Origin of the sequence: Mycobacterium sp. ACS4331 (assembly GCF_001667265.1) — a bacterium.
In the GTDB taxonomy this organism is placed as follows: domain Bacteria; phylum Actinomycetota; class Actinomycetes; order Mycobacteriales; family Mycobacteriaceae; genus Mycobacterium.
This window is the reverse complement of the sequence record NZ_LZHW01000109.1, coordinates 1-46905: the sequence shown is the minus strand read 5'-3', so window position 1 is coordinate 46905 and position 46905 is coordinate 1. Positions and strand designations below refer to the sequence as shown.

At 67.9% G+C, this 46905-nt stretch carries 49 protein-coding genes and 1 tRNA gene; 42 read left to right on the top strand and 8 right to left on the bottom strand.

Annotation, left to right across the window (positions count from 1 at the left end):
• The first annotated feature begins 184 nt into the window (after positions 1–184).
• The 3 genes from cysD to A5727_RS25995 are packed head-to-tail and all read left to right on the top strand — an operon-like array spanning position 185 to position 3701.
• Positions 185–1111 carry a sulfate adenylyltransferase subunit CysD gene (gene cysD, locus A5727_RS26005; protein WP_068257541.1) on the top strand — a complete coding sequence of 309 codons (927 nt, stop codon included), beginning with the start codon at positions 185–187 and terminating at the stop codon, positions 1109–1111.
• Positions 1111–2970, top strand: a complete 1860-nt coding sequence (gene cysN, locus A5727_RS26000) for a sulfate adenylyltransferase subunit CysN (protein WP_068257538.1) — start codon at positions 1111–1113, stop codon at positions 2968–2970. The genes cysD and cysN overlap by 1 nt, the downstream gene beginning before the upstream one ends.
• A complete protein-coding gene (locus A5727_RS25995) occupies positions 2967–3701 on the top strand; it encodes a 3'(2'),5'-bisphosphate nucleotidase CysQ (protein ID WP_068257534.1) in 735 nt (244 codons plus the stop codon). The genes cysN and A5727_RS25995 overlap by 4 nt, the downstream gene beginning before the upstream one ends.
• On the opposite strand, the gene A5727_RS25990 is transcribed toward A5727_RS25995, so the two are convergent.
• Positions 3685–4893 carry a sulfotransferase family protein gene (locus tag A5727_RS25990; protein WP_068257531.1) on the bottom strand — a complete coding sequence of 403 codons (1209 nt, stop codon included), beginning with the start codon at positions 4891–4893 and terminating at the stop codon, positions 3685–3687. The genes A5727_RS25995 and A5727_RS25990 overlap by 17 nt on opposite strands.
• Positions 4890–5918: a DUF1214 domain-containing protein gene (locus A5727_RS25985; protein ID WP_068257528.1), complete on the bottom strand. Its 1029-nt coding sequence runs from the start codon at positions 5916–5918 to the stop codon at positions 4890–4892. The genes A5727_RS25990 and A5727_RS25985 overlap by 4 nt, the downstream gene beginning before the upstream one ends.
• Before the next feature lie 66 nt (positions 5919–5984).
• On the opposite strand from A5727_RS25985, the gene A5727_RS25980 reads away from it, so the two are divergent.
• Complete coding sequence (locus tag A5727_RS25980) at positions 5985–6584, top strand: cysteine hydrolase family protein (RefSeq protein WP_068257525.1); 600 nt, start codon at positions 5985–5987, stop codon at positions 6582–6584.
• A 26-nt stretch (positions 6585–6610) separates the two neighbouring features.
• The gene (locus A5727_RS25975; RefSeq protein ID WP_068257522.1) at positions 6611–7090 is read left to right on the top strand and encodes an Rrf2 family transcriptional regulator; all 480 of its coding nucleotides are present in this window, start codon (positions 6611–6613) and stop codon (positions 7088–7090) included.
• Here A5727_RS25975 and A5727_RS25970 read toward each other — a convergent pair.
• Complete coding sequence (locus tag A5727_RS25970; RefSeq protein WP_068257519.1) at positions 7087–7305, bottom strand: hypothetical protein; 219 nt, start codon at positions 7303–7305, stop codon at positions 7087–7089. The genes A5727_RS25975 and A5727_RS25970 overlap by 4 nt on opposite strands.
• Positions 7306–7475: 170 nt before the next feature.
• Here A5727_RS25970 and A5727_RS25965 point away from each other — a divergent pair, with 170 nt between their 5' ends.
• The 14 genes from A5727_RS25965 to A5727_RS25900 all read left to right on the top strand — a co-directional run bounded on the left by A5727_RS25965 (position 7476) and on the right by A5727_RS25900 (position 19560).
• On the top strand, positions 7476–8591 hold the full coding sequence (locus A5727_RS25965) for a TDT family transporter (RefSeq protein ID WP_068257515.1): 1116 nt from the start codon (positions 7476–7478) through the stop codon (positions 8589–8591).
• Positions 8592–8629: 38 nt separating this feature from the next.
• Complete coding sequence (locus tag A5727_RS25960; RefSeq protein WP_068257511.1) at positions 8630–9535, top strand: LLM class flavin-dependent oxidoreductase; 906 nt, start codon at positions 8630–8632, stop codon at positions 9533–9535.
• 28 nt (positions 9536–9563) lie between these two features.
• Positions 9564–10733, top strand: coding sequence for a lactate 2-monooxygenase (locus A5727_RS25955; protein WP_068257508.1), 1170 nt, complete (start codon positions 9564–9566; stop codon positions 10731–10733).
• Positions 10730–12343: a glycoside hydrolase family 13 protein gene (locus A5727_RS25950; RefSeq protein WP_068257504.1), complete on the top strand. Its 1614-nt coding sequence runs from the start codon at positions 10730–10732 to the stop codon at positions 12341–12343. Before A5727_RS25955 ends, A5727_RS25950 begins: the two co-directional genes overlap by 4 nt.
• 3 nt (positions 12344–12346) lie before the next feature.
• Positions 12347–13000 (top strand): pyridoxamine 5'-phosphate oxidase family protein, encoded by a 654-nt coding sequence (locus A5727_RS25945; protein ID WP_068257501.1) that lies wholly within the window; start codon positions 12347–12349, stop codon positions 12998–13000.
• A gap of 44 nt (positions 13001–13044) precedes the next feature.
• Positions 13045–13338, top strand: a complete 294-nt coding sequence (locus tag A5727_RS25940; protein WP_068257497.1) for a hypothetical protein — start codon at positions 13045–13047, stop codon at positions 13336–13338.
• Positions 13339–15162: a hypothetical protein gene (locus A5727_RS25935; protein ID WP_068257493.1), complete on the top strand. Its 1824-nt coding sequence runs from the start codon at positions 13339–13341 to the stop codon at positions 15160–15162.
• Positions 15159–15587: a hypothetical protein gene (locus tag A5727_RS25930; protein ID WP_068257490.1), complete on the top strand. Its 429-nt coding sequence runs from the start codon at positions 15159–15161 to the stop codon at positions 15585–15587. Before A5727_RS25935 ends, A5727_RS25930 begins: the two co-directional genes overlap by 4 nt.
• Before the next feature lie 76 nt (positions 15588–15663).
• The gene (locus A5727_RS25925) at positions 15664–15873 is read left to right on the top strand and encodes a hypothetical protein (RefSeq protein ID WP_157521571.1); all 210 of its coding nucleotides are present in this window, start codon (positions 15664–15666) and stop codon (positions 15871–15873) included.
• A gap of 233 nt (positions 15874–16106) precedes the next feature.
• A complete protein-coding gene (locus tag A5727_RS25920) occupies positions 16107–16310 on the top strand; it encodes a cold-shock protein (RefSeq protein ID WP_068257485.1) in 204 nt (67 codons plus the stop codon).
• A 176-nt stretch (positions 16311–16486) separates the two neighbouring features.
• Positions 16487–16915, top strand: a complete 429-nt coding sequence (locus A5727_RS25915) for a hypothetical protein (RefSeq protein ID WP_068257482.1) — start codon at positions 16487–16489, stop codon at positions 16913–16915.
• 241 nt (positions 16916–17156) lie between these two features.
• Positions 17157–18413: a hypothetical protein gene (locus A5727_RS25910; RefSeq protein WP_068257479.1), complete on the top strand. Its 1257-nt coding sequence runs from the start codon at positions 17157–17159 to the stop codon at positions 18411–18413.
• A 65-nt stretch (positions 18414–18478) separates the two neighbouring features.
• Complete coding sequence (locus A5727_RS25905) at positions 18479–18955, top strand: hypothetical protein (RefSeq protein WP_068257475.1); 477 nt, start codon at positions 18479–18481, stop codon at positions 18953–18955.
• An 89-nt stretch (positions 18956–19044) separates the two neighbouring features.
• A complete protein-coding gene (locus A5727_RS25900; protein ID WP_068257472.1) occupies positions 19045–19560 on the top strand; it encodes an MBOE_33420 family protein in 516 nt (171 codons plus the stop codon).
• A 119-nt stretch (positions 19561–19679) separates the two neighbouring features.
• Here A5727_RS25900 and A5727_RS25895 read toward each other — a convergent pair.
• Positions 19680–19752 (bottom strand) — tRNA-Arg (locus tag A5727_RS25895).
• Between the two features lie 200 nt (positions 19753–19952).
• Between A5727_RS25895 and argS the strand changes: the two genes are divergently transcribed.
• The 6 genes from argS to rho all read left to right on the top strand — a co-directional run bounded on the left by argS (position 19953) and on the right by rho (position 28636).
• Positions 19953–21605: an arginine--tRNA ligase gene (argS, locus tag A5727_RS25890; RefSeq protein WP_068257469.1), complete on the top strand. Its 1653-nt coding sequence runs from the start codon at positions 19953–19955 to the stop codon at positions 21603–21605.
• A gap of 35 nt (positions 21606–21640) precedes the next feature.
• Positions 21641–23020: a diaminopimelate decarboxylase gene (lysA, locus tag A5727_RS25885; RefSeq protein ID WP_231992230.1), complete on the top strand. Its 1380-nt coding sequence runs from the start codon at positions 21641–21643 to the stop codon at positions 23018–23020.
• A gap of 4 nt (positions 23021–23024) precedes the next feature.
• Positions 23025–24350: a homoserine dehydrogenase gene (locus A5727_RS25880; RefSeq protein ID WP_068257463.1), complete on the top strand. Its 1326-nt coding sequence runs from the start codon at positions 23025–23027 to the stop codon at positions 24348–24350.
• Positions 24347–25429: a threonine synthase gene (gene thrC, locus A5727_RS25875; protein WP_068257460.1), complete on the top strand. Its 1083-nt coding sequence runs from the start codon at positions 24347–24349 to the stop codon at positions 25427–25429. The genes A5727_RS25880 and thrC overlap by 4 nt, the downstream gene beginning before the upstream one ends.
• A 12-nt stretch (positions 25430–25441) precedes the next feature.
• Entirely contained in the window at positions 25442–26383 is a 942-nt protein-coding gene (gene thrB, locus A5727_RS25870; protein ID WP_068257457.1) for a homoserine kinase, read from the top strand.
• 276 nt (positions 26384–26659) lie between these two features.
• Entirely contained in the window at positions 26660–28636 is a 1977-nt protein-coding gene (gene rho / locus A5727_RS25865) for a transcription termination factor Rho (protein WP_068257454.1), read from the top strand.
• 89 nt (positions 28637–28725) lie between these two features.
• On the opposite strand, the gene A5727_RS25860 is transcribed toward rho, so the two are convergent.
• The gene (locus A5727_RS25860) at positions 28726–29340 is read right to left on the bottom strand and encodes a TetR/AcrR family transcriptional regulator (protein WP_068257451.1); all 615 of its coding nucleotides are present in this window, start codon (positions 29338–29340) and stop codon (positions 28726–28728) included.
• Between the two features lie 163 nt (positions 29341–29503).
• Here A5727_RS25860 and fadD1 point away from each other — a divergent pair, with 163 nt between their 5' ends.
• A complete protein-coding gene (gene fadD1 / locus A5727_RS25855) occupies positions 29504–31111 on the top strand; it encodes a fatty-acid--CoA ligase FadD1 (protein WP_286150289.1) in 1608 nt (535 codons plus the stop codon).
• A 30-nt stretch (positions 31112–31141) separates the two neighbouring features.
• Here fadD1 and A5727_RS27705 read toward each other — a convergent pair whose 3' ends face one another.
• Positions 31142–31486 carry a hypothetical protein gene (locus tag A5727_RS27705; RefSeq protein WP_068257445.1) on the bottom strand — a complete coding sequence of 115 codons (345 nt, stop codon included), beginning with the start codon at positions 31484–31486 and terminating at the stop codon, positions 31142–31144.
• A gap of 284 nt (positions 31487–31770) precedes the next feature.
• Between A5727_RS27705 and rpmE the strand changes: the two genes are divergently transcribed.
• The 15 genes from rpmE (at position 31771) to A5727_RS25775 (ending at position 44726) form a co-directional block, all read left to right on the top strand.
• Entirely contained in the window at positions 31771–31992 is a 222-nt protein-coding gene (rpmE, locus tag A5727_RS25845; protein WP_068257442.1) for a 50S ribosomal protein L31, read from the top strand.
• Positions 31993–32099: 107 nt separating this feature from the next.
• A complete protein-coding gene (prfA, locus tag A5727_RS25840; RefSeq protein WP_068257439.1) occupies positions 32100–33167 on the top strand; it encodes a peptide chain release factor 1 in 1068 nt (355 codons plus the stop codon).
• Positions 33167–34057, top strand: coding sequence for a peptide chain release factor N(5)-glutamine methyltransferase (gene prmC, locus A5727_RS25835; protein WP_068257436.1), 891 nt, complete (start codon positions 33167–33169; stop codon positions 34055–34057). The genes prfA and prmC overlap by 1 nt, the downstream gene beginning before the upstream one ends.
• Positions 34054–34719: an L-threonylcarbamoyladenylate synthase gene (locus A5727_RS25830; RefSeq protein WP_068257433.1), complete on the top strand. Its 666-nt coding sequence runs from the start codon at positions 34054–34056 to the stop codon at positions 34717–34719. Before prmC ends, A5727_RS25830 begins: the two co-directional genes overlap by 4 nt.
• Before the next feature lie 23 nt (positions 34720–34742).
• Positions 34743–35963: a glycosyltransferase family 4 protein gene (locus A5727_RS25825; RefSeq protein ID WP_068257430.1), complete on the top strand. Its 1221-nt coding sequence runs from the start codon at positions 34743–34745 to the stop codon at positions 35961–35963.
• A gap of 285 nt (positions 35964–36248) precedes the next feature.
• Complete coding sequence (locus A5727_RS25820; protein ID WP_068257427.1) at positions 36249–36695, top strand: ATP synthase subunit I; 447 nt, start codon at positions 36249–36251, stop codon at positions 36693–36695.
• 37 nt (positions 36696–36732) lie between these two features.
• Positions 36733–37506, top strand: coding sequence for a F0F1 ATP synthase subunit A (gene atpB / locus A5727_RS25815; protein WP_068257424.1), 774 nt, complete (start codon positions 36733–36735; stop codon positions 37504–37506).
• A gap of 98 nt (positions 37507–37604) precedes the next feature.
• Complete coding sequence (locus tag A5727_RS25810) at positions 37605–37865, top strand: F0F1 ATP synthase subunit C (RefSeq protein ID WP_003888102.1); 261 nt, start codon at positions 37605–37607, stop codon at positions 37863–37865.
• Positions 37866–37874: 9 nt separating this feature from the next.
• Positions 37875–38390 carry a F0F1 ATP synthase subunit B gene (locus A5727_RS25805; protein ID WP_068257421.1) on the top strand — a complete coding sequence of 172 codons (516 nt, stop codon included), beginning with the start codon at positions 37875–37877 and terminating at the stop codon, positions 38388–38390.
• Positions 38391–39728 (top strand): F0F1 ATP synthase subunit B/delta, encoded by a 1338-nt coding sequence (locus A5727_RS25800; RefSeq protein WP_068257418.1) that lies wholly within the window; start codon positions 38391–38393, stop codon positions 39726–39728.
• Between the two features lie 53 nt (positions 39729–39781).
• Positions 39782–41431, top strand: a complete 1650-nt coding sequence (gene atpA, locus A5727_RS25795; protein WP_068257415.1) for a F0F1 ATP synthase subunit alpha — start codon at positions 39782–39784, stop codon at positions 41429–41431.
• 15 nt (positions 41432–41446) lie between these two features.
• Entirely contained in the window at positions 41447–42376 is a 930-nt protein-coding gene (locus A5727_RS25790) for a F0F1 ATP synthase subunit gamma (RefSeq protein WP_068257412.1), read from the top strand.
• 41 nt (positions 42377–42417) lie between these two features.
• Complete coding sequence (atpD, locus tag A5727_RS25785; protein ID WP_068257408.1) at positions 42418–43854, top strand: F0F1 ATP synthase subunit beta; 1437 nt, start codon at positions 42418–42420, stop codon at positions 43852–43854.
• A 42-nt stretch (positions 43855–43896) separates the two neighbouring features.
• Positions 43897–44262 (top strand): F0F1 ATP synthase subunit epsilon, encoded by a 366-nt coding sequence (locus A5727_RS25780; RefSeq protein ID WP_068257405.1) that lies wholly within the window; start codon positions 43897–43899, stop codon positions 44260–44262.
• Positions 44263–44285: 23 nt separating this feature from the next.
• Complete coding sequence (locus tag A5727_RS25775; RefSeq protein WP_197507759.1) at positions 44286–44726, top strand: DUF2550 domain-containing protein; 441 nt, start codon at positions 44286–44288, stop codon at positions 44724–44726.
• 10 nt (positions 44727–44736) lie between these two features.
• Here A5727_RS25775 and A5727_RS25770 read toward each other — a convergent pair whose 3' ends face one another.
• On the bottom strand, positions 44737–45324 hold the full coding sequence (locus tag A5727_RS25770; RefSeq protein WP_068257402.1) for a cob(I)yrinic acid a,c-diamide adenosyltransferase: 588 nt from the start codon (positions 45322–45324) through the stop codon (positions 44737–44739).
• A 71-nt stretch (positions 45325–45395) separates the two neighbouring features.
• On the opposite strand from A5727_RS25770, the gene murA reads away from it, so the two are divergent.
• Positions 45396–46649, top strand: a complete 1254-nt coding sequence (murA, locus tag A5727_RS25765) for a UDP-N-acetylglucosamine 1-carboxyvinyltransferase (protein ID WP_068257545.1) — start codon at positions 45396–45398, stop codon at positions 46647–46649.
• A gap of 68 nt (positions 46650–46717) precedes the next feature.
• Here murA and A5727_RS28305 read toward each other — a convergent pair.
• On the bottom strand, positions 46718–46905 hold a 188-nt coding region (locus tag A5727_RS28305; RefSeq protein ID WP_231992229.1), incomplete at its 5' end, for a hypothetical protein.

Here is a 46905-nt window from a genome sequence, read left to right as displayed (position 1 = left end):
CCCGCCGACCGCCACCACTCCCCACTCCACCCCCACCTCTTCTTTTCGCCTCGCGGGGGGGGGGGGGGGCGGGGGGGCCCCCCCCCCCCCCCCGCCGAAGCTTTCTTGACTGGACCAGCGCCCGGCTGGCATTCTCTACTGAGTTCATAATCTTGGTCAGATCAACCAACTTTACGAGGAATTGATGACCAGTCAGACCACTCAGCCCGCCGCGGGACAGTACGAGCTGAGCCACCTGCGCGCGCTCGAGGCCGAAGCGATCCACATCATCCGCGAGGTGGCCGCCGAGTTCGAGCGGCCCGTGCTGCTGTTCTCGGGCGGCAAGGACTCCATCGTCATGCTGCACCTGGCGATCAAGGCCTTCGCGCCGGGGCGGCTCCCGTTCCCCGTCATGCACGTGGACACCGGCCACAACTTCGACGAGGTGATCGCCACCCGCGACGCCCTCGTGGAGAAATACGGCCTGCGCCTGGTGGTGGCCAGCGTCGAGGAGGACATCGACGCCGGGCGAGTGGTGGACAACGGGCCCTCCCGCAACCCGCTGCAGACCGTCACGCTGCTGCGCGGTATCCGTGAGAACAGGTTCGACGCCGCGTTCGGCGGGGCCCGCCGCGATGAGGAGAAGGCCCGCGCCAAGGAGCGCGTGTTCAGCTTCCGCGACGAGTTCGGCCAGTGGGACCCGAAGGCCCAGCGACCCGAACTGTGGAACCTCTACAACGGCCGGCACCGCAAGGGCGAGCACATCCGCGTGTTCCCCCTGTCGAACTGGACCGAGTACGACATTTGGGCCTACATCGGCGCTGAGGAGATCACGCTGCCGGCCATCTACTACGCGCACACCCGCCCGGTGTTCCAGCGCGACGGCATGCTGCTGGCGGTGCACGAATTCATGCAGCCACGCGACGGCGAAGAGGTCTTCGAGACCTCGGTGCGGTTCCGCACCGTCGGCGACGTCACCTGCACGGGCTGCGTCGAGTCGACGGCGGCCACGGTCGACGAGGTGATCGCCGAGACAGCGGTGTCGCGGTTGACCGAACGCGGCGCGACCCGCGCCGATGACCGCATCTCCGAAGCCGGAATGGAAGACCGCAAGCGGGAGGGCTACTTCTGATGAGTGCCAACACGACACTTCTGCGCATTGCGACCGCCGGTTCGGTCGACGACGGCAAATCCACCCTGATCGGCCGCCTGCTCTATGACTCGAAGGCCGTCATGGAGGATCAGCTGGCGGCGGTGGAGCGCACCTCGGCCGAACGCGGTAACGACTACACCGACCTGGCCCTGGTGACCGACGGCCTGCGCGCCGAGCGCGAGCAGGGCATCACGATCGACGTCGCTTATCGCTACTTCGCCACGGCCAAGCGGAAATTCATCATCGCCGACACCCCCGGTCACCTGCAGTACACCCGCAACATGGTGACCGGCACGTCCACCGCGCAGCTGGCGATCGTCCTCGTCGACGCGCGGCACGGTCTGCTGGAGCAGTCCCGCCGGCACGCGTTCCTGGCGTCGCTGCTCGGCGTCCAGCACATCGTGCTGGCGGTCAACAAGATGGACCTCATCGACTGGGACCGCGAACGCTTCGACTTCATCCGCGACGAATTCCATGCATTCGCAGCACGTCTGGACATCCACGACGTCACCACCATTCCGCTGTCGGCGCTCAACGGCGACAACGTGGTCACCAAGTCGGACAAGACCCCGTGGTACGACGGACCCGCGCTGTTGAGCCATCTCGAGGACGTCTACATCGCCGGCGACCGCAACCTGGTCGACGTCCGGTTCCCGGTGCAGTACGTGATCCGGCCACAGACCGTCGACCACGCCGACCACCGCAGCTACGCCGGCACGGTCGCCAGCGGTGTGATGCGCCCCGGCGACGAGGTGGTGGTGCTGCCCAGCGGCAAGACCACCAGCATCACCGCGATCGACGGTCCCACCGGTCCGGTGCAGGAGGCCTTCCCGCCGATGGCGGTGTCGATCAGCCTCGCCGACGACATCGACATCAGCCGCGGTGACATGCTCGCCAGGCCGAACAATCAGCCAACGGCGACAAGCGAATTCGACGCCACGGTGTGCTGGATGGCCGACGATTCGGCGCTGGAGCCGGGACGCGACTACGTCATCAAGCACACCACCCGCACCACCCGGGTCCGGGTCAGTGCGCTCGACTACCGGCTCGACGTCAACACACTCCATCGCGACAAGAGCGCGACGGCGCTCAAGCTCAACGAGCTCGGTCGGGTCACGCTGCGCTCTCAGGTGCCGGTGCTGCTCGACGAGTACTCCCGCAACCCGGCGACCGGCTCGTTCATCCTGATCGACCCGGACACCAACGGGACGGTCGCGGCCGGCATGGTCCGCGACACCGCCCCCGCGGCAACCCGCACCTCGACCCCCAACACCGTGCGGCACCAGTCGCTGGTGTCCGCCGAGGATCGCCTGACCAGGGGACGCACGCTGTGGTTCACGGGCCTGTCGGGTTCGGGCAAGTCGTCGATCGCGGTGCTGGTGGAGCAGAAGCTGCTCGAACTCGGCCGTCCCGCATACATTCTCGACGGTGACAACCTGCGCCACGGTCTGAACGCCGATCTCGGCTTCTCGATGGCCGACCGGGCGGAGAACCTCCGGCGCCTGGCGCACATCGCCACACTGATGGCCGACGCCGGGTTGACGGTGCTCGTGCCCGTGATCAGTCCGCTCGAGGAGCACCGCGAACTCGCCCGCAGGGTGCACGCCGACGCCGGCGTGGAGTTCTTCGAGATCTTCGTCGACACGCCGTTGGCCGACTGCGAGGCGCGCGACCCCAAGGGTCTCTACGCCAAGGCGCGATCCGGTGAGATCACGCACTTCACCGGAATCGACAGCCCGTACCAGCGGCCCAAGAACCCCGACCTGCGGCTGACTCCGGAGTTCAGCCCAGACGACGGCGCGCAGCAGGTGGTCGACCTGCTGGAGAGTCGCGGATGACCGACCACGCCTTGGCCGCCAGGCTGGCAGGAGAAGCAGGCGAACTGCTGCTGCGGGTGCGCGACGGACTGGCCGGCGCCACGGGCGAGGAGCGGAAGGCCGCGGGCGACAAGCGTTCCCACGACTTCCTGATGGCGGCTCTGGAGGCCGAGCGGCCCGACGACGAAGTGCTGTCCGAGGAGGGGGTGGACAACCCGAAGCGGCTCACGGCCAACCGGGTGTGGATCGTCGACCCACTCGACGGCACCCGCGAGTTCTCCGAACTGGGCCGCGACGACTGGGCCGTGCACGTGGCGCTGTGGCAGGACGGCGAGCTCATCGCGGGCGCCGTCGCGCTTCCGGCGCAGGGCGTCACGCTGGCCACCCCGACCGTCGCGGCGCCCCCGACGGCTCCGCAGACGCCGCGGATCGTGGTGTCACGCACCCGCCCCCCGGCGATCGCGCTGGCCGTGCGCGATGCGCTCGGTGGCACGCTGGTCGAAATGGGTTCCGCTGGAGCCAAAGTGGCCTCCGTCGTGCAGGGGCTGGCCGATGTCTACGTGCATGCCGGCGGGCAGTACGAATGGGACTCCGCGGCGCCCGTCGCGGTCGCCCGGGCCGCGGGTCTGCACACCTCGCGCATCGACGGGTCGCCCCTGGTCTACAACCAGGAGGACTCGAAACTGCCGGACCTGGTGGTGTGCCGACCGGAACTGGCCGAGGCGGTCCTGCGGGTCACCGCAACGGCATGAAGCTGAATCGCTCCCTGATCTCGTCGGCGTCGATGCCGAACTCCTGCGGGGTGTAGCGGTGTGTGCCGTGCGCCTCCCGCGGGTGCGCTCGGTTGTAGGCGTCGAGGAACCCGTCGAGGTCCCGCGGTGGTGCCATACCGGCCGACGAATACACCGTGGCCAGCGTCTCCTTCGGTGACGAGACCAGGTCCCGGTAGTCGATGTCGACGAATGTCGCGGCGCCCGGCGGCGTCCCCCGGCGTGCCTCGGCCGCACGCCGGAACCACAGTTCACTCTGCGCCACCTGCTGGCGGCCCACCTCGATCGGGTCGACGTCGTCGCTGTAGGTGCTGCGGTAAACCGCGAAGAGGCTGGCGCCCGAAGTCAGCGTCGACACGATGTCGCGGTGGATCTGCACCACAACCACACCCGGGAACGTCTCGATGAGGTGGTCCAACTCGGCCGTGTGGGCCGGGGCCTTGAGCACGAACCGCCGGTCGTCGTGCGTGGCGAGCAGCTGCAGCACCTCACGGTAGCGCGTGTAGGTGCCCGTGAAGTCCTCGGCGGCAAGCCATTGCGCGTAGCTCGGCAGGCGCATCATCGACGTGAAACCCCAGTTGCGCAGGTCGGTGCCCATGCCCAGCACGCACTCCTCGGGCAGCGCCGGGCCCGACGGGTGGACGGTGGCCATGTCGGGGTTGAGGGTGTGCAGCAGCCGGCTGGCGGTGGCACTGATCTCGGCGGGGTTCGGGTGGTCGGGGTCGGTGAACACCCACGGCGACACGAGTTCGGCGGGCAGGGGCGCGTGCAGCCGCGGGTCGGTGCCCAGCAGGCGGTACAGGAAGGTGGTGCCGGTGCGCCATCCTCCGACGATGACGATCGGGGGCGTCAACTCCGGCGGGGCCGGATTGTCGTTGAGACACCTGCGGATTCGCGCGCCCGCCGTCAGCCGGCCGGTCGCCGACTGCAGGGCCATCCGGATGCCGACGGCGTTGAGTCGGCCGTCCTGTTCGGCCGAGCCCAGATACTCCCGCAGTCCGTCGGCCCAGCCGTCCGCGAACAGCGACACCGGGAATTCCCCGCGTCGGGTCGCCCGCTCGGCCACGGCGTCGGGATCGAAGCGGTACCGGTGTGGATTGTCCGCCCGGTCCTTCTCGGCCTCGGCGTAGATCTGCTCCGCCACCGGACTGCGCCGCGGCGCCTGCCATGTCATCGCAACTCCTCAAGCGTCACTCGACGGGCCACGGGCAGTGCGGGTTCGGCGTCGGCGTGCAGGAACCGCAGCACGAACAACCCGAAACCCAGGCCTTCGGTGTCGAGCCAGTCATAGCCGTCGACTCCCGGGTCCTCGGCGGCCAGGACGAACCGGAATCTGCCGTCGATCAGCGTGGTGGACGCTGCGGTGCGCGTCACGGTCCGATGCCGGTGATCCAGCGAGTTCAGAAAGCGGTTGTACAGCACGATGTTCCAGTGCCGGCACGGCGGCGGTACGCCCTCGAGGACCAGGGCCTCCCCGTCCGCGAGGTGCCATGCCCCGCGCAGGTAGTGGATCCCCGGTTCGGTGAAGGCCGCGCCCCCGGCCATCGCCGACCAGTGCCGCACCGAGTTGGGTGACTGCGCATCCTCGGCGATCGAGAGCTGAAAGACCTTGGGCACGTTGGCGATCACGGTGCCCAGTCGCCTCAACGCACGGTCGAGGTCCGCGGGTTCGGGAGGCGCCGAGGCGGTGTCAAGCGCCTCGACACCGCACCACCCCGGCTGTGCCGGGTCCGACCGCAGATGCGCATACCGCACCCACACCGACGAGGACCCGGACGGAAGATCAGTCAGGGTCAGCGTGAGGTTGCCGGCGGCGTCGACCTCGAGGTCGTCGGAGTCCCAGCGGGCCACCGCGGCCGCGTCGGCCACCCCGCTCCCGCTGTACACCGTGATCGACTGGTACACAGAATCCCCGACATTGCCGGTGATCTCATACGAGCGATCGTCGCGGATGTCGGTGATCCAGTACCGGAAATCGGGGTTGTCCATGAAGAACTTCTCGCGCCAGCCGTTGAACGGCGCCAACTCGGGCCGGTCGCGGTCGACTTCCAGTCGGCCCAGCAGGTTGTTGACCGCCCGCACCAGCGCGCGCTGACCGTCGGCGCGGTCCCGCGCGTCGAGGTCGGCGGTCGATTCGGTCAGCGTGTCCCCGGCGGTGCGAAGTCCGTCGACAAAGGCCCGCCACCCCTCACCCGTCACAGCCGTCGAACCTACCGTCCACGGCCCGGGTTCCGAGGAGCTTCGGAGTCGGATAGGTTGCAGGCCATGACCGAGCACCCAACGCTGCGTGCCCTGACCGGACTCCCGGCCCAACCGGAGAGCCTGGCATCGTCCGCGCTGATCCTGATCGACTGCCAGAACACCTACACCCGTGGGGTCATGGAACTCGAGGGCGTGCAGGCGGCCCTTGACGAGGCGGAGGGTCTGCTGGACCGCGCCAGGACCGCGGGCATCCCGATCATTCACATCCAGCACGACGCGGGACCGGGATCGCCCTACGACGTGCGCGACGAGATCGGTGCCATCGTCGACCGTGTCGCGCCGCGCGGTGACGAGCCCGTCGTGGTGAAGAACTATCCGAACTCATTCGTCGCCACGGATCTCGATGAGCGACTCAAGGCCACCGGCGTCCAGAACCTGGTGCTGGCCGGATTCATGACCCACATGTGCGTCAACTCGACCGCGCGCGGGGCGTTCAATCTGGGCTACGCGCCCTCGGTGGTCGCCGCAGCGACCGCGACGCGGGCGCTGCCCGACCCGACCGGCGGGGAGATTCCGGCCTCCTCGGTGCACGCCGCGAGCCTCGCGGCGATCGCGGACCTGTTCGCCGTCGTCGTCCCCGACGCCGCGGCAATCCCGGGCTGACACGCGGCAATGGCAGAATCCGTGTGATGCGGATGTCGGCGAAGGCGGAGTACGCCGTGCGGGCGATGGTCCAGTTGGCGACCGTCGACGCCGGTGAACTGGTCAAGACCGACGACCTGGCCAAAGCTCAGGGAATCCCGCCGCAGTTCCTGGTCGACATCCTGTCGGTGTTGCGCGCCGATCGACTCGTGCGCAGTCACCGAGGCCGCGACGGCGGCTACGAGTTGGGGCGGGGCGCCGACGAGATCAGCATCGCCGACGTTCTGCGCTCAATCGACGGACCACTGGCCAGCGTGCGTGACATCGGCCTGGGTGACCTGCCGTACTCGGGACCGACGGAGGCGCTGACCGACGTGTGGCGGGCGCTGAGGGCCAGTATGCGCGCGGTGCTCGAACAGACCAGCCTGGCCGAGGTGGCCTCAGGGCGCCTGCCGGAGCATGTGTCCGCGCTGGCCGACGACTACCGCACACAGGAGCGCGTACGCGGGCACCGGCCCGCCGGTTAGTCCTGGTCCTGCTTGTCCTGCCCGTATTTGGGGTTGCCGTCCTCATCGAGCCAGTCGTTGACCGCGGTGCCCGTCACGGTGTTGTGCGACCCGGGGAGCACAGCGGTCGGACGGTCCTCGTACGCCTTCGCCATGTCCGCGGCCTTCTCCTTGGCGGACTCGGTGACTTCGACTTTTTCAGGGGGGTTCGTGGTGTCTTCGTCTTGGTCGCTCATGGACAACGGCTAGCCGAAACGCTGATCGGCGAAACAACCCGACTCAGGTTCGTCGTCCTCCCGTCACATGTTCGGGACGGTCGGGACCGTACCCCCGACATCGGGGTGTCTCCGCGGCCGCACTGATCAGCCCGTGGCAGACGAACCCGGTGCAGTACGGTTCTGGGTCCATGGCCACCACTCGCGTCGAAACCCTCGGCAACATCGGGCCCAACTGGTTCTCGGCCGTGATGGGGACGGGCATCGTCGCGACCGCGGGCGCCTCGCTGCCGATGACGATCCCGGGCGTGCGCGGCTTCACTGAGGTCGTCTGGGTTATCGCTGCCGCGCTGCTCGTGGTGCTGGCCGTGGTCGTCGGCGGTCACTGGCTTCGGCATCCGACCGTGGCGCGCAGTCACGCGCGCAACCCGCAGATGGCCCACTTCTACGGTGCGGCGCCGATGGCGTTCGTGACCGTCGGGTCCGGTGCACTGCTGGTGGGCACCGACCTGATCGGTGAGCGACTGGCGGTCGACATCGCCTGGGTGCTGTGGACGGCGGGCACGGTGGGCGGGCTGTTCACCGCCGTCAGCATTCCGTACCTGATGTTCACTCAGCACAACGTCGAACCCGACGCGGCGTTCGGCGGGTGGCTGATGCCGGTGGTGCCGCCCATGGTGTCCGCGGCCGGCGGCGCGCTGTTGATCCCGCACATGGCGCCCGGCACCGGGCAGACCACCATGCTCTACGGCTGCTATGCCATGTTCGGCCTGTCGCTGATCGCATCGCTGGTGATCATCACGATGATCTGGAGTCGGCTGACGCTGTACGGGACCTCGGGGACCGCCCGGGTGCCGACGCTGTGGATTGTGTTGGGCCCGTTGGGGCAGTCGATCACCGTGGTGGGACTCCTCGGCAGCGATGCGGCCAGGACCGCGCCCCCGGAGATCGCCGCCGCGATGAGGGCGTTCGCGATCCTCTACGGCGTCCCGGTCTGGGGCTTCGCGGTGCTGTGGATCGCGCTGGCGACCTCGTTGACCGTGCGCACGCTGCGTCGCGGTATGCCGTTCGCGCTGACGTGGTGGAGCCTGACGTTCCCGGTGGGCACCTTCGTCACGGGCACCACCCAGCTTGCGGTGCACACCCACCTCCCGGCATTCAAGGTCGCCGCGGTGGCGGCCTACGCCGGCCTGCTGACCACGTGGATCCTGGTGGCGAGTCGCACGACCCGCGGCAGCATGCGGGGCAGTCTCTTCCAGCCCCCGCCCGCCGGACCGGTCCGCGCGAGCAAAGATCCGCTCACCTGAGCCGTGCGCGTGCCAGAATCGCGGACGTGCGCGTAGGGATGACGTTGCCGGTCATGGAGCCGGATCTGGACGCCGCGACGCTTCGCGCGTGGGCCACCACCATCGACGAGGGCCCGTTCTCGGCGCTCTGCTGGGGTGAGCGCATCGCGTTCGACAACCCCGACAGCCTGACGCTCCTGGGCGCCATGGCGGCCTGGACCGAACGCGTCGAGTTGGTGACGACGGTGATCGTGCCGCAACTTCACGACCCGGTGATGTGCGCCAAGGCGCTGGCCACCGGCGACATGCTCTCGGGCGGCCGATTGACCGTGGGCATCGGCGTCGGCGGCCGCCATGAGGACTACCGCGCGGTGGGCGCCGACCCGCGCACCCAGACCATGCGCGAGATGGCCGAGCGCGTGGGAATCATGCGCCGGGTGTGGGCGGGGGAGAAGATCACCGAGTCGGTGCTTCCGGTCGGGCCGTCGCCCGTCCAGCCCGGCGGACCGCGACTGCTGGTCGGCACCATCGGGCCCAAGACCGTGCGCAGCGCGGCAGCGTGGGCGGACGGTCTCGCGGGGATCACCATGGACCTCGACGTCGCCGCCCAGAACGAGCTGTTCGACGTGGCGCGGCAGGCGTGGGCCGAGGCGGGTAAACCCGCACCGCACCTGGCCACGTCGTTCTGGTTTGCCTTGGGGGACAAGGACCGTGCCCGCGAGCAGGTCCGCGCACACCTGCTGCGCTACATGAACTGGCTGCCGGCTGACCTCGTCGAGGCCATCGCGCCCACCACGGGGTGGGCCGGCGACGAGGACGAGTTGGCCGCGGTGCTGCGCAGTTTCGAAGCCGTCGGCACCGACGAGATCCATCTGATCCCCACCAGCACGGACATCGACCAACTGAGGCGGGCCGCCGCCGTCGTGGGGGATTTGTGGAGTCCCACCGGCGCCCACCGCCGGTGAGTCTTCACAGATCGAAAGGACTGAAGCGATGACTGCGCCCTACGGTGCCTACCAGTACGAGATCTACTTCCAGGGCCTCACCGGGGTGCTGCCGAGCCTGCCGATGTCCTACGCCGAGCTGGAGGAGCGCGCCCGGCACGCGCTGCCGCCGTCGGTGTGGTCCTACGTGGCCGGGGGTGCCGGAGACGAGAACACCCAGGACGGCAACGTCACGGCCTTCGGTCGGTGGGGGCTCATCCCGCGCATGCTGGTCGGCGCCACGGAGCGCGACCTGTCGGTCGAGCTGTTCGGAAAGCGCTGGCCCGCACCGATCTTCCTGGCGCCGATCGGGGTGATCGCCCTGTGTGCCCAGGACGGCCACGGTGACCTCGCGACCGCGCGGGCCGCGGCGGCCACCGGCGTGCCGATGTGCGCCTCGACCCTGGTCGAGGATCCGATGGAGGACATCGCCGCACAGGTCGGCGACACCCCGGCCTTCTACCAGTTGTACTGCCCCAACGACCGCGACATCGCCGAGAGCCTGGTGCACCGGGCCGAGGCCGCGGGCTACGCCGGGATCGTCGTCACGCTCGACACCTGGATCCCCGGCTGGCGCCCGCGCGACCTGGCCACCGCCAACTTCCCGCAGCTGCGGGGGAAGTGCCTGGCCAACTACACCAGCGACCCGGTGTTCCGGCAGAAGGCCGGCCTGGCCGAGGGCGCTGATCCCCGGGATGCCGTCATGTACTTCGCGAGCGTCTTCGGGAAATCGCTGACCTGGGACGACCTGACCTGGCTGCGGTCGCTGACAAAGCTGCCGCTGATCCTGAAGGGCATCTGCCACCCCGACGACGCCCGCCGCGCCGCCGACTACGGCGTCGACGGCATCTACTGCAGCAACCACGGCGGCAGACAGGCCAACGGCGGCCTGCCCGCCATCGACTGCCTGCCCGGCGTGGTCGAGGCCTCCGGCGAGCTGCCGGTGCTGTTCGACTCCGGGATCCGATCGGGCGCCGATGTCCTGAAGGCATTGGCGTTGGGGGCCAAGGCAGTTGGGATCGGACGCCCTTACGCCTACGGGCTGGCGCTGGGAGGGGTCGACGGCATCGTGCATGTGGTGCGGTCGCTGCTGGCGGAGGCCGACCTGATCATGGCGGTCGACGGCTATCCCGCCCTGGCCGACCTCACGCCCGAGGCCCTGCGCCGCGTGGGCGGTTGAGGTTCGTGCAGTGGTGGGAGACCGCGGTCGTCTACCAGGTCTACATCCGCAGCTTCGCCGACGACAACGGCGACGGCATCGGGGACATCGCGGGCCTGCGCTCCCGACTGCCGTATCTGGCGGCCCTGGGCATCGACGCGGTGTGGATCAACCCCTGGTACCCGTCGCCGATGGCCGACGCCGGCTACGACGTCTCCGACTACCGCGGCATCGAACCGTCCTACGGCACGCTGGCGGAGGCCGAGGCCTTCATCGCCGACGCGCACACCCTGGGGCTCAAGGTGATTCTCGACATCGTGCCCAACCACACCTCCGATCAGCACGAGTGGTTCCAGGCCGCGTTGCGTGACGAACCCGGCGCGCGGCAGCGGTACCTGTTCCGGCCCGGACGCGGCGCCGACGGTGAACTGCCGCCGAACGACTGGGGCAGCATCTTCGGAGGCCCGGCCTGGAGCCGGGTCGCCGACGGCAGTTGGTACCTGCACCTGTTCGCCCCAGGGCAACCAGACCTCAACTGGGAACACCCGCAGGTGCGCGCGGAGTTCGAGGATGTCCTGGCCTTCTGGTTCGACAAGGGCGTCGACGGATTCCGCATCGACGTCGCGCACGGGTTGGTCAAGGCGCAGGGCCTGCCGGACCGCGGCCGCGCCACGGCGACTCATCCGGCCTTCGACCAGGATGGGGTCCACGAGATCTACCGGGGATGGCGGTCGATCGCGGATCAGTATGCGCCGCAACGGGTGTTCATCGCCGAGGCCTGGGTGCCCAGCACTGAGCGGTTGGCGCGGTATCTGCGACCCGACGAACTGCACACCGCGTTCCAGTTCGACTTTCTGCGTGCACCGTGGCGGGCTGAGACCCTGCGCGCGGTGATCGACGACGCGATCACCGGTGCGCAGTCCGTCGGCGCACCGCCGACGTGGGTGCTGTCCAACCATGACGTCCCCCGCACCGTCACCCGGTACTCGCGGTCGCAGCCCGAGGGACTGGTGGAGTCCGAGTGGGAGCGGTCCCGGTGGGCCGAGGAGTCGGCCGATCACGACCTGGGCCGACGCCGCGCCCGGGCGTGCGCACTGCTGCAGTTGGCGCTGCCCGGCACCGCCTACATCTACCAGGGGGAGGAGTTGGGCCTCGAGGAGGTCGAGAACCTGCCCGACGACCTCCGGCAGGACCCCACCTGGGTGCAGTCGGGATTCACCGACGTCGGCCGTGACGGCTGCCGAATTCCGTTGCCGTGGTCGGGAAGCTCTGCCCCGTATGGCTTTTCGCCGCCCGGCGCTGGGCCGACCTGGCTGCCGCAGCCCGATCATTGGGGTGCGCACTCGGTGGCTGTGCAGCAGGACGACGTCGACTCCGTCCTGCATCTGTACCGTCAGGCCCTTGCGTTGCGGCCGGGCCTGTGGGTGGGGGCAGGTGCGGTGCGCTGGCTGGTGAACAACCCCGGAGTGCTGGCGTTCGAGCGTGGTGCGGCCCAGTGCTGGGTCAACGCCGGCGACAGCGAAATCGTGCTGCCCGAGCGGCTTTCGGTGATCCTGGCCTCGGGTCCGCATGCCGATGGCGTCCTGCCGCCGGATACCGCGGTGTGGGTGGCCGCGCCGTGCGACAGTTGACCCATGTCGCAGCCCACGACCCGCATCTCGCGCCTGCCGGAGAAACAGAGCAGGTCCCGGGAGGCGCTCAACGACCTGATGCGCAGCACACCGTTGGCCACCGTCGCGCTGGTGCGCGACGGCCATCCCGCGGTGTTTCCCACCGGCTTCACCAGGGTGGACGACGAACTGGTGATCCACGGATCCACCGGATCGCCCTGGATGCGTGCCCTGGCTGACGGCGTTTCGGCCGCGGTGTCGATCACCACCCTCGATGGCGTCGTGGTGGCCCGCAGCGGGTTCGAGTCGTCGTTTCGCTACCGCAGCGCCACGCTGTTCGGAACGTTCACTCCGGTGGCCGACGCCGACAAGGTCACCTACCTGGAGGCGCTGACCGACGCATTCATCCCGGGTCGGGTCGCCGAACTGCGGGAGAGCACCCGCAAGGAGCTGGCGGCGACGCTGGTGCTGACGCTGCCGATCGGGGAGTCGAACTGGTCGCTCAAGGTCAGCGACGGCTGGCCCGAGGACCCCGAATCGGACGTCGCCGCCGGCGTTTGGGCCGGGGTGGTGCCGTTGACCGCGGTGTACGGCGAACCGGTCGCTGCGCCCGACTGTCCGCAGTCGGTGCCCGTGCCGGAATCGGTGCGTCGAATGGCGAACCGTCCGTTGGCCTGATTCTGGTGAATTGCGGGTCGCGGGGGCGCCCTTAGACTGCTTCCATGGGGGATCTGGACATCCAATTGATTGGATTGCGCACCTTCGCTGCCCAGTGCGGATCGGAGGCGGTCGAGCTCTCCGGTCTAGCGGCGTCGGTCAGCACGGGGCACTTGTATCAGCCGACGACCTCCGCGGTCTCGGCGGTTTCGGCGGCCGTCGACGCCATGGGAGCTCGTCTGAGTGCACGTGCCGAAGCCACAGGGGTGAAGATGGATTCAGCGGCAACAGGTTTCAGTGACAACGAGCGCCGATCGGCGCGACAGATCGCGGCCACCAGTCCCGCGTTCCTCGTGTAGATGCCGGGCTCCGGGACAGCGGCCCTGCCCGGTCGGTCACAGATCGAGGGGTGGGAGACAGCACACCTGACCGCCGCAGCGCGGTCCTGGTCGGAGTCCGCGGATCAGTGGGAGGACGTGTTCCACACCGTTCATCAGAACGCGCTGACTCCGGGCGGGGCGGACTGGGACGGTGCCACCGCCGCCGCCACCGTGGCCCGCACACAGTCCGACAAGATCATGGTCATCGGAATCGCCGATGACCTCCGTGCCGCCGCGTCGGCCGCTACCGTCGGCTCGCGCGAGATTTCGGCGGCCAAAAACGTCGTCCTCGATGCGATCCGGCGAGCCGAGGACGCCGGCTTCGACGTCGGCGAGGACCTGTCGCTGAGCAGTCGAGAAGAGTTCCCGCCGGGCCCCAAATACGACGCCAAGCTGGCGCAGGCCACGCAGTTGGCCGCCGAGATCCGGTCGGCCGCCGCGGCACTGCTCAACGCCGACCAGGCTGCGGCCGGCGCGATCACCGCGGCCGTCGCCGCATTCGAGTCCGTGTCCTTCGCCGAGGTGCCCGGCACACCGCAGGGCCAGGACGGATCCGTGCAGTTGGTGGACAACCGGACCTTCAAAGAGGGGCCGATGTTGTCTCCGACACCCGAACCAGGCGCGGGCGGCGGCGGTGACGGCCCCCCGACGCTCGAGGACATGCTGCTGCCGACGGAACGCGAGGAGCCGGTCGAAGGAGCGATGCCGCCGCAGGCCGCGGTGATCGCGCCGCAGCAGCCCCACCAGCCAGCCGCGCCGAAACTGCAACCGCCGGCGGTGACGGATCCCAAGGCGGTGGAGGAGGGGAAGGCGGCACTGCGGGCCGTCCTGGCCGCGGATGGTGTGCCGCCCGATCAGATCGAGCAGCGGATCAGCGATATGGTCGCCAGCTCCGAGCAGTTCTGGGCGACTTACGATCCGAACGCTCCACTGCCCGCGCCCCCGAAACTCCCGACGCAGCCGGCGCCCGGGTTTGTGGACGGGTTCCGTGATCGCTGGCTGGCCACCGAACAGTCCTTCAAGAACCTGTTCGGCACGGGCGGCCCCAAGGCTCCCGGGGTGTTCGAGTCCTGGCGGGATCTGGTCACCGGCACCGCCGAGGAAATCGGGAAAACCGCCGCGAATCCCCTCCATCCCCTGCTGAGCGAGGTCCAGAATGCGATGGACGCACCGAGTCTGGCGTACTACGCCGGTGAGAAGGGTGCCGACGGTGCGATGACGGCGCCGGCGCTGATCTTCGGCCCAGAAGCAGGGCTGTTGCGGTCCGGTGCGTTGCACGGCCTCGACCTGCCGGAGATGGACACTCCCGCTCCCCATGTTCCCGACGGCCCGACGCTGGGGCACGGCCCGACCAGCGCGCACCTGACGCCGTTCGAGATCTCCGATCCCATCGACACGTCGCGCCCGGAGTTCGGGTTGGACAACCCAACGCAGTACATGCCGCCCGGACTGCGCGTTCTGACGGAGCAGCACCTATCGGGCTCAGGAGAGACCGTCCTTGGGCCCTTCGCTCCTCGAGATGGCGGCCCGTCGTACATCGACGTGGCCAAGGAGCGCGGCGCCAGCTACTTCGATCTGGGGGCGGACTGGTACTCCTACACACCGCAGCAGCAGCTTGCCGCGAATCAGCACGTCCTAGACATGGCGATCGCGAATCACGACACCATCACGTTGTCCGTGCCGTTCCACAAGGTGCTCCCGGACACCTACACGGGCGCCGAACTGCGGTATCTGCTGGACCATGGCTACCAGCTGGTCAGTGACACTAAGCTGGTGCCTCCGAAGATCGAAGGCGGCTCATGACAAGGCTTCTCGAGTTCATCGCTCAGTATCTGCAGGTGCTGTACCTCAATCCCGCGTATCGCTTCACCAATTCCCGCTCCCGTGGGTTGGCCGATATCGACGCCTCGATCACATTGTCCGGTGAGAGGTTGGCGTGGGTGGTGTCGAATGATCGTGGTCAGTTCGAGATCTCGGTTGCGCCGACGCGTGTCGGTGGCGAGGACGACTGGTTCTGGCTTTCGGTCCTCCGCCAGTACCTCGGCGGAGGGGACGACACGGAACAGGGCTCCATCCTGGATCAGGTCAGTTGGCTCGCAACCAGCCTGCCGGCCATCGAGGGCCTCTTCGCCGACGATAGGCGAGCGGCGGAGGTGTGCGCCGAACTGAACGATCTCCAGCGCGCGAACGCGTACAAGAACTGGGGAATCCCCCGCCCTGAGGCGTGATGTGGCGCGTCGCGTTGCGGCTGCACTGAGGGGCGGGAGCCAGCTACTTCGACCTGGCCCGGACAGGTGGTTCCGGTTGTCGCTGATTTGTCAGCACCTCGAAGGGCACCAGGACATCGCGTACCTCTCGGCAGCCGATGAGATGTCGTGGTTCGCGCAGAACCGTCAGCGCGTCACTGAACTCCTCTCCGACTCCGGCACCATCGAAGCCAACTGCGCGAAGCTTCAGGACCTGAAGCGGTCCAACGCCGACAAGGAGTGGGGAATCGCGTCTCCGCAGGGGTGACGTTCGACTGACGCCCGTTCCACCCGCAGATCAGGCCCGTGCTTCCGGGGTTCGTTCGCTGTCGTTTGCGCCAGTTGCGCTGTTGGGCACTATTTTTGGTTGGAAACCAACGATTTTCGTCAGCGTCAGGACCTCGGGTGTGGATCATGTCGATTCGCCTGCGTGGGTTTCCATGCTAGGCTGACCACGCGCGCTTGCTAGTTGCTGCGCATTTGATTGAGAGAAGAAATTCAATGGCACAGGGCACTGTGAAATGGTTCAACGGCGAAAAGGGCTTCGGCTTCATCGCTCCTGACAACGGCTCGGCGGACGTCTTCGTCCACTACAGCGAGATCACCGGCGGCGGCTTCCGCACGCTCGAGGAGAACGCTCGAGTCCAGTTCGAGATCGAACAGGGCGCCAAGGGTCCTCAGGCAGTTGGCGTTTCGACCATCTGATCTGACACACAGACTTGAGACGCTGGTGCGGAGCAATCCGCACCAGCGTTCTTCTTTTCTGGGCATGTCACTGATTTTCCTTGTGCCACAACAGTTCAGACGCACTGTTCTGTCACATCTTCGTTCTCTCAATGCTTTCCGCGCATAATGTTCGCCCCGTTCGGCTACACTGACATATGGGCAGAATCCAACCGCTGACATGGTTCTTCACGTTGGAGATGCGTGTTCAGGCCAAACTGCTTGCGCACCCGCACGGTTACCTCTCCGAAGCCGTCGCAGCGTCGATACCGCGGCGTGCCGACCTGGTCCGTGACGACGACTCCCGCCAGAGGTCGCGACGCTGGCAACTCCGTTCGGCAGAGGCGATCCGTCTGGAGGAGGAACGCCTGCGGCTGGACGGCTGGTGGACGAGCCTGTGTGAGCTGACCAGGAGAGCTCTGCTCGACCATCGTGGCGCCCAGGTCCCAGCGAGGTATCGAGACGCCGTCGCCGACCTCGACCCCCGCGGCGCACCACCCAGCGGGGACGCCGACGCTCCATTCGCCCTGACGGGCATCACCGCGGCCTACGTGGAAATGGTCGCCATCGGCGCCGACACGCGATAGCGCCGCCAGAGCACCGATACGCGGCAGCGCCGCCAACCAACTTCGAAGGATTGATCATGACGTATCTGCACCGCACCTGCCGCAGCCCAGGTTGTGCCCAGAATCCGGCACCGGGAAGCCGGCACTGCCGCGACCACGGCATCGTCAAGCACGAACAGCGGTAGGGGCAGCACCCTGGATTGAACCCGTCGGCGCGGCTCTTCGTGGCGTCTGCATCACCGTCGATCTCTCAGGGGGCGCCATGCAGGCACGGACGCGACCGCGCGCAGGTTTCGCCGCCACGGGGGTGGCCGTCGTGGGCATCGCCGCCCTGATGGCCGCGCCCCTGGATCCCGTCATCGCCTCCCCACCGCCGCCGGTCCTGATGCAGGACGTTCGGTTGACTGCCGCTCCGGTGCCGCCGGGTGGGCTGATCGTCAGCTTTCTGCGCAACCAGGTCACCTACTGTTCGATCATCTGCCCGCTGCTGGTCGAGACCGGCGTGACAGCGGGAACGACGGCGCTGCAGGCCCCGGCCACGTTCCTGACCGCGTTGCAGTCCAATGACCTGCTGAAGGCGATCGGCATCGCCGCCGCATCCGTCACGGGCCCGACCAACGCCGCGGCGGCCGCCGCGATCCTCGCCGACGGCACCCTGGTGGCTCCGCGGGCGCTGAACGCCTTCGAGGTCGGGGTGGTCGGCCTGATGAACATCATCCCGGCCGCCGCGGACGGACTGCCCGGGATCATCGCAGCCATCCAGACCGCGCGCCAGGACACCTTCACCGCGCTCAACCTGCCGATCGTGCCCAATCCGACGGCCACCGCGGCACCCGAGGGTGTCGTACAGGTCGCCGTGATCGGTGCGATCAACGTGGTCGGCGCGGTCATCTTCCCAGCGTTCAACGAGGTGCTGTCGGCGGTCTTCGAGGTTCCCGACGCCGTGGCGCAGGAACTCGCGGTCAGCGGCGATCCGGTCCGGGCGGTGGGTGCGGGGGTCGACACCGCGGCGCGGGCGCTGACCGATGCCGGCACCATCGTCGCGGGCGCGGTGGTCAAGGCCGTCGACGACGTCCGCGCGGAGGTCGGGCAGGCGCGCTCCTCAGGGCGGGTGCTGCAGGTACCGGGTCCCACGGGAGTGACGGCCGCAGGTGGGACGCCTGCGAGGGTGACGCCTGCGGACATGACACCGACCGGCGCCCCTGCGGACATGACGGCGGCCGGCGCCCCTGCGGACGGGGTTCGTCCGCACCCGGCCACTGGGGCCACAGTCAAACCGACTCGGTCCGCCGGGGCGAAGGCTTTCGGCGATCCGCAGAAGGACAGCGAGGACGCGCCACCCGTGGACCGGCACGAGTCCACGCCGTCACACGCACCCTTCAAGCGCGCGCTGCCGCGATTGTCGGATCAGCCCAGGCACGCCGTCGACCAGACGCCCAGGGGCGAGCACCACCCGTCGCTCGGTCAGAGGATCGCCGACCGGCTCAAGCCGTCGAAGCCCGCCGACCACCAGAGGTGAAGGGCACCCTGGGGCTCCGGTGATTCGTGCGATGGGTGCCGTCTCGCCGTACATAGGCTGTATCGATGGGGCTTCCGGACTGGTCGCGGGGGAAGATCACGCTGGCAATGGGTGCCGTGGCGGCGCCCGTTGCTCTGGTCCTGATCCTGACCGCGCCGCGGGACGACGTGCCGAGTGCGGACTGCCAACGCGTCGATGATGCCGCGCATCACCTCGCGGCGGTCTTTCCGGGCGTGCTGCAGGGGATGGGCGGCACCGCCGACCCCAACCTGCCCCGAAAGGCCGCCGAGGCGGAGACCGCGATCCGGACCGAAGCAGCAGCGATCCAGGATTCGGAAGTGAAGACCACCGTGCTGGCGCTCGCCGAGGCGGTGCACCGCATCAGCCGCGGCAGTCCCAGCGCGCCCCCGAGCGGATTCCCGGACCGAGACTTCATCGGTGGTTACCAGGATTCGACCGCGGCGCTGCACGCGGTGAAGCTCCTGTGCCCGAATGTCGGCACCGATGCGATGCCGGCCGACATGCCAGCCCTGCCGAACTGACACCCAGGCGAGTCCTTCAACCCAAGTGCTCATCGGGTGAATCGAGAAGATGCTCCGCCAAGCGTGCGTTCATGTGCTAACCAGGCACCATGAGGGAACTGGTCGTGATCGGCGTGCTGGCCGCAACTGCCGTCGCGACCGTGTCGCCGCTGGCTCGCGCGGATCGCACCGAACCGCCGCCGCTCTACGGCCACTACAACCTCACCGTCGACTTCGCCAAACAGACCTTCAACGGCACACCGACTCCGATGGAGTCGAAGACCTTTCCCGTCTCCTTCACGACCACCTGCGACGCCAACGGGTGCATCGCGCGCATGGACAACAGCGATGACCAGAAACGCAATCCCGGCGCGCCGCTGGAGTTCGAGTACCGCTGGTCCAACGGCCGGTGGGAGACCAGTGGTGAGCAGCCCTACCTCTGCACGCGCACCGACCCCGACAGCGGCGTACCGTCGCGCCGCTCGGACTACTGGATCCCGAACGGCGACGGCAGCTTCCACGGCGAACGCACGCTCGTCCTCGACGGCGCGGGCTGCCCAGGTGAGGGACCGGGCACCCACTGGGTGCCGATCTCGCTGATGCCGATCGACGCCCTGCCGGAATAGGAGAGGACCGGCAGAGGCCGCGCACCAAAGTGACGTAGTCGGACGCAGCATTCGTATATGCCGCGGAGCACGCCGGTCTCAGATACACAGAAACCGCCTGCGATCAGGCGGTTGATGAGTGCCCCCGGCAGGATTCGAACCTGCGGCCTTCTGCTCCGGAGGCAGACGCTCTATCCCCTGAGCTACGGGGGCGCACTGGTGCGCCATTGGGCCTGCACAGACTAACCCATCACGACGGCCAGTCCGAATCCGATCCGCTCCTGTCGCGAGCGTGCGCAGACCACGGTCCCGCCGCGGCGTGTCGGTCGGGGACATGCACGCTCGCGCTGAAGGGGCCGTCGAGCGGTAACTGATTCGGGACCTGACCACCCCAGACCATAGGATGGACACCCGTGACCCCTGCCGATCTGGCCGAGCTGCTGAAGAACACCGCCGCCGCGGTGCTGGCCGCCCATGACCTCGATGCCGCCGCGCTGCCCGCCACCGTGACCGTCGAGCGTCCCCGCAACCCCGAGCACGGTGACTACGCCACCAACCTCGCGCTGCAGGTCGCCAAGAAGGTCGGCGCCAACCCCCGCGAGCTGGCCGGCTGGCTCGCCGAGGCACTGGCTGCGGCCGACGGCATCGCGTCGGCCGAGGTGGCCGGCCCCGGTTTCGTCAACCTGAGGCTGGAAGCCTCGGCCCAGAACACCCTCGTCCAGAACGTCATCTCCGCAGGCCAGGGCTATGGCCGCAGCGACGCGCTGGCGGGTACCAAGATCAACCTCGAGTTCGTCTCGGCCAACCCGACCGGGCCGATTCACATCGGCGGCACCCGCTGGGCCGCCGTCGGCGACGCGCTGGGCCGGCTGCTGTCCACCCAGGGCGCCGACGTCGTGCGCGAGTACTACTTCAACGACCACGGTGCCCAGATCGACCGCTTCGCTCGCTCCCTGGTCGCCGCGGCCAAGGGGGAGCCCGCCCCTGAGGACGGCTACGCCGGCGCCTACATCGTCGACATCGCCGCGCAGGTCCAGGCCAAGGTTCCCGATGTGATGAGCCAGCCCGCCGACGAGCGGCAGGAGACCTTCCGCGAGATCGGCGTCGACCTGATGTTCACCCACATCAAGGAGTCGCTGCACGAGTTCGGCACCGACTTCGACGTGTTCACGCACGAGGATTCGATGCACACCTCGGGCCGTGTGGACGAGGCCATCGCCCAGCTGCGCCGCACCGGAAACATCTACGAGAAGGATGGTGCGACCTGGCTGCGCACCACCGAGTTCGGTGACGACAAGGATCGCGTCGTCATCAAGAGCGACGGGCAGCCCGCCTACATCGCCGGTGACCTGGCCTACTACCTGGACAAGCGGGCCCGCGGCTTCGACCTGTGCATCTACATGCTCGGCGCGGACCACCACGGCTACATCGCCCGGCTGAAGGCCGCCGCCGCGGCCCTGGGCGACGATCCCGACACCGTCGAGGTGCTGATCGGTCAGATGGTCAACCTCGTGCGCGACGGCCAGCCGGTTCGGATGAGCAAGCGGGCCGGCACCGTCATCACGCTCGACGACCTGGTCGAGGCGCTCGGTGTGGACGCCGCCCGCTACTCGCTGACCCGCAGTTCGGTGGACACCCCGATCGACATCGACCTCGAACTGTGGTCCTCGGCCTCCAGTGAGAATCCGGTCTACTACGTCCAGTACGCGCACGCCCGGCTCTCGGCGCTGGCCCGCAACGCCGCAGAACTGGGCCTGTCGGCCAGCACCGAACAGCTCGGACTGCTCACCCACGACAAAGAGGGCACGCTGATCCGCAGCATCGGCGAGTTCCCGCGCGTGCTCAAGACCGCCGCGGATCTGCGTGAGCCGCACCGGATCTGCCGCTACCTCGAGGACCTGGCCGGCGACTACCACCGGTTCTACGACGCGTGCCGCGTGCTGCCCCAGGGCGACGAGGAGCCGACCGCCCTGAACGCAGCACGCCTTGCGTTGTGCCAGGCCACGCGTCAGGTCATCGCCAACGGTCTGTCGATCCTCGGCGTCAGCGCACCGGAGCGGATGTGAACGCGCATCCCGCCGGGCCCCGGCATGCCGAGGAGATCCACCACGCGGGAGCGCCGGCCAAGCCGCAGTCCCCGGAGGACATCCTGCTGCTGGCGCCGAATGTCTGGCCGCGCAACCTGGTTCGCGGCGCGGACGGAGAGGTGTCGATCGCGGGTGTGACGGTCGGCGAACTCGCGCGTGAATACGGCACACCGTTGTTCGTGATCGACGAGGACGACTTCCGGTCGCGCTGCCGCGAGATCGCCGCCGCGTTCGGCGGGGGAGAGTACGTCAACTACGCCTCAAAGGCCTTCCTGTGCAGCGAGATCGCGCGCTGGGTCGCCGAGGAGGGGCTGTCGCTGGATGTGTGCAGCGCCGGTGAACTCGCCGTGGCACTGCACGCCGACTTCCCGCCGGAGCGCATCGCCCTGCACGGCAACAACAAGTCGGTCTCGGAGTTGACGACGGCGGTCAAGGCCGGCGTCGGCCACGTCGTGCTGGACTCGATGATCGAGATCGACCGGCTCGACGCGATCGCCGGTGAGGCCGGTGTGGTGCAGGACGTGTTCCTGCGCGTCACCGTCGGTGTCGAGGCGCACACACACGAATTCATCTCCACCGCCCACGAGGATCAGAAGTTCGGTCTGTCGCTGGCCAGCGGCGCCGCGATGGCCGGCGTGCGCCGGGTCTTCGAGACCGACAACCTGCGCCTCGTGGGTCTGCACAGCCACATCGGTTCGCAGATCTTCGACGTCGCGGGCTTCGAGATCGCCGCGCACCGCGTGCTGGGCCTGCTGCGTGACGTCGTCGCAGAGTTCGGTGTCGACAAGACCGCGCAGATATCGACCGTCGACCTCGGTGGGGGACTGGGTATTTCGTACCTGCCGCACGACGATCCGCCGCCCATGTCGGAATTGGCGAGCAAGCTGCACCAGATCATCGAGAGCGAGGCCGCCGCCGTCGGTCTGCCCACCCCGCGCCTGGTGGTCGAACCCGGCCGCGCGATCGCCGGACCCGGCACCATCACGTTGTATGAGGTCGGCACCGTCAAGGACGTGGCGATCAGCCCGACCGCCCAACGTCGCTACGTCAGCGTCGACGGCGGGATGAGCGACAACATCCGCACCTCGTTGTACGGGGCCGAGTACGACGCCCGCCTGGTGTCACGATTCAGCGACGCCGGACCCGTTCTTGCGCGAATCGTGGGCAAGCACTGCGAGAGCGGTGACATCGTGGTCCGGGACACCTGGGTGTCTGAGGACATCGCTCCCGGCGATCTGCTGGCGGTTGCGGCCACCGGTGCGTACTGCTATTCGATGTCGAGTCGATACAACCTGTTGGGTCGACCCGCGGTGGTGGCCGTGCGCGCCGGCGTCGCGCGCCTGGTGCTGCGTCGGGAGACGGTCGACGATCTGTTGAGTCTGGAAGTGAGGTGATCGCATGAGCGCATCCGAAAAGCCGGTTGGCATAGCGGTGTTGGGCCTGGGCAACGTCGGCAGCGAGGTGGTCCGGATCCTGGGGGACAGTGCCGAGGACTTGGCCGCCCGGGTGGGCGCACCTCTGGTGCTGCGCGGGGTCGGAGTGCGCCGCGTCTCCGAGGACCGCGGGGTCCCGGTCGACCTGCTCACCGATGACATCGAAGCCCTGGTGGCGCGTGACGACGTGGACATCGTGGTCGAGGTCATGGGCCCGGTCGAACCTGCGCGCAAGGCGATCCTGGCCGCGCTGGCGAGCGGGAAGTCTGTCGTCACGGCCAACAAGGCCCTGCTGGCCCAGTCCACCGGTGAACTGGCGCAGGCCGCCGAGCAGGCCCGCGTCGACCTGTACTTCGAGGCCGCCGTCGCCGGTGCGATCCCCGTGATCCGCCCCCTGACCCAGTCGCTGGCCGGTGACACCGTGCTGCGGGTGGCCGGCATCGTCAACGGCACCACGAACTACATCCTGTCGGCCATGAACGACACCGGCGCCAGCTACGACAACGCGCTCGCCGACGCCAGCGCGCTCGGGTACGCCGAGGCGGACCCGACCGCCGACGTCGAGGGCTACGACGCGGCCGCCAAGGCCGCCATCCTGGCCTCGATCGCCTTCCACACCCGGGTCACCGCCGACGACGTCTACCGCGAGGGGATCACCAAGGTCACCGCAGAGGACTTCGAATCGGCGAAGGCCCTGGGCTGCACCATCAAACTGCTGTCGATCTGCGAGCGGATCACCAATGGTGATGGCCAGGAGTGTGTTTCGGCCCGGGTCTATCCGGCGCTGGTGCCGCTGGACCATCCGCTGGCCGCGGTCAACGGCGCGTTCAACGCCGTCGTGGTCGAGGCGGAGGCCGCGGGCCGCCTGATGTTCTACGGCCAGGGTGCCGGCGGGTCCCCCACCGCGTCGGCCGTCCTGGGCGACCTCGTGATGGCCGCACGCAACCGCGTCCAGGGTGGCCGCGGCCCGCGCGAGTCCAAGTACGCGCAGTTGGCGATCGCGCCCATCGGCGTGGTGCCCACGCGCTACTACGTCAGCCTCTACGTCAGCGACAAACCGGGCGTGTTGTCCTCAGTGGCCGCCGAATTCGCCAAGCGTGAGGTCAGCATCGCCGAGGTGCGCCAGGAGGGCGTGGTCAATCAGGGCGGCGAGCGGGTCGGTGCCCGCATCGCGGTGCTGACGCATCGCGCCACCGACGCCGCATTGAGCGAAACCATCACCGCGCTCGGGGATCTCGACGCGGTTTCGAGCGTGGCCAGTGTGCTGCGAATGGAAGGAGCGGGCGAATGAGCGCCCCCAAGACCACGGTGCACTCGGCATGGCCGGGCCTGATCGAGGCCTACCGGGACCGTCTGCCGGTGGCCGCCGACTGGACTCCGATCACCCTGCTGGAGGGTGGCACGCCGCTGATCCATGCCAAGCGCCTCTCGGAGTACACCGGTTGCACGGTGCACCTCAAGGTCGAGGGCCTGAACCCGACCGGGTCGTTCAAGGATCGCGGCATGACCATGGCCGTCACCGACGCGGTGGCCCGCGGCCAGCAGGCCGTGCTGTGCGCCTCCACGGGCAACACCTCGGCTTCGGCCGCGGCCTACGCGGCGCGTGGCGGCATCACCTGCGCGGTGCTGATCCCGCAGGGCAAGATCGCGATGGGCAAGCTGGCTCAGGCGGTCATGCACGGCGCGAAGATCATTCAGATCGACGGCAACTTCGACGACTGCCTCGAGTTGGCCCGCAAGCTGACCGCCGACTACCCGACGATCGGACTGGTCAACAGCGTCAACCCGGTCCGGATCGAGGGGCAGAAGACCGCGGCCTTCGAGATCATGGACGTGCTCGGGCGCGCCCCCGATGTGCACTCGCTGCCGGTGGGCAACGCCGGCAACATCACCGCCTACTGGCGGGGCTACTCGGAGTACCACCGCGACGGCGTCACCGACTCGCTGCCCAAGATGCTCGGCACGCAGGCGGCCGGGGCGGCCCCCCTGGTCCACGGCGCACCGGTCAAGGACCCGGAGACCATCGCGACCGCCATTCGGATCGGGTCGCCGGCGTCCTGGGCGGGTGCCGTCGAGGCGCAGCAGCAGTCGAACGGGCGGTTCCTGGCAGCCACCGACGAGGAGATCCTGGCCGCCTACCACCTGGTGGCCCGCACCGAGGGTGTCTTCGTCGAACCGGCATCGGCCGCAAGCATCGCGGGTCTGCTGAAGTCGGTCGAGGACGGCTGGGTGGCCAAGGGTTCGACCGTGGTGTGCACCGTCACCGGAAACGGCCTGAAGGACCCGGACACCGCCCTCAAGGGAATGCCGACGGTCACGGCGGTGCCGGTGGATCCGGCCGCGGTCGTGGAGAAGCTGGGTCTGGAATAACGTGGTTGCGCGATGACCCAGACACTGCCCGCCGGACTCGTGGCGCACGCCGTGGTGGCAGCCTCCAGTGCCAACCTGGGCCCGGGCTTCGACAGCCTCGGTCTGGCCCTGGGGATGTACGACGAGATCACCGTTGAGACAACGGATTCCGGCCTGACGGTGCACGTGGAGGGCGAGGGCTCCGGTCATGTGCCCGAAGGTCCCGACCATTTGGTGGTGCGTGCGGTGCAGCGCGGCCTGGATGCCGCCGGTCTGCGTGCAGGCGGGCTGATTCTTCGGTGCCGCAACGTGATCCCGCATTCTCGTGGCCTGGGTTCGTCGGCCGCGGCAGTGGTCGGCGGCTTGGCCGCTGCCAATGGTCTTGTGGCACAGACGGATTGCGTACCGGCCGACACGGACACCCTCGTGCAGTTGTCCTCGGAGTTCGAGGGTCATCCCGACAACGCGGCGGCCGCCGTGCTCGGCGGTGCCGTGGTGTCCTGGATTCAGGAGGGGGAGCGGACCGAGTATTCGGCTGCAGGGGTGCGGTTGCACCCTGACATCCACCTGTTCGCCGCGATCCCCGAGGTGCGGTCATCGACGGCCGAGACGCGCGTCCTGCTGCCCGAGCAGGTCAGCCACGCCGACGCGCGGTTCAACCTGAGTCGGGCCGCGCTGCTGATGGTGGCCCTGACCGAACGGCCGGACCTGCTGATGCCCGCGACCGAGGATGCGCTGCACCAGTCGCAGCGTGCCCCGGCCATGCCCGCATCGGCGGAATATCTGACGATGCTCCGGCGTTGTGGTCTTGCGGCGGTGCTCTCCGGTGCCGGACCTACGGTCCTGGTGCTGGCCACCACACCCGAACTGCCGGCAGAGATCGTCGAGCACGGTGTCGGGCTCGGATTCACCGTCAAACAGATGAACGTCGGCGACGGAGTTCGCTGGACGTCCGGGGTTCCCGCCGCGACCTGACGACAGGACCGGTGAGGCACGCGGGGCGGGTTTCTTGCTTCCGGCAACGATGCAGGCTATCCTCGGTCCCGTCCCGGCAATTCGCAGCTTCTTCTGCGCCGACACTAGGACGACCACTCACTTCTCGTGTCTCACTCGTGTACCGACGGTTCGTCGTACAGCCGCGAATCTCGGTGATCATCGTTTTGTGACCCAGATGGTGGCACGTCGTGCCCAGTGGTTGCTGGACATACCGAACCCTCGCTCACATGCATCGCGAGGGAAGAAAGGAAATCCGTGACTGATACGGACCTCATCACCGCGGGCGACTCCGTTACCTCGGCAGATCTGCCCGAGACGGTGACTTCGAAGACTCCCGCCCGGGACTCCGGTGAGGGCTCCCTGGCCAGCATGGTGCTGCCCGAACTGCGCGCCCTGGCCGTTCAGCTGGGCGTCAAAGGTGTTTCCGGGCTGCGCAAGGGCCAGCTCATCGCAGCGATCCGGGAGCGTCAGCAGGGTGGCCAGCAGTCGGCCCCGGCCAACGGTTCGGCCGAGTCGCAGGCCCCCGCCGAATCGGCTCAGGCATCCGACGCCGAGGCGCCTCGGAGCGAGACGCCGCGCCGTGAGCGCCGGACCGCCAGCCGTCGTGCCGGCGCCCCCGCCGAGGGTGGCCAGGCCGAGTCGGCCGAGCAGGCCCCGCCCGCCGAGGCGGGCGACACACCGCGCAGCAACGCCAAGCCCGAGGGCGGCGACGACAAGCGCGAGCGCAACGAGGCCGACAAGCGCGAGAGCAATGAGGCCGACAAGCGTGAGCGCAACGACAACAGGAACGAGCGGAACGACAACCGGTCTGAGCGCAACGACAACAAGTCGGAGCGCAACGAGGGCAGGAACGAGAACCGCTCGGACCGCAACGAGAACCGCTCCGACCGCAACGACAACCGGTCTGAGCGCGGCGGTGACCAGCAGAATCGCGGCGGTAACGCCAACAACAACGACAACGACGACGACGAGGGTCGTGGCGGGCGGCGTGGCCGCCGGTTCCGTGACCGGCGTCGGCGTGGCGAGCGTTCCGGCGGCGAAGGCGGTGGCGACACCGAACTGCGCGAGGACGACGTCGTGCAGCCGGTGGCAGGCATCCTCGACGTCCTGGACAACTACGCGTTCGTCCGCACCTCGGGATACCTGGCCGGCCCCAACGACGTCTACGTGTCGATGAACATGGTCCGCAAGAACGGCCTGCGCCGCGGTGACGCCGTCACCGGGGCGGTGCGCGTGCCCCGCGAGGGCGACGGCGGCGACAAGAATCCGCGTCAGAAGTTCAACCCGCTGGTCCGCCTCGACACCGTCAACGGCGGCCCCGTCGAAGCGGCCAAGAACCGTCCTGAGTTCGGCAAGCTGACCCCGCTCTACCCCAACCAGCGGCTGCGTCTGGAGACCAGCCCCGAGAAGCTGACCACGCGTGTGATCGACCTGATCATGCCGATCGGCAAGGGGCAGCGCGCCCTGATCGTGTCACCGCCCAAGGCCGGTAAGACCACGATCATGCAGGACATCGCCAACGCGATCACCCGCAACAACCCCGAATGCCACCTCATGGTCGTGCTCGTCGACGAGCGCCCCGAGGAGGTCACCGACATGCAGCGCTCGGTCAAGGGTGAGGTCATCGCCTCGACCTTCGACCGGCCGCCGTCAGACCACACGCAGGCCGCGGAACTGGCCATCGAGCGGGCCAAGCGCCTGGTCGAGCAGGGCAAGGACGTCGTGGTGCTGCTGGACTCGATCACCCGCCTCGGCCGCGCGTACAACAACGCGTCGCCGGCCTCGGGCCGCATCCTGTCCGGTGGTGTCGACTCCACCGCGCTGTACCCGCCCAAGCGGTTCCTCGGCGCGGCCCGCAACATCGAGGACGGTGGTTCGCTGACCATCATCGCCACCGCGATGGTGGAGACCGGTTCGACCGGTGACACCGTGATCTTCGAGGAGTTCAAGGGCACCGGCAACGCCGAGCTCAAGCTGGACCGCAAGATCGCCGAGCGTCGCGTCTTCCCGGCGGTCGACGTCAACCCGTCCGGCACCCGCAAGGATGAGCTGCTGCTCTCGCCCGACGAGTTCGCCATCGTGCACAAGCTGCGTCGGGTGCTGTCCGGCCTGGACAGCCATCAGGCGATCGACCTGCTGATGAGCCAGCTGCGCAAGACGAAGAACAACTACGAGTTCCTGGTTCAGGTCTCCAAGACGGCGCCGGGAGGCGCCTCGGACGACCTCGACTGAGTTCACCCGCAGAATCCCCCGTCACGCCGGGGGCGTGACGGGGGATTCTGCGTTCACAGGGTCTGCGGCCGAACTCGTCGGCCTCGAGGTCAACCCCGCGGCCGGAGCGCGGGCATCAGATAGCGGTCGAGGAAATCGACCAGCGCGTCGGGATCATCGACGTCGACCTGCTTGCCGGGCACCGTCGCCAGGCTGAGCAGGTTGCGGGCCACCCACTCGCTGGCCACGTCGAGGTTGTCCACCTCGATCTCGCCACGATCGGCCGCCGCACTCAGGTAGGGACGCCAGAAGGCACTCAGGTCGGGGATCAGGCCCTGGACTCCGGCTCCGGCGCAGGCGGCGAACTCCTCGGGTTCGTCCAGTCGCAGTTTCATCACGAGGGCACCGGGGGAGTCGTATGCGCTGCGGCCCAGGCGGATTCCCGCTGCGATCTGCGCCGCAAGGCCCTCGACCTCGTTCAGCACCGAATGGGCTTCGCCCCAGTAGACGTCGTTGAGCCGAACGATCGCGGCACCCAGAAGCGCGGCCTTGTCGGGAAAATGCCGATACAGCCAGCCGCGCGAGACCCCCGCCAATTCAGCGACTTCGGACACCGTGGTGGCGCGGATTCCCTTGGTGCTCAGGCACTGTTCGGCGGCGTCGATCAATCGATCGCGAACCGGACGCGTGGCGGCGGGGGACTGGGCTGCGGAGCCGGCGGTCACCTTGGTCAGTTCCTCATCTCACGACGACGGTTTGACCTATCTTCGCAGACACGCACTGCGCACCGGGCGGGATGCGCGCTCGACACGGTAGACAGTTTCACTACTCTGTTCACTACCTTCGACCCACCACCTTCAACCCTTCAACGACGAGGCGGCGCCGACAGTGGCTCACGAATCTGCACCCCAGACCGTCCAGCAGATGCTTCGGGCCCGCCGGGACGACGACAGCACGGCCGTCCGGTTCGGTGATGAGGAGTGGACCTGGCGCCAACACCTCGATGACGCCCAACGCCAGGCGTCCGCGCTGCTCACGCTCGCCGACCTGGGTCGGCCCCTGCACATCGGCGCGTTGCTTCCGAACACGCCGGCGATGCTGACCGCGATGGCCGGGGCGGCGCTGGGCGGCTACGTGCTGTGCGGCATCAACACCACCCGGCGCGGCACTGCCCTGCGGCGCGACATCCTGCACGCCGACTGTCAGATCCTGCTCACCGACAGCGACAGCCGCCACCTGCTCGACGGACTCGACCTGCCCGGCGTTCGCGTGCTGGACACCGATTCGGAGGAGTGGGCTGCGCTGGTCGCCGCCGCGGGCCCGCTGGTGCCGCATCGCGAGGTGGGGCCGACCGACACGTTCATGATGATCTTCACCTCGGGCACCAGCGGCGACCCGAAGGCCGTCCAGGTCGCACACATGACGGTGCTGTTCGCCGGGCAGGCGCTCGTGGAACGCTTCTCGATCACGTCCGACGACGTGTGTTACCTGTCGATGCCGCTGTTCCACTCGAATGCGCTGCTGGCCGGGTGGGGCGTTGCCATCGGGTCCGGGGCGGCCATGGTGCCCGCGACGTTCTCGGCGTCGGGCCTGCTCTCCGACCTCCGCCGCTACGGTGCGACGTACATGAACTACGTCGGCAAACCGCTGGCCTACGTGCTGGGCACCCCGGAGCGGTCCGACGACGCGGACAACCCGCTGCGGGTGGCCTTCGGCAATGAGGCCAGCGACCGTGACATCGAGGAGTTCGGCCGCCGGTTCGGGTGCACGGTGTGGGACGGTTTCGGCTCGACCGAGGGCGCGATCATCGTCACGCGGGAGGATGACTGCCCGCCCGGATCGGTGGGCAGAGGGTTCCCGGGTGTGGCGATCTACGACCCCGAGACCGTGACCGAGTGCGCCGTCGCCGAATTCGACGCGGCAGGCGCACTGACCAACGGGGACAAGGCGATTGGCGAACTGGTCAACACCACGGGAGCGGGCCTGTTCCAGGGCTACTACAACGACGCGGACGCAACCGGCGACCGGCTGCGGCACGGCATGTACTGGTCGGGTGACCTCGCCTACCGCGATGCCGACGGATGGATCTACCTCGCGGGCCGCACCGCGGACTGGATGCGCGTCGACGGCGAGAACATGACCACCGCGCCCATCGAGCGGGTCCTGCTGCGTCACCCGGCGGTCAACCAGGTGAGCATCTATCCGGTGCCCGACGAACACGTCGGTGACCAGGTGATGGCGGCGATCGTGCCGAGCGACGGGGTCGAGCTCGACATGGCGGCCTTCGGTGCGTTCCTCGCCGACCAGCAGGACCTGTCGCCCAAGGCGTGGCCGCGTCGGGTCTGGATCACCGATGCACTTCCGTCGACGGCCACCAACAAGGTGCTCAAACGCCAACTCATCACCCTGGGTGCCGAGCCGGCCGGTGGTCAGCTGTGGACGCGCCCAGCCCGCGGCGCGACCTTCACCCGGAACGACGATCGCCGCACCACCTGACGGTGATGCGGCGATCGGGTGTGGCCTGGGTCAGCCGACGCTGACGCTGGGCACCGGCGGAATGGCCGGCGGCGACGGAATGGCCGGCGGGGCCGGGATCGCGGGCGGGGCCGGGATCGCCGGCAGTGCCGGAACGTTCACGTCCACGTCAGGCGGGGCCGGAATGGCCGGGGGCGCCGGGATGGCCGGCGGGGCCGGGATCGCCGGAGCCGCGGGCACCGCCGGGACCGGCGGCACGTCGACATCAACGGTGGGGGTGGGAGGGGGCGGGGGATCCGCCTGCGCCAGACCAGCGCCGAGGCCGAGGGCCGCAACACCGATACCGGCGGCGACGCCACCGTGGACCAGCATGTGCTTGAGATTCAGGGCGTTCATCGAGCGTCCTCCTTGCATATCCAGATTGAGCGGCGCGGTGCCGTTTTTCTCGTTGAAGGCGATACCCAGCCGTGTCCGCAACGACACCGAACCGTCTCACATCGTGGGAATGGCCCTTGTGGGCCCAGGATTCTTCGGGGGAATGCACCGCGGTTGCCAGGCGTTTAGGAGTACGGCGGCTGACCTGGCATAATGGACCGCTGACCACCTCAGGTTCCGGTTCACGTTCGAATTCTCCAGGTCAGGAGCGGGCGACCCGGCGACCTACGAATGAAGAGGACACCATGAAATCCGGCATTCACCCTGCCTACCAGGAGACCACTGTGGTCTGCGGTTGTGGGAACAGCTTCACCACCCGCAGCACCAAGGAGAGCGGCCACATCGTGGTCGAGGTCTGCTCGCAGTGCCACCCGTTCTACACCGGCAAGCAGAAGATTCTCGACAGCGGCGGTCGCGTCGCGCGGTTCGAGAAGCGCTACGGCAAGCGCAAGACCGCCGACAAGTAGCTGTCACACCGGCGCCCGCTGCCGCATGCCCAGGCATGCGCGCATGTCGGGCGCCGGTCTTTTTTGTCAGGGCCAGAGACGACCTGCAGTGAGATGAGGAGGCTCGTGTGAGTGCCAGTGCGATCGATGCGCTGTTGACCGAGCATGCCGACCTCGAGCGGCAGTTGGCCGATCCCGAACTGCATGCGGACGCCACCAACGCGCGTCGCGTCGGGCGTCGGTTCGCGCAGATCGCGCCCATCGTCTCGACCTACCGCAAGCTCGAGTCGGCCCGCGGCGACCTCGAGGCCGCTCGTGAACTCGCGGGCCAGGATGAGTCGTTCGCGGCCGAGGTCGTGGACCTCGAGACCCGCGTGGCGGAGTTGGACCGCCAGCTCACCGACCTTCTCGCACCACGAGACCCGCACGACGCCGACGACATCGTGCTCGAGGTGAAATCGGGTGAGGGTGGCGAGGAGTCGGCGCTGTTCGCCGCCGACCTGGCCCGGATGTACATCCGCTACGCCGAGCGCCGCGGGTGGACCGTGACGATGCTCGGGGAGACCACCTCCGACCTCGGTGGCTACAAGGACGCGACGCTGTCCATCGCCAGCAGGGGCGATTCGCTCGACGGTGTCTGGTCGCGGTTGAAGTTCGAGGGTGGTGTGCATCGCGTGCAGCGCGTCCCCGTCACCGAATCCCAAGGGCGCGTGCACACTTCGGCTGCCGGCGTGCTGGTCTACCCGGAGCCCGAAGAGGTCGAGCAGGTCCAGATCGACGAGTCCGACCTGCGCATCGACGTCTACCGGTCATCCGGCAAGGGCGGGCAGGGCGTCAACACCACCGACTCCGCCGTGCGCATCACGCACCTGCCCACCGGGATTGTGGTCACCTGCCAGAACGAGCGCTCGCAGCTGCAGAACAAGGCCCGTGCCATGCAGGTGCTCGCGGCCCGGCTGCAGGCGCTGGCCGAAGAGCAGGCGCAGGCCGACGCCTCCGCCGACCGCGCCAGCCAGATCCGCACCGTCGACCGCAGCGAGCGCATCCGCACGTACAACTTTCCGGAGAACCGGATCGCCGATCACCGGATCAACTTCAAGGCCCACAATCTCGATCAGGTGCTCGACGGCGACCTGGACCCGTTGTTGGACGCGTTGGCCGAGGCCGACAAGCAGACCCGGCTTCAGCAGGCCTGATGCCCGGCGTTGGCGCGCACACCTCGCTGGCCGACGCTGTGGCCGCCGCGACCCGCATTCTTGAGCGGGCCGGCGTCGACTCGGCGCGCACGGACGCCGAACTGCTGGCCGCACACCTGCTCGGAGTCGAGCGCGGCGGACTGTTCCGAGCCGAGGCGCCCGCGGACTTCGACTCCCGCTATCAGAGCCTCGTGGAGGCTCGCTCGCGCCGCATTCCACTGCAGCACCTCACCGGCACCGCGCCGTTCGGCCCATTGGAACTCCACGTCGGCCCGGGCGTCTTCATCCCGCGGCCCGAGACGGAATCCCTGCTCGAATGGGCCATGGGTGTACTCGATTCCGTTCCCCGCCAACGGCATCCACTGGTCGTGGATCTGTGCACGGGCAGCGGGGCCCTGGCGCTCGCGGTCGCCGGACACCGTCCGTCGGCCACCGTCGTCGCCGTCGACGACTCACCGGACGCCCTCGACTATGCGCGGCGCAACGGTGCGGGCACCGACGTCCGGTTCATCGAGGCCGACGTCACCGCCACCGGACTGTTTCCCGAGTTCGACGGCCGAGTTGACCTGCTGCTGTGCAATCCGCCCTACATCCCCGACGGCGCGACCCTCGATCCCGAAGTCGCCGAACACGATCCGCACCACGCGCTGTTCGGCGGCCCCGACGGCATGCGGGTCATCGACGCCGTGGTCACGCTGGCCGGCCGCTGGCTGCGTCCCGGCGGGTGGTTCGGCGTCGAGCACGACGACACCACTTCGGGGGCTACCGTCGACCTGATCGAGCGCGCCGGCCTCTTCGAGGACGTGCGGCCGCGACGAGACCTGGCCGGGCGGTGGCGATTCGTCACCGCCACCCGGCGCACCGATGCGGAGAGGAGCGACCTGCCGTGAGCAATGTCTTCGACTGCGGTGACCCCGAGCAGCGAGCCACCGGGATCGCCTCGGCGGTCAGTGCTGCCAAGGGCGGCCGTCTTGTGGTCATCCCCACCGACACCGTCTACGGGATCGGCGCGGACGCCTTCGACAGCGCCGCCGTGGCGGCACTGCTGGCGGCCAAGGGCCGCGGCCGGGACATGCCGGTGCCGGTCCTGGTGGGGTCCTGGCACACCATCGAGGGCCTGGTCTACACAGTCCCGCAGTCCGCGCGTGAGCTCATCAGAGCGTTCTGGCCCGGCGCGCTGAGCCTGGTCGTGCGGCAGGCGCCGTCGCTGCAGTGGGACCTCGGCGACGCCGACGGCACCGTGATGCTGCGGATGCCACTGCACCCCGTCGCGATCGAGGTGCTGCGCGCAGTCGGTCCGATGGCCGTGTCGAGTGCGAACATCTCCGGGCACCCGCCCGCGGTGTCGGTGGATCAGGCCCGCACGCAGTTGGGGGAGCGCGTCGAGGTGTATCTCGACGGCGGACCCGCCGAACAGGGCTCCGCCTCGACCATCGTCGATCTCAGTGGCCCTGAGCCCAGAATCCTGCGGGAGGGCCCCATCTCCGCGGACGCCATCGCGAAAGTCCTCAACGTGACGCCGGATTCGCTCCTGCAGCAGCCTGCGTCTTAAGTTCGTCCAGTACGGTTCATTCGGTGTTGAGCGGAGGCGGTCCAGGCACGGTGCTGGCGCACAGTCTGCTCGCGCTGTCCGATCGCGGCGCCGGGGTTCCATTGCGGGAACTCACGCTCGTGGGCCTCACGGCCGCGATCATCACCTACTTCGCCACCAGCCCGGTGCGGGTCCTGGCGACCCGGTTCGGCGCCGTCGCGGTGCCGCGCGAACGCGATGTGCACGTCCAGCCCACGCCCCGCATGGGTGGGGTGGCGATGTACGTCGGCGTCGTCGCGGCCGTCTTCCTGGCGTCCCAGCTTCCCGCGCTCACCCGCGGTTTCGTCTACTCGAGCGGCATGCCGGCCGTCGTCGTGGCCGGCGGGCTGATCATGGTGATCGGCGTCATCGACGACAGGTGGGGATTGGACGCCCTGACCAAGTTCGCCGGGCAGATCACCGCTGCCAGCGTGCTGGTCACCATGGGGGTGGCCTGGAGCGTGCTCTACATCCCGATCGGTGGGGTCGGCACGATCGTGCTCGACCAGACCGCCTCGATCCTGCTCACGCTCGCCTTGACGGTGTCGATCGTCAACGCGATGAACTTCGTCGACGGACTCGACGGCCTCGCGGCCGGTCTCGGCCTGATCACCGCGATGGCGATCTGCGTGTTCTCCGTCGGACTGCTGCGCGACCACGGCGGCGACGTGCTGTTCTACCCGCCGGCGGTCATCTCGGTCGTGCTCGCCGGCGCCTGCCTCGGATTCCTGCCGCACAACTTCCATCGCGCCAAGATCTTCATGGGCGACTCCGGGTCGATGCTGATCGGCCTGATGCTCGCGGCGGCCTCGACGACGGCGGCGGGACCGATCTCGCAGAACGCCTACGGCGCGCGCGACGTCTTCGCGCTGCTGTCGCCGTTCCTGCTCGTGGTCGCGGTGATGCTGGTGCCCGCGCTGGACATGCTGCTGGCGATCGTGCGCCGGACCCGCGCCGGCCGCAGCCCGTTCAGCCCCGACAAGATGCACCTGCACCACCGACTCCTGCAGATCGGTCACTCCCACCGCCGGGTGGTCCTGTTGATCTACCTGTGGGTCGGCATCATCGCGTTCGGCGCGGCGAGCACGATCTTCTTCGATCCGCGCTACACCGGGGCGGTGATGCTGGCGGCGATCCTGGTGGCCATTGTCGTGACCTTGATTCCACTGCTGCGCCGAAGTGGTGACGACGGCTTCGACGACTACTTCGCGGGCCGTCTGGACTAGTTGCGGCCAGCCACGGGCGCAGCCGAAACGAGCCGATTACGACGATTTGTAGTAGGCCCCGGTTTCGGCCTTCTACCATGTGGTACGGTTCTCCGCAGAACCCGAAAACCTCGCGGGTTGCCGGCCCGGCCCACGGTCCCAGTGACCGATCGGCGCCGTTTGAGACCGACCGTCGACTGCTCGTCGACCGATTACAGGGAGCTACCCCGTGGGTGAGTCCAGCGCGCGCGCTGCCCTCCGATACGCTCATCGGGCACGCACCGACCGCGAGCTAGAGGAGTCGCAGTGACAACGCCAGCGCACGACGCGCCGTTGGTGTTCCCATCCGTGGCGTTCAGACCGGTACGCCTGGCGATGGTCTGCGTCGCTCTCACGGCCCTCGCGGTGCTCGCCACCGGCTTCATCGGAAGCATCGGCTACGGGCTCTTCTTTGGTTTGGGACTGGCCATCGGGCTTGTCAACGCGTTGATGGTCCGCCACGCGGTCGAGTCCATCACCGCTCAGGAACATCCGCTCAAGAAGAAGATGGCCGTCAACTCGGCCATGCGCCTGATGGTGATCTCGGTGATCGCCCTGGCCACCGCATACTTCTTCAAGCACATCGGCGGAATCGGCGTTCTTTTCGGACTGGCGATCTTCCAGGCGCTTCTCGTGATGAGCACCAGCCTTCCGGTGCTGCGCAAGATCCGCGCCAACGGATTGGACGTCTTGGATACGGAATCGAAGGGTTGAGCTGACCTCAATGACTCAGACGATCACTCAGGCAACGATGACTGAGACCGTTCTCGCCGCCGAGGAGGGTGGCGGCGCCGCCATTCACGTCGGTCACCACACGCTGGTGTTCGAAATGTTCGGCATGACGTTCAACGGTGACACCATCATCGCGACCGCGATCACCGCGCTGATCGTGATCGGCCTTGCCTTCGTCCTGCGGGCCAAGGTCACCTCGACGGGTGTTCCGGGAGGCGTTCAGCTGTTCTGGGAGGCGCTGACGATCCAGATGCGCCAGCAGATCGAGGGCTCGATCGGCATGAAGATCGCCCCGTTCGTGCTGCCGCTGTCGGTCACGATCTTCGTGTTCATCCTGATCTCGAACTGGCTGGCTGTGCTGCCCCTGCAGTACGGGGGAGCGGACGGCGCCGCGGCCGAGCTGTACAAGGCGCCCGCCTCGGACATCAACTTCGTGCTGGCGCTCGCGCTGTTCGTGTTCCTCTGCTACCACGCGGCCGGCATCTGGCGGCGCGGCATCGTCGGCCACCCGGTCAAGGTCGTCAAGGGCCACGTCGCCTTCCTGGCCCCGATCAACATCGTCGAAGAACTGGCCAAGCCGATCTCGCTGGCCCTCCGTCTTTTCGGCAACATCTTCGCCGGCGGCATCCTGGTCGCGCTGATCGCGATGTTCCCCTGGTACATCCAGTGGGCGCCCAACGCCATCTGGAAGACCTTCGACCTGTTCGTCGGTCTGATCCAGGCCTTCATCTTCTCGCTGCTGACCATCCTGTACTTCAGCCAGGCGATGGAGCTGGACCACGATGAGCACTGACACACACTGAGCAGCACTGCGCTAGTCCCAAGTCCCTACGACGTAACGACCACGAACTCTGGCGGCACGGCCACCAGTTATCAAGGAGGATAAAAGGAATGGAACTCGATCCCAACGCCCTCATCACGGCAGGCGCTCTGATCGGCGGCGGTCTGATCATGGGTGGCGGTGCCATCGGCGCTGGCATTGGTGACGGCATCGCGGGTAACGCCCTGATCTCGGGCATCGCCCGGCAGCCCGAGGCCCAGGGCCGGCTGTTCACGCCGTTCTTCATCACCGTCGGTCTGGTCGAGGCTGCGTACTTCATCAACCTGGCCTTCATGGCGCTGTTCGTCTTCGCCACCCCGGGCCTGCAGTAATCCATCGGCATGGGTGAACTGACTGGATCAGCGCCGGTCGCCGTATTGGCGGCCGCCGAAGAGGGCGGGGGGACCAGTAACTTCCTGGTCCCCAACGGCACCTTCTTCGTTGTGCTGCTCATCTTCTTGATCACGCTCGGCGTGATCGCGAAGTGGGTGGTGCCGCCGGTCAGCAAGGTCCTCGCCGAGCGTGAGGCCATGCTGTCCAAGACCGCGGCGGACAACCGCAAGTCGGCCGAGCAGGTCGCGGCCGCTCAGGCCGACTACGAAGAGGCCATGACCGGTGCCCGGTCAGAGGCGTCTGCCATTCGTGACGAGGCCCGCAACGCGGGTCGCCAGGTCGTCGACGCCAAGCGCGCCACGGCCAGCGGCGAAGTCGCCGAATCCGTTCGGCAGGCAGACGAGCAGTTGTCCCAGCAGCGTTCGGCGACCGAAGCAGAACTGCAGCAGTCGGTGGATGGGCTCTCGGCCACTCTGGCCAGCCGCATCCTCGGCGTAGACGTGAAATCAGGTGGGAGCGCCTAGATGTCGATTTTCATCGGCCAGCTGATCGGGTTCGCGGTGATCGCGTTCATCATCGTGAAGTGGGTGGTGCCACCCGTGCGGAACCTGATGCAGAAGCAGCAGGACGCCGTGCGGACCGCCCTCGCCGAGAGCGCGTCGGCCGCGCAGAAGCTTGCGGACGCCGACGCGATGCACGCCAAGGCCCTGGCTGACGCCAACGCCGAGGCAGCTCGGGTCACCGAGGAGGCCAAGCAGGACTCGGCGCGCATCGCCGCCCAGCTCGAAGAGCAGGCCGGTGTCGACGCCGAGCGCATCAAGGCTCAAGGCGCACAACAGATTCAGCTGATGCACCAGCAGGTCGTGCGGCAGCTGCGGGGCGACCTCGGTGCCGAAGCCGTGCAGAAGGCCGATGAACTCGTCCGCGCTCACCTTGCCGACTCGGCGGCTCAGGCCGCCACCGTCGACCGTTTCCTGGCCGAGCTCGACGAGATGGCGCCGTCCTCGGTCGTCATCGAGACCGGCGCGTCGGCCCGCCTGCGGGCCTCCAGGCGCGCGGCGCTGACCGCGCTGACCTCCGAGTTCGACAGCGTCGCTGGCGGTCTGGACGCGGACAACCTCACCAAGGTGGCTGACGAACTGGTCTCGGTGGTGGAGCTGCTGCGTTCCGAGCAGGTCCTCACCAAGCACCTCGCGGAGCCCTCCGAAGATGCGACGGCCAAGACCAACCTCGTCGATCGTCTGCTGACCGGCAAGCTCGACGAGTCCACGCTGAAGCTCCTGCGCACCGCGGTGTCGCAGCGCTGGTCCACCGAGGCCGACCTGATCCTCGGCGTCGAGCACACCGCTCGCCTCGCGCTTCTCAAGCGCGCCGAGGTGGCCGGCGAAGTGGACGCCGTGGAGGATCAGCTGTTCCGCTTCGGTCGGATCCTCGACGAGGAGCCCCGACTGGCCAGCCTGCTCAGCGATTACGCGGCCGTGCCTGCCGACACCCGGATCGGCCTGCTCGAGAAGGTCCTCCGTGGCAGCGACGTGAATCAGACCGCCAAGGCGCTGCTGACTCAGACCGTCCGGCTGCTTCACGGCGAACGCGCCGACGAGGCCGTCCTGGACCTCGCTGAACTCGCGGTCGCACGCCGGGGAGAGGTGGTTGCGCACGTCAGCGCGGCGGCAGAGCTCTCCGACACACAACGCACCCGGCTGTCGGACGTGCTGGCGCGCATCTATGGCCGTCCCGTCTACGTGCAGCTGAATGTCGACCCGGAGCTGCTCGGCGGTCTGTCGATCGCCGTTGGTGACGAGGTCATCGACGGATCGATTGCATCCCGCCTGGCCGCTGCGCAAGCGCAGCTGCCGGACTGACGCACCCACCCCACAGACCACCCGTTCAAAGCAAGGTAGGAAGACGAAAAACCATGGCAGAGTTGACAATCTCCGCTGCTGATATCGAAGGTGCCATCGAGGACTATGTGTCCTCGTTTTCCGCCGACAGCGGGCGCGAGGAGATCGGTACCGTCGTCGACGCCGGTGACGGCATCGCCCACGTCGAGGGCCTGCCCTCGGTCATGACCCAGGAGCTCCTCGAGTTCCCGGGCGGCGTGCTGGGCGTGGCCCTCAACCTCGACGAGCACAGCGTCGGCGCCGTGATCCTGGGCAACTTCGAGAACATCGAAGAGGGCCAGCAGGTCAAGCGCACCGGCGAGGTGCTGTCGGTTCCGGTGGGCGACGCCTTCCTGGGCCGTGTCATCAACCCGCTGGGTGAGCCGATCGACGGCCAGGGCGAGATCAAGGCGGAGACCCGCCGTGCGCTCGAACTGCAGGCGCCCTCGGTGGTGCAGCGCCAGGGCGTGTCCGAGCCGCTGCAGACCGGCATCAAGGCCATCGACTCGCAGACCCCGATCGGTCGCGGACAGCGCCAGCTGATCATCGGTGACCGCAAGACCGGCAAGACCGCGGTCTGCGTCGACACCATCCTGAACCAGCGCCAGGCCTGGGAGACCGGGGACCCGAACCAGCAGGTCCGCTGCGTGTACGTGGCCATCGGCCAGAAGGGCACCACCATCGCCAGCGTGAAGCGTGCGCTGGAAGAGGGTGGCGCGATGGAGTACACCACCATCGTCGCGGCCCCCGCGTCCGACTCCGCCGGCTTCAAGTGGCTCGCGCCCTACACCGGTTCGGCCATCGGCCAGCACTGGATGTACAACGGCAAGCACGTCCTGATCGTGTTCGATGATCTGACCAAGCAGGCCGAGGCCTACCGCGCCATCTCGCTGCTGCTGCGCCGCCCGCCGGGTCGCGAGGCCTACCCGGGTGACGTCTTCTACCTGCACTCGCGTCTGCTGGAGCGCTGCGCCAAGCTCTCCGACGAGCTGGGTGGCGGTTCGATGACCGGCCTGCCGATCATCGAGACCAAGGCCAACGACATCTCGGCCTACATCCCCACCAACGTCATCTCGATCACCGACGGCCAGTGCTTCCTGGAGTCCGACCTGTTCAACCAGGGCGTCCGGCCGGCGATCAACGTCGGTGTGTCGGTGTCCCGAGTCGGTGGCGCCGCGCAGATCAAGGCCATGAAAGAGGTCGCGGGCTCGCTGCGTCTGGATCTGTCGCAGTACCGCGAGCTGGAGGCCTTCGCGGCCTTCGCCTCCGACCTGGACGCCGCCTCGAAGGCTCAGCTGGATCGCGGTGCCCGCCTGGTGGAGCTGCTCAAGCAGCCGCAGTACTCGCCGCTCTCGGTCGAGGACCAGGTCGTCGCGATCTTCCTCGGCACCAAGGGCCACCTGGACTCGGTGCCCGTCGAGGACGTGCAGCGTTTCGAGTCCGAGCTGCTCGAGCACGTGAAGGCCAGCCACGACGGCATCCTGTCGGACATCCGTGAGACCAAGAAGCTCTCCGAGGAGACCGAGGAGAAGCTCGTCGAGGTCATCAACGACTTCAAGAAGGGCTTCCAGGCCACCGACGGCAGCTCGGTCGTCGTCGACGAGAAGGTCGACGCGCTGTCCGAGGACGAGGTCGGCAAGGAGTCCGTCAAGGTCAAGAAGCCCGCTCCGCCGAAGAAGAAGTAGGGATCTGGAAAACAGATGGCAGCCACACTGCGCGAATTGCGCGGCCGCATCCGCTCCGCCGGGTCGATCAAGAAGATCACCAAGGCCCAGGAGCTGATCGCGACGTCGCGGATCGCCAAGGCGCAGGCCCGGGTCGAAGCGGCCCGGCCCTACGCCGAGGAGATCACCAACATGCTGACCAACCTGGCCGGCGCCAGTGCGTTGGATCACCCGCTGCTGGTGGAACGCGAGAACCCCCGGCGCGCGGCTGTGCTGGTGGTGTCGTCGGACCGCGGTCTGTGCGGCGCGTACAACGCCAACGTGCTGCGGCAGGCCGAGGAACTGCAGGCCCTGCTTCGGGAAGAGGGCAAGGAGACCGTTCTCTACGCGGTGGGCCGAAAGGCTCTGGGCTACTACAGCTTCCGCCAGCGTGAGGTCACCGAGTCGTGGACGGGCTTCTCCGAGAGGCCGACCTACGAGGACGCCAAGGAGATCGCGGACACGCTCGTCGCGTCCTTCATGTCCGGTGTCGACGATGAGGGCGACGACGCGGGTGCCGACGGCATCCTCGGGGTCGACGAACTCCACATCGTGTTCACCGAGTTCAAGTCGATGCTGTCGCAGACCGCCGAGGCGCGTCGGATCGCACCGATGGTGGTCGAGTACGTCGGCGAGGACGAGGACAAGGGCCCGCAGACCCTGTTCTCCTTCGAGCCGGATGCCGAGACCCTGTTCGGGGCGCTGCTTCCGCGTTATGTGGCGACCCGCGTGTACGCCGCTCTGCTCGAGGCCGCGGCCTCGGAGTCGGCGGCCCGTCGTCGCGCGATGAAGTCCGCGAGCGACAACGCCGACGATCTGATCAAGGCGCTGACGCTCGAGGCCAACCGCGAACGGCAGGCGCAGATCACCCAGGAAATCAGCGAGATCGTGGGCGGCGCCAACGCGTTGGCCGACGCAGCAGGCTAAACACTCCCCAGGACCCACCCCCAGTAGGAAAGCGAAAAGATATGACTGCCCCCGCAGAAGCGAAGAAGGACACCACCGGGCGCGTGGTCCGCATCACCGGCCCCGTCGTGGACGTGGAGTTCCCCCGTGGCTCGGTGCCGGAGCTGTTCAATGCCCTGCACGCCGACATCTCCTACAAGGAGCTGTCGAAGACGCTGACCCTCGAGGTCGCGCAGCACCTCGGTGACAACCTGGTGCGCACCATCTCCATGCAGCCCACCGACGGCCTGGTCCGCGGCGTCGAGGTCACCGACACCGGTGCCTCGATCTCCGTCCCGGTCGGCGACGGCGTCAAGGGCCACGTGTTCAACGCCCTCGGCGACTGCCTCGACGAGCCCGGCTACGGCAAGGACTTCGACCACTGGTCGATCCACCGCAAGCCGCCGGCCTTCGCCGACCTCGAGCCCCGCACCGAGATGCTGGAGACCGGCCTCAAGGTCGTCGACCTGCTGACCCCGTACGTCCGCGGTGGAAAGATCGCCCTGTTCGGCGGCGCCGGCGTCGGCAAGACGGTGCTCATCCAGGAGATGATCAACCGCATCGCGCGCAACTTCGGTGGCACCTCGGTGTTCGCCGGCGTGGGTGAGCGCACCCGTGAGGGCAACGACCTGTGGGTCGAGCTCGCCGACGCGAACGTCCTCAAGGACACCGCGCTGGTGTTCGGTCAGATGGACGAGCCGCCAGGCACCCGTATGCGTGTGGCGCTGTCCGCGCTGACCATGGCGGAGTACTTCCGCGATGAGCAGAACCAGGACGTGCTGCTGTTCATCGACAACATCTTCCGCTTCACGCAGGCCGGTTCCGAGGTCTCGACGCTGCTGGGCCGTATGCCCTCCGCCGTGGGTTACCAGCCCACGCTGGCCGACGAGATGGGTGAGCTCCAGGAGCGCATCACCTCGACGCGTGGTCGTTCGATCACCTCGATGCAGGCCGTGTACGTGCCCGCCGACGACTACACCGACCCCGCGCCGGCCACCACGTTCGCGCACCTCGACGCCACCACCGAGCTCTCCCGTGCGGTGTTCTCGAAGGGCATCTTCCCGGCCGTGGATCCGCTGGCCTCGAGCTCGACGATTCTGCACCCCAGCGTCGTCGGCGACGAGCACTACCGGGTCGCTCAGGAAGTCATCCGAATCCTGCAGCGCTACAAGGATCTCCAGGACATCATCGCCATCCTCGGTATCGACGAGCTGTCCGAAGAGGACAAGGTGCTGGTGTACCGCGCCCGTAAGGTCGAGCGCTTCCTGAGCCAGAACATGATGGCTGCCGAGCAGTTCACCGGTCAGCCGGGCTCGACCGTTCCGCTCAAGGAGACCATCGAGGCCTTCGACAAGCTGGCCAAGGGCGAGTTCGACCATCTGCCGGAGCAGGCCTTCTTCCTGATCGGTGGTCTCGATGACCTCGCCAAGAAGGCCGAGAGCCTCGGCGCCAAGCTGTGAGCGCGGTGACCGTAGGCCGAGCGAACGGAAAGGTGGTGCACGATGGCTGAACTTGACGTCGACATCGTCGCCGTGGAGCGGCAGATCTGGTCGGGTAAGGCCACGTTCGTGTTCACCCGCACCACCGCCGGCGAAATCGGCATCCTGCCGCGGCACATCCCGCTGGTCGCCCAGTTGGTCGACGACGCGATGGTGCGTGTCGAGCGTGAAGGCGAGGACGATCTGCGGATCGCCGTCGACGGTGGCTTCTTGTCGGTCACCGAAGAGGGCGTGATCATCCTGGCCGAGTCGGCGGCGTTCGAGTCCGAAATCGACGCTGATGCGGCCAAGGCCGACTCGGAGTCGGAGGATCCGGCGATCGCGGCCCGCGGTCGTGCGCGGCTTCGCGCCGTCGGGCAGCTCGACTGACTCAGATGACGCTGAGCACGTCCATGGCAGTGATGGTCGTGCTGGTGTGCGGGCTGTTCCTGCTCGTGTTGGCGTTGTGCTACCGCCTGTGGAAGTTGCGACAGGGTGGTACGGCGGCGATCCTTCGGGACATCCCGGCAGTCGCCGGCCACGGCTGGCGGCATGGAGTGATTCGTTATCGCGGCGGAGAGGCGGTGTTCTACCGCCTCTCCAGCCTGCGTTGGTGGCCCGATCGCCGGTTGAGCCGGCGCGGGATTGAGATCGTGGCGCGTCGTGCGCCACGCGGCGACGAGTTCGACATCATGACCGATGAGATCGTCGTCCTGGAACTGCGTGACACGGGGGCCGAGCGGCCCGAACGCCGCAGTGGTTATGAAATCGCCCTGGATCGCGGCGCGCTCACGGCGTTCCTGTCGTGGTTCGAGTCCCGGCCGAATCCGCGATCGCGGCGCACGAGTCCCTGAATCGGCGCGGTCAGTCCTGCGTCGTGGACTGGCCCCCGCCTGGCTTCCACAGCACGTCCCCGTCTGGGTTGGCGACGCGGGACAGGATGAAAAGCAGATCAGAGAGCCGGTTGAGGTACTTCGCCGGCAGCACGCTCACCGAGTCGCCATGCCTGTCGACCGCCGTCCAGGCCGACCGTTCGGCTCGCCGGGTCACGGTGCGCGCCACGTGCAGCAGCGCTGACAGCGCGGTGCCGCCGGGCAGGATGAACGAATTCAACGCCGGCAGCGCCTCGTTGAACTCGTCGCACCACCGCTCGAGGCGGTCGATGTAGGCCTGTTGGATGCGCAGCGGCGGGTACTCGGGGTTCTCCACGACGGGGGTCGACAGGTCCGCTCCGGCGTCGAAGAGGTCGTTCTGAATCTGGCGCAACACGTCAGCGATTTGCTGATCAGGGGAGCCGAGAGCCACGGCGGCGCCGATCGCCGCGTTGGCTTCGTCACAGTCCGCGTAGGCGATCAGCCGGGCGTCATTCTTGCTGACGCGGGAGAAATCGCTGAGTCCCGTGGTGCCGTCGTCGCCGGTGCGGGTGTAGATGCGGGTCAGGTGAACTCCCATGGCCCAAACCGTACCCGTGGCGTGTGGCCGAGCTGACTGACACGTGCTCCTTCGCTGCTTACACTTACCGCGTGAGTGAGCGTTTCGTGGTGACCGGCGGCAACAGGTTGTCTGGACAAGTTGCTGTCGGTGGCGCCAAGAACAGCGTGCTCAAACTGATGGCCGCCAGTCTGCTGGCCGAGGGGACGACGACGATCACCAACTGCCCGGACATCCTGGACGTTCCGCTGATGGCGGAGGTGTTGCGAGGCCTCGGTGCGACGGTCGAGCTCGAGGGCGACGTCGTGCGCATCACGTCTCCCGATGAGCCGAAGTACGACGCCGACTTCGCGGCGGTCAGACAGTTCCGCGCATCGGTCTGCGTGCTCGGCCCGCTGGTCGGCAGATGCAAACGCGCCAAGGTTGCGCTGCCAGGTGGTGACGCGATCGGCTCGCGGCCCCTCGACATGCATCAGTCCGGCCTGCGGCAACTCGGGGCGGACTGCAACATCGAGCACGGATGCGTCGTTGCCGAAGCCGATGAACTGCACGGCGCCGAGATCCAGTTGGAATTCCCGTCGGTGGGGGCAACCGAGAACATCCTGATGGCCGCGGTCTTGGCCAAGGGCGTGACGACGATCCACAACGTGGCACGGGAGCCCGACGTGGTGGACCTCTGCGACATGCTCAACCAGATGGGGGCCCAGGTCGAGGGTGCGGGTTCGTCCACGCTGACGATCACCGGCGTGGACAAGCTGCATCCCACAGAGCATCGGGTGATCGGCGACCGCATCGTCGCGGCCACCTGGGGTATCGCTGCCGCGATGACCAGGGGAGACATCACGGTCACCGGAATCGATCCGGCCCATCTCCAGTTGGTGCTGCACAAGCTGCACGACGTGGGAGCCACCGTCACGCAGAGCGACGACGGGTTCCGGGTCGTGCAGTACGAGCGGCCCAAGGCGGTGAATGTCGCGACCCTGCCGTTCCCGGGTTTCCCGACCGACCTGCAACCGATGGCGATCGGGCTGGCGGCGATCTCGGATGGGACCTCGATGATCACCGAGAACGTCTTCGAGGCACGGTTCCGCTTCGTCGAGGAGATGATCCGGCTCGGGGCGGATGCCAGGACCGATGGCCACCATGCCGTCGTCCGGGGGATCCCGCAGCTGTCGAGTGCGCCCGTGTGGTCCTCGGACATCCGCGCCGGCGCTGGCCTGGTGCTCGCGGGCCTGGTCGCCGACGGCGACACCGAAGTGCACGACGTCTACCACATCGATCGCGGGTACCCGTTGTTCGTGGAGAACCTGGTCAGCCTGGGGGCCGAGATCGAGCGTGTCAGCTAGGCCGACGCCCCGACGTTCGCAGGGAAACGCCTCTGACCAGGCGATTTGACTTCGAAAGTCACTCCGATCTAATGTTTCACACGTCGCCGCGAGAGCGGAGACAGAGAAGCTTGACTCGCCGGATCAGATAGTTTAAGCTGGCAGGGTTGCCCTGAAACGGGCAAAATCAAGACAATCTCGTCTGTTGTTTGAGAACTCAATAGTGTGTTTGGTGGTTTTTGTTTGTTGTTTTTTGCCACATCTTGCACTCCCCGTG

Bases quoted from the DNA above. Each gene is read 5' to 3' on its own strand.
- cysD (WP_068257541.1), top strand. From the start codon at position 185: ATGACCAGTCAGACCACTCAGCCCGCCGCGGGACAGTACGAGCTGAGC.
- cysN (WP_068257538.1), top strand. From the start codon at position 1,111: ATGAGTGCCAACACGACACTTCTGCGCATTGCGACCGCCGGTTCGGTC.
- A5727_RS25995 (WP_068257534.1), top strand. From the start codon at position 2,967: ATGACCGACCACGCCTTGGCCGCCAGGCTGGCAGGAGAAGCAGGCGAA.
- A5727_RS25990 (WP_068257531.1), bottom strand. From the start codon at position 4,893: ATGACATGGCAGGCGCCGCGGCGCAGTCCGGTGGCGGAGCAGATCTAC.
- A5727_RS25980 (WP_068257525.1), top strand. From the start codon at position 5,985: ATGACCGAGCACCCAACGCTGCGTGCCCTGACCGGACTCCCGGCCCAA.
- A5727_RS25975 (WP_068257522.1), top strand. From the start codon at position 6,611: ATGCGGATGTCGGCGAAGGCGGAGTACGCCGTGCGGGCGATGGTCCAG.
- A5727_RS25970 (WP_068257519.1), bottom strand. From the start codon at position 7,305: ATGAGCGACCAAGACGAAGACACCACGAACCCCCCTGAAAAAGTCGAA.
- A5727_RS25965 (WP_068257515.1), top strand. From the start codon at position 7,476: ATGGCCACCACTCGCGTCGAAACCCTCGGCAACATCGGGCCCAACTGG.
- A5727_RS25960 (WP_068257511.1), top strand. From the start codon at position 8,630: ATGACGTTGCCGGTCATGGAGCCGGATCTGGACGCCGCGACGCTTCGC.
- A5727_RS25955 (WP_068257508.1), top strand. From the start codon at position 9,564: ATGACTGCGCCCTACGGTGCCTACCAGTACGAGATCTACTTCCAGGGC.
- A5727_RS25945 (WP_068257501.1), top strand. From the start codon at position 12,347: ATGTCGCAGCCCACGACCCGCATCTCGCGCCTGCCGGAGAAACAGAGC.
- A5727_RS25940 (WP_068257497.1), top strand. From the start codon at position 13,045: ATGGGGGATCTGGACATCCAATTGATTGGATTGCGCACCTTCGCTGCC.
- A5727_RS25935 (WP_068257493.1), top strand. From the start codon at position 13,339: ATGCCGGGCTCCGGGACAGCGGCCCTGCCCGGTCGGTCACAGATCGAG.
- A5727_RS25930 (WP_068257490.1), top strand. From the start codon at position 15,159: ATGACAAGGCTTCTCGAGTTCATCGCTCAGTATCTGCAGGTGCTGTAC.
- A5727_RS25920 (WP_068257485.1), top strand. From the start codon at position 16,107: ATGGCACAGGGCACTGTGAAATGGTTCAACGGCGAAAAGGGCTTCGGC.
- A5727_RS25915 (WP_068257482.1), top strand. From the start codon at position 16,487: ATGGGCAGAATCCAACCGCTGACATGGTTCTTCACGTTGGAGATGCGT.
- A5727_RS25910 (WP_068257479.1), top strand. From the start codon at position 17,157: ATGCAGGCACGGACGCGACCGCGCGCAGGTTTCGCCGCCACGGGGGTG.
- A5727_RS25905 (WP_068257475.1), top strand. From the start codon at position 18,479: ATGGGGCTTCCGGACTGGTCGCGGGGGAAGATCACGCTGGCAATGGGT.
- A5727_RS25900 (WP_068257472.1), top strand. From the start codon at position 19,045: ATGAGGGAACTGGTCGTGATCGGCGTGCTGGCCGCAACTGCCGTCGCG.
- A5727_RS25880 (WP_068257463.1), top strand. From the start codon at position 23,025: ATGAGCGCATCCGAAAAGCCGGTTGGCATAGCGGTGTTGGGCCTGGGC.
- thrC (WP_068257460.1), top strand. From the start codon at position 24,347: ATGAGCGCCCCCAAGACCACGGTGCACTCGGCATGGCCGGGCCTGATC.
- thrB (WP_068257457.1), top strand. From the start codon at position 25,442: ATGACCCAGACACTGCCCGCCGGACTCGTGGCGCACGCCGTGGTGGCA.
- A5727_RS27705 (WP_068257445.1), bottom strand. From the start codon at position 31,486: ATGAACGCCCTGAATCTCAAGCACATGCTGGTCCACGGTGGCGTCGCC.
- rpmE (WP_068257442.1), top strand. From the start codon at position 31,771: ATGAAATCCGGCATTCACCCTGCCTACCAGGAGACCACTGTGGTCTGC.
- prmC (WP_068257436.1), top strand. From the start codon at position 33,167: ATGCCCGGCGTTGGCGCGCACACCTCGCTGGCCGACGCTGTGGCCGCC.
- atpB (WP_068257424.1), top strand. From the start codon at position 36,733: ATGACTGAGACCGTTCTCGCCGCCGAGGAGGGTGGCGGCGCCGCCATT.
- A5727_RS25810 (WP_003888102.1), top strand. From the start codon at position 37,605: ATGGAACTCGATCCCAACGCCCTCATCACGGCAGGCGCTCTGATCGGC.
- A5727_RS25805 (WP_068257421.1), top strand. From the start codon at position 37,875: ATGGGTGAACTGACTGGATCAGCGCCGGTCGCCGTATTGGCGGCCGCC.
- A5727_RS25800 (WP_068257418.1), top strand. From the start codon at position 38,391: ATGTCGATTTTCATCGGCCAGCTGATCGGGTTCGCGGTGATCGCGTTC.
- atpA (WP_068257415.1), top strand. From the start codon at position 39,782: ATGGCAGAGTTGACAATCTCCGCTGCTGATATCGAAGGTGCCATCGAG.
- A5727_RS25790 (WP_068257412.1), top strand. From the start codon at position 41,447: ATGGCAGCCACACTGCGCGAATTGCGCGGCCGCATCCGCTCCGCCGGG.
- atpD (WP_068257408.1), top strand. From the start codon at position 42,418: ATGACTGCCCCCGCAGAAGCGAAGAAGGACACCACCGGGCGCGTGGTC.
- A5727_RS25780 (WP_068257405.1), top strand. From the start codon at position 43,897: ATGGCTGAACTTGACGTCGACATCGTCGCCGTGGAGCGGCAGATCTGG.
- A5727_RS25775 (WP_197507759.1), top strand. From the start codon at position 44,286: ATGGCAGTGATGGTCGTGCTGGTGTGCGGGCTGTTCCTGCTCGTGTTG.
- A5727_RS25770 (WP_068257402.1), bottom strand. From the start codon at position 45,324: ATGGGAGTTCACCTGACCCGCATCTACACCCGCACCGGCGACGACGGC.